Origin of the sequence: Indolivaga macrotermitis, from assembly GCF_900128985.1 — a bacterium.
GTDB classification, from domain to species: Bacteria; Bacteroidota; Bacteroidia; order Bacteroidales; family Dysgonomonadaceae; genus Dysgonomonas_A; species Dysgonomonas_A macrotermitis.
On the sequence record NZ_FQUC01000011.1, the window covers coordinates 1 to 57,671 of the forward strand.

46 protein-coding genes (1 of these 46 running past the window's edge) are annotated in these 57,671 nt (G+C 39.0%); 25 read left to right on the plus strand and 21 right to left on the minus strand.

All coding sequences use genetic code 11. The features are described 5' to 3' along the window. Positions 1 to 392: 392 nt before the first annotated feature. The 10 genes from carA to BUC12_RS13700 all read left to right on the plus strand — a co-directional run bounded on the left by carA (position 393) and on the right by BUC12_RS13700 (position 16,425). Positions 393 to 1,463, plus strand: a complete 1,071-nt coding sequence (gene carA, locus BUC12_RS13655; RefSeq protein ID WP_062179198.1) for a glutamine-hydrolyzing carbamoyl-phosphate synthase small subunit — start codon at positions 393 to 395, stop codon at positions 1,461 to 1,463. An 88-nt stretch (positions 1,464 to 1,551) separates the two neighbouring features. Further along, positions 1,552 to 4,770, plus strand: coding sequence for a carbamoyl-phosphate synthase (glutamine-hydrolyzing) large subunit (gene carB, locus BUC12_RS13660; RefSeq protein WP_062179195.1), 3,219 nt, complete (start codon positions 1,552 to 1,554; stop codon positions 4,768 to 4,770). A 114-nt stretch (positions 4,771 to 4,884) separates the two neighbouring features. After that, positions 4,885 to 5,442 carry a zinc ribbon domain-containing protein gene (locus BUC12_RS13665; RefSeq protein ID WP_062179192.1) on the plus strand — a complete coding sequence of 186 codons (558 nt, stop codon included), beginning with the start codon at positions 4,885 to 4,887 and terminating at the stop codon, positions 5,440 to 5,442. Positions 5,443 to 5,637: 195 nt separating this feature from the next. Further along, on the plus strand, positions 5,638 to 6,474 hold the full coding sequence (locus tag BUC12_RS13670; RefSeq protein ID WP_062179189.1) for a hypothetical protein: 837 nt from the start codon (positions 5,638 to 5,640) through the stop codon (positions 6,472 to 6,474). A 279-nt stretch (positions 6,475 to 6,753) separates the two neighbouring features. Next, a complete protein-coding gene (locus tag BUC12_RS13675; RefSeq protein ID WP_062179186.1) occupies positions 6,754 to 7,425 on the plus strand; it encodes an OB-fold-containig protein in 672 nt (223 codons plus the stop codon). A 40-nt stretch (positions 7,426 to 7,465) separates the two neighbouring features. Beyond that, the gene (locus tag BUC12_RS13680; RefSeq protein WP_062179183.1) at positions 7,466 to 9,652 is read left to right on the plus strand and encodes a hypothetical protein; all 2,187 of its coding nucleotides are present in this window, start codon (positions 7,466 to 7,468) and stop codon (positions 9,650 to 9,652) included. Positions 9,653 to 9,723: 71 nt separating this feature from the next. Continuing rightward, complete coding sequence (locus BUC12_RS13685) at positions 9,724 to 10,353, plus strand: hypothetical protein (protein WP_062179180.1); 630 nt, start codon at positions 9,724 to 9,726, stop codon at positions 10,351 to 10,353. A 45-nt stretch (positions 10,354 to 10,398) separates the two neighbouring features. Beyond that, on the plus strand, positions 10,399 to 10,953 hold the full coding sequence (locus BUC12_RS13690) for a hypothetical protein (protein WP_062179177.1): 555 nt from the start codon (positions 10,399 to 10,401) through the stop codon (positions 10,951 to 10,953). 98 nt (positions 10,954 to 11,051) lie between these two features. After that, the gene (locus BUC12_RS13695; RefSeq protein WP_062179174.1) at positions 11,052 to 15,920 is read left to right on the plus strand and encodes a DNA repair ATPase; all 4,869 of its coding nucleotides are present in this window, start codon (positions 11,052 to 11,054) and stop codon (positions 15,918 to 15,920) included. Continuing rightward, complete coding sequence (locus tag BUC12_RS13700; RefSeq protein WP_139262062.1) at positions 15,910 to 16,425, plus strand: hypothetical protein; 516 nt, start codon at positions 15,910 to 15,912, stop codon at positions 16,423 to 16,425. The genes BUC12_RS13695 and BUC12_RS13700 overlap by 11 nt, the downstream gene beginning before the upstream one ends. A gap of 79 nt (positions 16,426 to 16,504) precedes the next feature. Here the strand turns inward: BUC12_RS13700 and BUC12_RS13705 are convergent, their stop codons facing one another. The 8 genes from BUC12_RS13705 to BUC12_RS13740 all read right to left on the minus strand — a co-directional run bounded on the left by BUC12_RS13705 (position 16,505) and on the right by BUC12_RS13740 (position 24,350). Further along, positions 16,505 to 17,119 (minus strand): flavin reductase, encoded by a 615-nt coding sequence (locus BUC12_RS13705; RefSeq protein WP_082141897.1) that lies wholly within the window; start codon positions 17,117 to 17,119, stop codon positions 16,505 to 16,507. A 103-nt stretch (positions 17,120 to 17,222) separates the two neighbouring features. Next, positions 17,223 to 18,071 carry an AraC family transcriptional regulator gene (locus tag BUC12_RS13710; protein WP_062179169.1) on the minus strand — a complete coding sequence of 283 codons (849 nt, stop codon included), beginning with the start codon at positions 18,069 to 18,071 and terminating at the stop codon, positions 17,223 to 17,225. A gap of 45 nt (positions 18,072 to 18,116) precedes the next feature. Beyond that, complete coding sequence (locus tag BUC12_RS13715; RefSeq protein WP_062179167.1) at positions 18,117 to 18,746, minus strand: HD domain-containing protein; 630 nt, start codon at positions 18,744 to 18,746, stop codon at positions 18,117 to 18,119. Between the two features lie 73 nt (positions 18,747 to 18,819). After that, positions 18,820 to 19,941, minus strand: coding sequence for a hypothetical protein (locus BUC12_RS13720; RefSeq protein ID WP_062179164.1), 1,122 nt, complete (start codon positions 19,939 to 19,941; stop codon positions 18,820 to 18,822). Positions 19,942 to 19,970: 29 nt separating this feature from the next. Beyond that, the gene (locus tag BUC12_RS13725) at positions 19,971 to 20,618 is read right to left on the minus strand and encodes a hypothetical protein (RefSeq protein WP_062179161.1); all 648 of its coding nucleotides are present in this window, start codon (positions 20,616 to 20,618) and stop codon (positions 19,971 to 19,973) included. Between the two features lie 278 nt (positions 20,619 to 20,896). Continuing rightward, complete coding sequence (gene gltA / locus BUC12_RS13730; protein ID WP_062179158.1) at positions 20,897 to 22,375, minus strand: NADPH-dependent glutamate synthase; 1,479 nt, start codon at positions 22,373 to 22,375, stop codon at positions 20,897 to 20,899. An 88-nt stretch (positions 22,376 to 22,463) separates the two neighbouring features. Beyond that, complete coding sequence (locus tag BUC12_RS13735; RefSeq protein ID WP_062179155.1) at positions 22,464 to 23,246, minus strand: sulfide/dihydroorotate dehydrogenase-like FAD/NAD-binding protein; 783 nt, start codon at positions 23,244 to 23,246, stop codon at positions 22,464 to 22,466. A 153-nt stretch (positions 23,247 to 23,399) separates the two neighbouring features. Then, positions 23,400 to 24,350 (minus strand): DUF3667 domain-containing protein, encoded by a 951-nt coding sequence (locus BUC12_RS13740; protein WP_062179152.1) that lies wholly within the window; start codon positions 24,348 to 24,350, stop codon positions 23,400 to 23,402. A gap of 247 nt (positions 24,351 to 24,597) precedes the next feature. Between BUC12_RS13740 and BUC12_RS13750 the strand changes: the two genes are divergently transcribed. Continuing rightward, a complete protein-coding gene (locus BUC12_RS13750; protein WP_062179145.1) occupies positions 24,598 to 26,058 on the plus strand; it encodes an amino acid permease in 1,461 nt (486 codons plus the stop codon). Between the two features lie 118 nt (positions 26,059 to 26,176). Next, positions 26,177 to 27,277, plus strand: coding sequence for a hypothetical protein (locus tag BUC12_RS13755; protein WP_062179142.1), 1,101 nt, complete (start codon positions 26,177 to 26,179; stop codon positions 27,275 to 27,277). Positions 27,278 to 27,365: 88 nt separating this feature from the next. Here BUC12_RS13755 and hemN read toward each other — a convergent pair whose 3' ends face one another. After that, a complete protein-coding gene (gene hemN, locus BUC12_RS13760) occupies positions 27,366 to 28,733 on the minus strand; it encodes an oxygen-independent coproporphyrinogen III oxidase (protein WP_062179139.1) in 1,368 nt (455 codons plus the stop codon). Further along, the gene (locus BUC12_RS13765; protein WP_062179135.1) at positions 28,711 to 29,955 is read right to left on the minus strand and encodes an MFS transporter; all 1,245 of its coding nucleotides are present in this window, start codon (positions 29,953 to 29,955) and stop codon (positions 28,711 to 28,713) included. Before BUC12_RS13765 ends, hemN begins: the two co-directional genes overlap by 23 nt. Before the next feature lie 363 nt (positions 29,956 to 30,318). On the opposite strand from BUC12_RS13765, the gene BUC12_RS13770 reads away from it, so the two are divergent. After that, complete coding sequence (locus BUC12_RS13770) at positions 30,319 to 31,026, plus strand: SMI1/KNR4 family protein (protein WP_062179132.1); 708 nt, start codon at positions 30,319 to 30,321, stop codon at positions 31,024 to 31,026. 51 nt (positions 31,027 to 31,077) lie between these two features. Here BUC12_RS13770 and BUC12_RS13775 read toward each other — a convergent pair whose 3' ends face one another. Continuing rightward, positions 31,078 to 31,842, minus strand: coding sequence for a response regulator transcription factor (locus BUC12_RS13775; RefSeq protein WP_062179129.1), 765 nt, complete (start codon positions 31,840 to 31,842; stop codon positions 31,078 to 31,080). Between the two features lie 133 nt (positions 31,843 to 31,975). Between BUC12_RS13775 and BUC12_RS13780 the strand changes: the two genes are divergently transcribed. Genes BUC12_RS13780 through BUC12_RS13790 form a run of 3 tightly spaced genes read left to right on the plus strand, consistent with a single transcriptional unit; the run spans position 31,976 to position 33,658 of the window. Then, on the plus strand, positions 31,976 to 32,626 hold the full coding sequence (locus BUC12_RS13780) for a DUF1349 domain-containing protein (protein ID WP_062179125.1): 651 nt from the start codon (positions 31,976 to 31,978) through the stop codon (positions 32,624 to 32,626). Positions 32,627 to 32,658: 32 nt separating this feature from the next. Beyond that, a complete protein-coding gene (locus BUC12_RS13785) occupies positions 32,659 to 33,045 on the plus strand; it encodes a VOC family protein (RefSeq protein WP_062179121.1) in 387 nt (128 codons plus the stop codon). After that, complete coding sequence (locus BUC12_RS13790; protein ID WP_201780489.1) at positions 32,993 to 33,658, plus strand: HAD family hydrolase; 666 nt, start codon at positions 32,993 to 32,995, stop codon at positions 33,656 to 33,658. Before BUC12_RS13785 ends, BUC12_RS13790 begins: the two co-directional genes overlap by 53 nt. 38 nt (positions 33,659 to 33,696) lie before the next feature. On the opposite strand, the gene BUC12_RS13795 is transcribed toward BUC12_RS13790, so the two are convergent. Continuing rightward, positions 33,697 to 35,793: a TonB-dependent receptor gene (locus BUC12_RS13795; protein ID WP_062179115.1), complete on the minus strand. Its 2,097-nt coding sequence runs from the start codon at positions 35,791 to 35,793 to the stop codon at positions 33,697 to 33,699. Positions 35,794 to 36,047: 254 nt separating this feature from the next. Here BUC12_RS13795 and BUC12_RS13800 point away from each other — a divergent pair, with 254 nt between their 5' ends. Further along, the gene (locus BUC12_RS13800) at positions 36,048 to 36,494 is read left to right on the plus strand and encodes a hypothetical protein (RefSeq protein ID WP_062179113.1); all 447 of its coding nucleotides are present in this window, start codon (positions 36,048 to 36,050) and stop codon (positions 36,492 to 36,494) included. Between the two features lie 5 nt (positions 36,495 to 36,499). Here BUC12_RS13800 and BUC12_RS13805 read toward each other — a convergent pair whose 3' ends face one another. After that, positions 36,500 to 37,795, minus strand: coding sequence for a hemolysin family protein (locus tag BUC12_RS13805; protein ID WP_062179110.1), 1,296 nt, complete (start codon positions 37,793 to 37,795; stop codon positions 36,500 to 36,502). Between the two features lie 250 nt (positions 37,796 to 38,045). Next, positions 38,046 to 38,732: a porin family protein gene (locus tag BUC12_RS13810; RefSeq protein WP_062179107.1), complete on the minus strand. Its 687-nt coding sequence runs from the start codon at positions 38,730 to 38,732 to the stop codon at positions 38,046 to 38,048. A 378-nt stretch (positions 38,733 to 39,110) separates the two neighbouring features. On the opposite strand from BUC12_RS13810, the gene BUC12_RS13815 reads away from it, so the two are divergent. From BUC12_RS13815 to BUC12_RS13835, 5 genes are all read left to right on the plus strand, one after another. Beyond that, positions 39,111 to 41,429, plus strand: coding sequence for a TonB-dependent receptor (locus BUC12_RS13815; RefSeq protein ID WP_062179104.1), 2,319 nt, complete (start codon positions 39,111 to 39,113; stop codon positions 41,427 to 41,429). A 102-nt stretch (positions 41,430 to 41,531) separates the two neighbouring features. Beyond that, positions 41,532 to 42,692 carry a PBSX family phage terminase large subunit gene (locus tag BUC12_RS13820; RefSeq protein ID WP_062179101.1) on the plus strand — a complete coding sequence of 387 codons (1,161 nt, stop codon included), beginning with the start codon at positions 41,532 to 41,534 and terminating at the stop codon, positions 42,690 to 42,692. A gap of 253 nt (positions 42,693 to 42,945) precedes the next feature. After that, positions 42,946 to 43,545 carry a C40 family peptidase gene (locus BUC12_RS13825; RefSeq protein WP_062179099.1) on the plus strand — a complete coding sequence of 200 codons (600 nt, stop codon included), beginning with the start codon at positions 42,946 to 42,948 and terminating at the stop codon, positions 43,543 to 43,545. A gap of 271 nt (positions 43,546 to 43,816) precedes the next feature. Then, on the plus strand, positions 43,817 to 44,512 hold the full coding sequence (locus BUC12_RS13830; RefSeq protein WP_062179096.1) for a hypothetical protein: 696 nt from the start codon (positions 43,817 to 43,819) through the stop codon (positions 44,510 to 44,512). A 31-nt stretch (positions 44,513 to 44,543) separates the two neighbouring features. Beyond that, complete coding sequence (locus tag BUC12_RS13835; RefSeq protein ID WP_062179094.1) at positions 44,544 to 45,278, plus strand: hypothetical protein; 735 nt, start codon at positions 44,544 to 44,546, stop codon at positions 45,276 to 45,278. Between the two features lie 74 nt (positions 45,279 to 45,352). Here the strand turns inward: BUC12_RS13835 and BUC12_RS13840 are convergent, their stop codons facing one another. Further along, positions 45,353 to 46,096 carry a hypothetical protein gene (locus BUC12_RS13840; RefSeq protein WP_070808576.1) on the minus strand — a complete coding sequence of 248 codons (744 nt, stop codon included), beginning with the start codon at positions 46,094 to 46,096 and terminating at the stop codon, positions 45,353 to 45,355. A 313-nt stretch (positions 46,097 to 46,409) separates the two neighbouring features. On the opposite strand from BUC12_RS13840, the gene BUC12_RS13845 reads away from it, so the two are divergent. Next, the gene (locus tag BUC12_RS13845; protein WP_062179089.1) at positions 46,410 to 48,086 is read left to right on the plus strand and encodes a putative transporter; all 1,677 of its coding nucleotides are present in this window, start codon (positions 46,410 to 46,412) and stop codon (positions 48,084 to 48,086) included. A 76-nt stretch (positions 48,087 to 48,162) separates the two neighbouring features. On the opposite strand, the gene BUC12_RS13850 is transcribed toward BUC12_RS13845, so the two are convergent. Next, the gene (locus tag BUC12_RS13850; protein WP_062179086.1) at positions 48,163 to 48,582 is read right to left on the minus strand and encodes a PaaI family thioesterase; all 420 of its coding nucleotides are present in this window, start codon (positions 48,580 to 48,582) and stop codon (positions 48,163 to 48,165) included. Positions 48,583 to 49,233: 651 nt separating this feature from the next. Here BUC12_RS13850 and BUC12_RS13855 point away from each other — a divergent pair. Further along, entirely contained in the window at positions 49,234 to 49,905 is a 672-nt protein-coding gene (locus BUC12_RS13855) for a Crp/Fnr family transcriptional regulator (RefSeq protein WP_062179210.1), read from the plus strand. Here the strand turns inward: BUC12_RS13855 and BUC12_RS13860 are convergent. Next, the gene (locus tag BUC12_RS13860; RefSeq protein WP_062179084.1) at positions 49,887 to 50,279 is read right to left on the minus strand and encodes a hypothetical protein; all 393 of its coding nucleotides are present in this window, start codon (positions 50,277 to 50,279) and stop codon (positions 49,887 to 49,889) included. The genes BUC12_RS13855 and BUC12_RS13860 overlap by 19 nt on opposite strands. A 621-nt stretch (positions 50,280 to 50,900) precedes the next feature. Here BUC12_RS13860 and BUC12_RS13865 point away from each other — a divergent pair. Further along, complete coding sequence (locus BUC12_RS13865; protein WP_062179082.1) at positions 50,901 to 52,163, plus strand: carboxypeptidase-like regulatory domain-containing protein; 1,263 nt, start codon at positions 50,901 to 50,903, stop codon at positions 52,161 to 52,163. A gap of 70 nt (positions 52,164 to 52,233) precedes the next feature. Here BUC12_RS13865 and hcp read toward each other — a convergent pair whose 3' ends face one another. The 4 genes from hcp to BUC12_RS13885 all read right to left on the minus strand — a co-directional run. Further along, positions 52,234 to 53,874, minus strand: a complete 1,641-nt coding sequence (hcp, locus tag BUC12_RS13870; RefSeq protein WP_073357318.1) for a hydroxylamine reductase — start codon at positions 53,872 to 53,874, stop codon at positions 52,234 to 52,236. A gap of 201 nt (positions 53,875 to 54,075) precedes the next feature. Continuing rightward, positions 54,076 to 55,422: a sensor histidine kinase gene (locus tag BUC12_RS13875; protein ID WP_062179076.1), complete on the minus strand. Its 1,347-nt coding sequence runs from the start codon at positions 55,420 to 55,422 to the stop codon at positions 54,076 to 54,078. A 9-nt stretch (positions 55,423 to 55,431) separates the two neighbouring features. Beyond that, positions 55,432 to 56,115, minus strand: coding sequence for a response regulator transcription factor (locus tag BUC12_RS13880; RefSeq protein WP_062179073.1), 684 nt, complete (start codon positions 56,113 to 56,115; stop codon positions 55,432 to 55,434). 42 nt (positions 56,116 to 56,157) lie between these two features. Next, positions 56,158 to 57,671, minus strand: partial view of an efflux RND transporter permease subunit gene (locus BUC12_RS13885; RefSeq protein WP_062179069.1) — the final stretch only. It continues 1,582 nt past the right edge of the window; only the last 1,514 of its 3,096 coding nucleotides appear in the window; its start codon lies beyond the right edge, outside the window — the gene reads right to left on this strand; the stop codon is at positions 56,158 to 56,160.

Sequence of the window (57,671 nt, forward strand, 5' to 3'; positions counted from 1 at the left end):
CACAATGCGGTGTTTGCTGCTAATGCCATTGCCTGGTGTATTGAAACGGCGGAGGCGAATAGAAAGGCTCAGAAACAGTAAGGTTAAGAGGTAAAATTATATATGGTAGGCAGGAATGCTGAGTGTCCCATTTCAATATAGATAGAACTTATATGCAAATTGTATCGAAATGTATGATTTTTTACATCCGAAATAACTTTTTATTCTCAATATTAGTTTCTATCTTTGTAACTCAGATATTCATAGGGTATTTGAAACTATATTTTGATGATTGACAAAGTAAAAATATATTCTAAAGCAAAAAAGGAACAGATATTAGTATCGTGTTCCTTTTTTTTACCTACCCCTTGGACTAGTAATTTTTTATTTACCTTTTATAATTCATTTGTAAGATGCAGACAGACAAACCTGTTCGATTAATTCTTGACGATGGGACGATCTTTGAAGGACGGTCGTTCGGTGCCGAAAACGCGTCGGCCGGAGAAGTAGTCTTCAGTACGGCGATGGTCGGATATCCCGAAAGCTTGACCGACCCTTCGTATCTGGGGCAGATACTCGTAGTCACCTTTCCGCTTGTAGGAAATTACGGTGTACCTGAAAATACCTTTACCAATGGTATTTCTAACTTTTATGAGTCGGGACGAATTCAGGTTAACGGGTTGATTATCTCCGATTATTCACACGAATATTCTCACTGGAATGCCAAGAAAAGCTTAGGTGAATGGCTAAAAGAGAATAATGTACCCGGTATATATGGTATAGATACCCGGGAATTGACAAAGCTTCTTCGTGAGAAAGGCTCGATGAAAGGTAAAATCGTTTTCGGACGCGAAGATGAAATCGATTTTTTGGATCCGAACCTCGAGAATCAAGTGGCAAAAGCTTCTTGTAAAGAAGTAATTACGTATGGAACAGGTAAAAAAAGGGTGGTATTGGTAGACTGTGGTGTTAAACACAATATAATAAGGTGTCTGCTTAAACGGGATATAACACTGATACGTGTGCCTTGGGATTATGACTTTAACCAACTGGAATGGGATGGTTTGTTCATATCCAATGGCCCCGGTAACCCCGATTTTTGTGAAGCAACGGTACAAAATATCCGTAAAGCAATGGAAGGAGATAAACCTATCTGTGGGATATGTATGGGTAACCAATTGTTATCAAAAGCCGGAGGTGCTACCATATATAAATTGAAATACGGGCATCGTAGCCATAACCAACCGGTAAAAATGGTGAACTCGACACGCTGTTTCATTACATCTCAGAATCATGGGTTTGCAGTATCCAACTCGTCTCTGGGAGCCGATTGGGAACCTTTATTCATCAACCTGAATGATGGTACGAACGAAGGAATCAAGCATAAGACTAAACCGTTCTTTTCTGCACAGTTTCACCCCGAAGCTGCCAGCGGACCTACTGATACAGATTTCTTATTCGATATGTTTTTTGATAAATTATAATATCTCTACATATTCGAGTAATTGTAAGTATTTAAAGATATAAATAGGTCTGAGACCTAGGTTTAACTTATTTCATTAAAGATTTAAAATGGACAATAATATAAAAAAGGTATTAGTACTGGGTTCCGGAGCTTTAAAAATCGGGGAAGCAGGCGAGTTTGACTATTCGGGCTCTCAGGCTCTGAAAGCTTTGAAAGAAGAAGGTATAGAGACAGTACTTATCAACCCCAATATTGCAACAGTGCAAACATCGGAAGGAAGTGCCGATAAAATATACTTCCTGCCTATTACTCCGTATTTTGTGGAGAAGGTGATTCAGAAAGAAAAACCCGAAGGAATACTTCTGGCATTCGGAGGACAAACAGCACTGAACTGTGGAGTACAGCTGTTTGAACAGGGAATCCTGAAAAAATACAACCTACAGGTATTGGGAACGCCTGTTCAGGCTATCATGGATACCGAAGACCGCGAATTATTCGTGAAGAAACTCGATCAGATAGATGTGAAAACTATCAAAAGTGAAGCTGTAGGTACTATCGAAGATGCTGTAAAAGCTGCGGCCGAACTGGGTTATCCTATAATTGTGCGTGCAGCGTATGCGCTCGGAGGTTTAGGATCGGGGTTCTGTGATAACGAGCAGGAACTTCGCGCTTTAGCCGAAAAAGCATTGGCTTACTCGTCACAACTTTTGATTGAAAAATCGCTGAAAGGGTGGAAAGAGGTTGAGTATGAAGTAGTACGCGACCGTTTCGACAATTGTATGACTGTTTGTAATATGGAAAACTTCGATCCGCTCGGTATTCATACCGGAGAGAGTATCGTAGTTGCGCCATCACAAACGCTGACTAATACAGAATATCATAAACTGCGCGAAATAGCAATCCGTATCGTTCGCCATATCGGTATAGTAGGGGAGTGTAACGTGCAATACGCCTTCGACCCCGAATCGGAAGATTATCGTGTGATAGAAGTAAATGCCCGTTTGAGCCGTTCTTCGGCACTGGCATCTAAGGCAACAGGATATCCGCTCGCTTTTGTTGCTGCTAAACTTGGTTTAGGATACGGCCTTTTCGACCTGAAAAATTCGGTGACCAAATCGACAAGCGCATTTTTTGAGCCTGCACTCGACTATATAGTAGTAAAAATACCTCGTTGGGACTTAGGTAAATTCCATGGAGTATCTAAAGAGATCGGATCGAGTATGAAATCGGTTGGTGAGATTATGGCTATCGGCCGTAGTTTCGAAGAAGCCATTCAGAAAGGACTTCGTATGCTTAACATCGGTATGCATGGATTTACAGCAAATAAGTTTCCGGATGTGGAAGATTTGGACAATGCTTTAAGGAATCCTACCGATAAGCGTATTTTCTGTATTTATCAGGCATTTGCCAAAGGATATGACATCGAGCAGATTCACGAACTGACAAAGATAGACCGCTGGTTCTTACAGAAACTGCACTATATATTCCAGAAATCGGAAGAACTGAAAAAGTTCGATGATATACAATCATTACCACTCGAAACACTTCGCACAGCTAAGCAACAGGGATTCTCTGACTTTCAGATTGCGAAAACGGTTTGTAAAGAGCCTACATTGGTTGACAGTGTGGCACGCGAAGTACGTACTATCCGTAAACAAAACGGAATTGTTCCCGTTGTGAAACAGATAGATACACTGGCGGCCGAGTATCCGGCTCAGACCAATTACCTGTATCTTACTTACAACGGACATGCCAATGATGTGAAATATTTAGGAGACCATCGTTCGGTGATAGTGCTCGGATCGGGGGCTTACCGTATCGGATCGTCCGTAGAATTTGACTGGTGTTCGGTTAATGCCTTGCAAACCATTCGTAAAGAAGGATACCGCTCGGTGATGATCAATTACAACCCCGAAACTGTATCGACCGACTACGATATGTGCGACCGCCTGTACTTCGATGAGTTGACATACGAGCGTGTGATGGATATCATAGAACTGGAAAATCCTCACGGAGTTATCCTTTCGGTAGGAGGGCAGATACCTAATAACCTTGCTATCCGTCTGGATGATGCAAAGGTGAATATTCTGGGAACAACTGCTAAGAGTATAGATAATGCCGAAGACCGCCATAAGTTCTCGAGCCTGATGGATAAGATCGGAGTAGACCAGCCACGTTGGCAGGAACTGACTTCGCTCGAAGATATCAAAGGGTTTGTAGACGAAGTAGGATATCCGGTTCTGATACGCCCATCATATGTACTGTCTGGTGCAGCGATGAATGTCTGCTCTAACGACAAAGAGCTGGAAAACTTCTTAGGATTAGCTGCCGAAGTTTCCAAGAAACATCCTGTAGTGGTGTCTCAGTTTCTCGAAAATGCGAAGGAAATAGAAGTAGATGCTGTCGCTCAGAACGGAGAGATAGTAATGTATGCTATATCGGAACATGTGGAGTTTGCCGGAGTACACTCGGGTGACGCTACAATACAATTTCCTGCACAACGTCTGTATGTGGAAACAGTAAGACGGGTGAAAAGGGTTGCCCGTGAAATAGCTAAGGCGCTGAATATATCGGGGCCATTCAATATACAATTCCTTGCCCGTGACAACGAAATCAAAGTGATAGAATGTAACCTGCGTGCTTCGCGCTCGTTCCCTTTCGTATCTAAGGTCTTGAAGATAAACTTTATTGAACTGGCTACGCAAGTAATGCTCGGACAGAAGGTCGAAAAGCCGAATAAAGATGCCTTCGATTTAGACTATGTCGGTATCAAGGCTTCGCAGTTCTCTTTCTCCCGTCTACAAAAGGCAGACCCTGTTCTTGGGGTAGATATGGCTTCAACAGGAGAGGTAGGATGTATAGGAGACGATTTTTACGACGCTATGCTTAAATCGATGCTTTCGGTAGGATACCGTATACCGAAGAAAACAGTATTGTTCTCTACAGGACCGGCTAAATCGAAAGTAGAACTTCTGCAAGCTGCACGCTTATTGCATCAGAAAGGGTATGAACTGTATGCTACAGGCGGATCTCAACGCTTCTTAGTTGAGAATGGTGTACCTGCTACTCAGGTGTTCTGGCCTACAGAAGACCTGAAGCCCGGAGCATTGGAAATGATTCAGGAGAAGAAGATCGACTTGGTCGTAAATATCCCGAAAGACTTTACCAGCAGTGAGTTGGATAACGGATATAAAATACGCCGTGCAGCTATCGACTACAATATACCGTTACTGACAAATTCGCGCTTGGCTTCGGCATTTATTCAGGCATTCTGCACGCTTGATGTAGATGATTTGGATATCAAAGCATGGAATGAGTACGAGTAAGATATTAAAAGATCATACTGTTAATATAGATATTGGGTTAAAATATTGTTTTAATCCAATATTTGTATTAGGAATATTAAATACAGCTTTTTTATTATTTAAATACTAATATCTATGAAAGAGAATATGTGTCAAAAGTGTAATACAGAGAACCCAGTTAATGCAAAGTATTGTTCTGGATGTGGATATGAACTAGAAAAACCTGTAGAGGAAAATATTGTTACACCTACTATTTCCAGGCAAAGTTCTATTAAGGAAAAGACTAAACCTTTTATGTCAATACTAGGAGTAGTAATTGGTTTATTAATAATGTTTGCCGGACAACATTTTTTATTCCGGACTCCTTCTATTGATAAAATTATGATGGAAACTGCAAGTGAACTAAATAAATCATGTCCTGTGATGATAGATTCAGAAACGAGATTGGATAATACGTCCGCGCTTCCGAATAATACTTTTCAATATAATTATACTTTAATAAATTGGGAGAAGGATTCACTTGATGTGGCTGCGTTAGAAGATTACTTGGAGCCCAATCTTATTAATAATGCGAAAACTAATCCTCAAATGAAGTCTTTGAGGGATAATAATGTAATTTTGAATTATTCATATAGAGATAGGACTGGAATACATTTATTTATAATATCAGTAAAACCTGACCAATATAAGTAGATGTGTTTTATGGACTTTTAAGGTTAAGGTATTATATTGAATATAGATCAAAGCATGGAATGAGTACGAGTAAGATATTAAAAAATCAATAAATGAAGAAGGTTGTCGTGATGGCAACCTTTTTTATTATGTTTGTATGCAACGTTTAACAAAATTACACATCATCTATAAAGACTAACTTAACAATTTTATACCATGAAAAAGAATCTACTATTATTAGTACTATGCTTTTTTTCTTTCAGTTTTCTGATGTTATCCTGTTCTGATGACGATAATAGCAATGATAATTTTCCGGGTGGAACATCTGCTAAACTTTTACCGGTAAAGGTGAAAGGAGATAGAGGTATTAAAGAAGCCAGCTATGAATATGATGATAATAACCGTCTGATACAATACAAAATAACCTGGCCATCCTCGAAATCAAATGACTACTTGTTGTATAAGATTAACTACAATACGAATGGAAATGTGAGTGAAATGCAATACACTATGTTTACGGGAGGAAAGATAGATGCAGAATACACTATTTCTTATAACTATAATGGCGATTTGATAACGGTCATAAATGATGGATTGTATATGGTCGGTGATCAGAAAATAAAGATAGATGGATCAGGACGGATATTGGAGTTGAAGCAATTGGAAGAAAGGACTAATAACAGTGTGTATTACAGCGAAAATTTCGAATATGATACTAATGGGAATATAAAGAGCAAAAATACTTCTAATTCTCTCTATTCAACTTATACTTACGATGATAAAAACGGAATATTTAAATATGTAAATACTCCACAATGGTTTTTGCAGAGTCAGTTAGGAGGCTTATTTACATTTAATAATAATCCGGTGGAAGAAAATGCCGGATATAGATCAGATGAGGTTGCTTTGAGAGGAGTTGCGCCCGGTTTTAAGATAGAATATACCTATAATGAAAATGGATATCCGACGAAATATACTTCTCCTTATGTAAGCGATATTATAGGTGAATCTCTCGACTCTTATTTTAAAATTGAGTACAAATCGGCTAAATGATACATTGAGGATTTTAAATTATAAAACAAGAAGGATAGAGAAAGAAGTATCCTTCTTGTTTTTTTATTATATGTTGGGTTATAAAAAAGCTGGTTGTGTTGAAGTGTATTTTAGTATTAAACGCTATTGTAATGTTAATATTATTTGTTTATATTTGCTAAAAAGGTAAAGTAAACAACACTCCGTTAAGCATTTTCAAGATTGATGTCATATCTGGGCTTTAGAGGTTTTCCCGTGGTGTCTTCTTGATAAAGTACGTAACTTAAAAAATCGAAGCTTATGGATATATTGCATACACTATTCAATCCATTGATCAATGGTATTACGACAGTATTAATGATTGTAATTGTTATATACTGGCTGTTTGCACTCATTGGGGGATTGGGGATGGACGACCTTGATCTGGGGATAGATTTCTCTCACGATGTGGATATAGATGTAGATGCCGGTGTTGATATTGACCACGACGTGAATGTGGATGCTGGAGGTGACGGTGGAGGAGCATTTCTGCAAGCGTTGCACTTTCTCAATCTGGGTCGTGTACCGTTTATGATTGTGTTGACTGTATTTATATTTATCCTCTGGATGAGTACGCTCCTTATTACTCATTTTTTCGATATTTCGTCGTGGGGATCGTTGTCAGCTTTGCTCCTGTTACCGATCGCTATATTCGGTCTGATTTTAACCGGATGGGCTACTAAACCTTTAGCGAAGTTCTTTCATCATATAGGCTATAATGGAGAAAAAGCGATCAACTTTTTCGGATGTTCCGGTAAAATGTTATCAACGATAGATGGAGAGAAAATCGGGGCAGCCGAATTCCTTATCGGGAAGAATCCGATGAAACTGAATGTCAGAAGTATGCAGGGCGAAAAACTATCGTATGGTGATGATGTGATAATAACACGTATGCCTGAAGAAGGCAATATATATTATGTAATTAAAAACTGAAAAATATAATAATAAATATCATAAACACTTTAGAAAAAATATGGAATTAGCACTAATTATTACAGGAGCAGGGTTGTTTCTGTTACTTCTATTTTTGGGCATTTTAGCCTCATTCTACAAAAAAATCCCACAGGGGAAAGCCATTGTCCGTACCGGAGTGGGAGGTACAGGTGTAGCATTTAATAAAGGAATGTATGTTGTTCCGATTTTCCATAAGATGGAAATTATGGATATTTCGATTAAGAAACTTGAGATAGAGCGCATGCAGCACGATGGCCTTATTTGTAAAGACAATATTCGCGCTGATATCAAAGTAGCGTTTTTCGTGCGGGTAAACAAATCGGTAAATGATGTAATTAATGTGGCTCAAACATTGGGTTGTGAGCGCGCGAGTGATATTTCGACTCTGAAAAATATATTTGAGGCGAAATTTTCCGAAGCATTGAAAACCGTAGGTAAAAAGTTCGATTTCATAGAATTATACGAAGCTCGCCGTGAGTTTCGTGACGAGATTATCAATATTATCGGTACAGACCTTAATGGTTATAATCTGGATGACTGTGCTATCGACTATCTGGAACAGACCGAGATTCAATTTATGAGTCCCGATAATATTCTTGATTCCGAAGGTATCCGTAAGATAACACAACTTACCGCAGCACAAAACATCAATGCTAACCAGATACGCAGGGATGAAGAGAAAGTGATCAAAAAGCAAAATGTAGAAGCGCGTGAAGCTATTCTGGAACTCGAACGTCAATTGGCGGAAAAGGAGGAAAAGCAACGCCGTGAAATAGATAACGTGAAGTCTCGCGAAGGCGCTGAAATACAAAAAGTAAGAGAAGAAGAACGCCTGAAAGCAGAAACTGTCCGCATTAGTACAGACGAACAATTGGCCGTTCAGGAAGAAAACAAACTTCGTCAGATTATTATTGCTGAGAAGAACAAACAACGTACGGAAGCTATTGAAGCCGAACGTGTTGAAAAAGACCGGGCTCTGGAGCAAACCGAACGTGAACGTATTGTTACTTTGGCACAAATAGATAAGGAACGCGTACTCGAAATCGAAAAGAAAAATATTCAGGATGTTATTCGCGAGCGTGTCGAAGTTGAAAAAGGCGTAGTGGAAGAAACCCAGAATATCAAGGATATAGAAGCATTCCGCGAAGTAGAACGTAAGAAACACGTCGGTATTACTACTGCTGCGCAACTGGCGGAAGAAAAACTGATAGAAACTGTAAAAGCTGCGGAAGCAGAGAAGAAAGCTGCGGAAGAAAAGGCAAAACAATTGCTGATAGATGCTGATGCCAAGAAAGAAGCATCAACCAAGCAGGCCGAAGCCCGTAAGATATTGGCAGAGGCTCAGGCTAAAGAAGATGCAACCTACGGTCTTGCTGAAGCTGAAATAATGAAAGCCAAAGCTGCTGCTGCAGAACAACAAGGTACAGTAGAGGCTGCTAATATAGAAAAGAAAGCCAAAGCCGAGGCAGCAGGTATTGAGGCAAAAGCGGAAGCTAAGAAAAAAGAAGGGCTTGTTGATGCTGAAATTACCAGAGAGAAGGCTCTTGCTACTGCTACCGGAGAAGCCAGCATTATCGAGAAAAAATCTGTTGCCGAAGCTGCCGGAATTGAAGCTAAGGCTGATGCTAAGCGTAAAGAGGGCTTGATGGAAGCTGAAGTTGCCAAAGAAAAAGCTCTGGCCGAAGCATCGGGTATAGAAGAAAAAGCCGACGCAATGAAAAAGCTGGACGGAGTAGGTCGCGAACACGAAGAGTTCAAGCTACAGCTACAAAAGGAAAGAGATGTTGAATTGGCACAGATCAATATTCAGAAAGAAATTGCTGATGCTCAGGCGAAAGTGCTTGCCGAAGCATTGAAATCTGCGGATATAGATATTGTGGGTGGCGAAACTATGTTCTTCGATAATATAGTGAAACAAATATCTAATGCTAAAGGCTTTGACCGTTTGGTAAACGAAAGCGATAATATCAGCCAGATTAAGAAAGCATTATTAGGCGATGGTAAAAACGGAGGCGAACTAATGGATCGTATCAGGTATTTTGTCCGCCAATATGGAATCTCTACTGAAGATATTAAGAATCTGAGTATTGCCGCGCTGATATTTAAAATGCAGAGCCAATGTACCAATAGCGAGGATAAAGGAGTATTGGACAATCTTCTGAGCCTGGCTAAATCTATGGGTATATCCAATAATAAACTGTCATAAGGATCGAGGAATAAAAGAGAGCCCGTGATTTTAACGGGCTGCTCTTTCCTTATATAAAAGGTCTGGGAACGATGAAAGGTTTTACATTGTTTATAGTCTTTTTCTTCTTATTATTCTGGGGAGCATGTGGTAATGTATCTCAGGAAGGGAAGATTGCACATGTAGAACCCCGCCCGATAGTTATACAACCTATAGGCGGTTTTCCGGATAAGCAGGCTCAGGTACTACTTAAAATGTTGAAGGAAGTAAATCCGAATGTATCGGTTGCTCAACCTATACCAATGTATAATAAAGCATATTTCGAACCTTTGCACAGATACCGGGCAGACTCTTTACTGCATTATCTGTATCGTAAGAGTTACAGGCGAAAAGATGCTATAGTATTGGGCTTAACTTACAAAGATATAAGTACTACCACTCACGGATATTACGATTATGGAGTAATGGGATTGGCACGTAGCCCCGGAAATGTCTGTATAATATCTACTCATCGCCTGTCGAAACGGAAAAAATATTATTATAACCAGATGTTTAAGGTTGCGATTCATGAGCTGGCTCATACCGAAGGGTTAGGGCATTGCGACCTGAGCAATACCTGCTATATGAAGGACTGGAAATACAAAAGCCCGACACTCGAAGAAGATGAGTTTTGCATAACCTGTAAGACCTACTTACAGAAAAAAGGATGGAGACTCAAGTAATGTTGAATTTTTATTTAATAGGTTCTTATTTTTCGTGATTGGAGAATGAATAAGTTCAAAAAATACGGAGCTAAAATATTTGTAACAAGTTTAGTTGTTTTGTTACTAACCATGTTTGGTGTAATTACTGATATTTCATTCAAGTTGAGTTGGTTGAATATGGCTTGCTCTTTCAACATATATATAGTGGTAGTACTTGTGCTGGTATATTTGGGGAGGACACTGAAAAATAAAATATTGAAAGTTATATACATATTACTTGTATGTACTCCGTTCATGCTTATTTCAGTGCTGGTTTTTCTATTCAGTTTGTCGGGATATAGCGGCGGTGGAGGATATTATTATAATAAAACCATTGATGAAGGAAGATATAAAGTGAGGAGCTATGTTGAATCCTTCGATAATACAGAAGAAACAGTGGCGACAAAAATATATAAGGAAATAGGCTACTTGCCTTTTCTCGAACGTCTTATTTATAAAACCACCAACATAAACGAATATATAAAGAATACAGAATATAATACCGGAAGGATATTTATATATCGGAATAATGGAAATGGTTTGCAGTGGATGGAAACAGTTAATGTAGATAAATTATAAGCAATAATAAATATTTGATAATGTATTTTCGAATATGACTAAGTATTGTTGCTTTACTTACAAAATCAATAAAAAGGCTTTAGGCCTTAAAACGATATATGCAGGAAATAGAAAATAATAAAACTGCCGATTCTCTCGACTCGGGTACTTATGAGATAATACGTAAGCGTCTGCAGGTACAGAAAGACGATTTGCTCGACCGCCTGGCTTCGCTCAACGATGCACGTAAAGAAGTATTTACGTCAAGTGAGTTTTCTCTGTTGGCTAATCAGCGGATCGATACCGACAATAATTGTGTTGCCCGGGGAATCATGGCTTTGGGTAATCTTTGTATTTTTGCCTATAACGTTCATTTCGGCTTGCGTTCCGATATACAACTCAGCGATGTTTTCAGTATTTATCGTTTCGAGGATAGTCAGTTTATACCCCAGCCTCTTGACATAATTGATGATGAGGCTTTTCTGAACGATTATAAAAACCTGTATAAGTATTACAGGGATTCTATATTCTCACGCTTCCGTAAGACCGAAAATTACCTGTATATGATTTTTCAGACAGGTAAGACGGCAAATGATGCAAAAGCGTTTAAATGGCTGATCAAGGACAATAAGCTGATCTATCAGGACGACCGTAGTATACACGAAGTCGTAAAATCTCCGCAACACGAGTTTAAGTGGACGAAGACTTCGCTCGAAGACCGCCGGTTAGGAACGTTTCCGCATATGTCTATTCTCGATAAAGTATTTATTGAGGCTTTAGGTGGTGATATTACGTTCAAGATAGAGGACAATACCCAGACAGGTAAAGGAATCTATTCCGAGAAGGTAGAAAATAAAGACCAGCAGTTAGACGATGCCGAATATTACTATGCCGATCTGGGCAACATCATACTGATCCGTATTAAACCTTATCAGGAAGATTTCCGGGCATTTGTATTCAATACACGCACCAAAGAAGTCATAAATATACATGCCCTGAATGAATCCGGGGTGCTGCTGCCTGAAGGGCAAGGTATTATCTTCCCTAATGGCTACTATTTGCAGAGTGGCGATCATAAGGTATTTGAGAGTGAGCTTAGTAATCTTGAGTTTATCCGGAAGATAGCATCGCCCAATGGCGAAGATTACTTATATATTTTTTATCAGAACGAGAGTAATACTTATGTTCTGATGTCATATAATATTATCCGGCAACAAGTTGAGACACCTATTATCTGTAATGGTTTTACTTTCTTCGGTGACGGGTCTCTTATCTATTTCCGGTCCGAGAAAGAAGCTACCCGGCACCATCAGGTGCAGATATGGCAAACACCTTATATGACCGAATGGACAGAGAGTGCCGGTAAGAAAGATAATTTCCTTTACAAGATAGGAAATAAAAGTATTGTACGGGCTATGGCCGAATGTCAGGAAGTTGTATTACTGATAAATAAGGAGGATTCTTACGAAGGCTTGTACGAAGATATTGTTAAGAAATCAAACGATATAGTTGATGCCTATTTCTGGGTCTCGGGCAAAGAAACCTATTCGTTGTCCGAACCTCTAGTACAAATACGGGAAATAGCTAATACTGCTATTGATGAGTTTGATAAAGTACAGAATCAGAAAAAGCATGCAGAGGAAACTCTTCGGGATACATTCGAAAAGGTAGAAAAGCTACTGTTTGAAATAAAGAATGCCCGTTATTCCACACTCGACCAGTTGGTAAAACAATTAGCAGACACCCGCCGGCTTCATGGTGAAGTTATAGAGCTGGGTAATGTTAAGTATATCGATGTTGATAAAGTTGCCGAATATAAAGGGATCTTAAACGATGCAAGCCAGAAGCTGTCTACACAGACAATCGCTTTTCTGTTGAAGGATGAGGCTTTGATACCTTATGAGCAGAAAGTAGAGAAGGAGAGGGCAGAGGTTGATAATGTAACCAAGGTTATAGATGCCCATAAAATAGAAGAGAATTGCAAACTGATATCGTCTGAATTGGAACTGTTGATAGATATACTCAATAGTCTAAAGATTGAGGATACGACAGAGGCAACCCGTATTGTAGAAAAGATATCCCTGATATTTTCGTCCCTGAATGAAGTGAGAGCACAGCTGAAACGTAAAATCGATTCACTGAAAAGTCAGGAAGCGATAGCCGATTTTAAAGCTCAGCTGACCTTATTGGAGCAGAGTATAGTTAACTATCTGGAACTGGCTACTTCGCCCGAGCGGTGCGACGAATATTTTACGAAAGTAAGTGTACAGGTAGAGGAGTTAGAAAGTAAATATGCCGATTTTGATGACTTTATCTTACGCATAGCCGAAAAACGAAACGATGTAATCAAGGCATTTGATGGAAAGAAAGCTCAGCTGATAGAGCAGATCAACCGCCGTACATCGTCATTGGAGCAAATAGGGTTGCGGGTACTAAAGAATGTGGAGAATAAGGCGCAGACATTCAAATCGAAAGAAGAGATTCAGGCATTTTTCTCTACAGACCTGATGGTTGATAAAATACGGAAGCTTGTCGAAGAACTTAAGTCTTTGGGAGATGTATCGAAAGCAGAGAATCTTGAAAACAGCCTCAAAACCTCGCTCGAAGATGCTTTACGAGTATTGAAAGACCGTACCGAATTGTTTGTTGACGGCGATAATATCATAGCACTTGGTTCTCATAAGTTTGCGGTAAATAAGCAATCGCTGGATCTGACGATTGTACGTCGCGACAATAAACTGTTTTACCACCTGACCGGAACTAATTTCTATTACGAAATGAAGGACGGTGAGATTAATCACTACCGCGATATCTGGGAACAGGAGATTGTTTCAGAGAATAATATTGTATATAGGGCTGAATATCTGGCTTATCTGGCTTTTGTAGAGAGCCAGATAAATCCGGCGTTTAATTTAGATGCTTTTGTAACCCGGCGTGTCGAACAGAATTATTCGGAATCGTACATGAAAGGTGTACACGATTTTGATGCAAAACGTATTTTCGAAACATTACAAAAATTATATCGGGATATGGGATTGCTGGCATTTACCCCAAGGGTAAGGGTTGCCGCGCAATTATTCTGGTATATGCAGAAGCCGGAAGATAAAGAACGGCTATTCAAGCTGATAAGCTCCGCTAATGTGGTATTAAAGGCATTTCCTAATTCGGGAAATTATGAATATGTTTTGGTTCAGGTAAAAGATATGTTCGGGCAATGGAATACATACTTCTCCGTACCGGATGGATTTGTCGAAAAGGTAGCTGCTTACCTTTTCCGTGAGTTTGCCGATTCGCAGATATTTACCTGTAGCGAGCAAGCCGGTTATTTGAGAGGAGAGTTCAATAAATATTTGAGTACAAATGGGTTGTTGGAGAATTTTGAAGGTGACGCCGGTAATGAAACTTTTGATGCTGTTGACCGGTTTTATCTGGTTCAGAGCTGGTTGAACTCATTTGTGGATCTTTCAGCCGAACTTACCCCTTATAAAAAATATGTAGAAGAAACCGCTTGCCTGCTTTTACTGAAAGCACAGGAATATAATACTCATACAGCTCCTGATAAAAATACAATTGATGACCTGAGAGGTAGCCATACTGTTATCGGAGATGGAATTTACACTTTAGATTATCATACTTTTATCGATCGGTTAAGCTATTTTGTAGAGAAGAGCGTGCCTGCTTTCGATGCTTTTACTAAGCAGAAGGAGCAGCTTATTACGGCCTTCCGAAAATCGTTGAAGTTAGATGAGCTGAGACCCAAAGTATTAACATCGTTCGTCCGTAATAAGCTTATAAATGAGGTATACCTTCCCCTGATCGGGGCCAATCTGGCTAAACAGCTAGGTGTAGCCGGAGAGAATAAACGGACAGCCCGTATGGGAATGTTATTGCTGATTTCTCCTCCCGGATACGGTAAAACTACATTGATGGAGTATCTGGCTAAAACTATGGGACTGAATTTTGTGAAGATAAATGGCCCTACTATCGGGCACTCGATAACATCTATTGATCCGACCGAAGCGAAGACTTCCGGTGCTCGGGAGGAATTGAAAAAGATAAATCTTTCGTTCGAAATGGCGGATAATGTAATGCTTTATCTGGACGATATTCAGCATTGTAGCTCCGAATTTTTACAGAAGTTCATTTCTCTTGCCGACGGGCAGCGAAAAATGGATGGTATATATGAAGGGGAGAGCAAGACTTACGATCTCCGGGGAAAACGTTTCTGTGTGATTATGGCAGGTAATCCCTATACCGAGAGCGGAGATAAGTTCCAGATTCCTGATATGTTGGCAAACCGTGCCGATGTATATAACCTGGGCGATGTGATAGGAGGGACTGAGCATCTGTTCAGATTAAGTTTATTGGAAAATGCAATTGTGGAGAATCCTTATTTACAAAAGGTTGCAGGAAAGAGTTTCAATGATTTTTATGCCCTTGTTAGTTATGTCGAGAGTCGTACGGATGTTTTACCCGATCTGGAAAGTAACCATACTCAACAGGATGTTGACGATTTTATCGCAGTCGTCCGCAATTGTATAATTATCCGCAATGTTGTGCTCGAAGTGAATAAAAACTATATATCGAGTGCTGCTATGCAGGATGCTTATCGGATAGAACCGCCATTTAAGTTACAAGGTTCGTACCGTGATATGAATAAGATGGTAGGACAGGTGGTGCCGTTGATGAATACTAAGGAGATAAATGCTTTGGTGTTGTCCCATTACGAGAGTGAGTCGCAGACCCTGACCGCCGATGCTGAGGCCAATCTTCTGAAATTGAAAGAAATTGCAGGATTACAGTCGGGTAGTGATCGCGACCGTTGGGAACAGATTAAAGAAATATTTAATAAGAATAATAAGCTTGCCGGATTTGATAAATCGGATCAGGCAGGATTGGTATTGGCTCAACTTGTAGAATTTAATGAAAATCTGGAAGGGATAAAGTTTGCTCTTCGGAATAATAAAAATAATGATCTTGAAAAATAAGTATTTGTTTATAAGTTTTTTATCAGTTGTTCTTTTGTTGACAGCCTGTACCGGAAATAATCCGCTTAGTAAAGTAAATGTTGATAAACCCCGTATCTCCTATGGTGGGGTATCATTTAATTTTCCGGAACAGTGGAAGCTCGAAACTGAGAATATTGATAATGGAGATATCTCTTATATTGATATTGCAGATGATGAGGATCTGTATATGAAAATATGGATAATGAATTTTGTGGATATCCCGGAGAAGAAGCTGGAAAATTATCTTTTAGATTGGGGGCCCGAATATAAAGTAGAGTCAGAGGCAGTAGCTTCTGCCCGTTTTGGCGAGTATGATGCCAAGATGCGGAAGTATAGTGTAAGTCTTAATGATCTTGCCGTTTATGGAAATGCTTATTCGTTCTGCTACGGTGGAAAGACTTTTTTAATAACGAAACATTCGGAGAGCAGAGTGAAACTGCAGCATTCATTTTCTTTGATAGAAAGTACATTTCATATAGAATAGATATTATTTACGGAGATAATACTGAAAAAGGATATGCCACGAAACAGGCATATCCTTTATTTATTATATTCAAAACGTTTTACTTACGTATCCAAACATTGGTTATTTCCCCGAATACAATTTTGTGATAGTCATTGGTTTCAGCATGAGCTTCTACCACGAATTTCTTTCCGGCTTCGGTATAGAAATCGTCAGGCGAAACGGTTGTAACTTCGGTCAGTTTACATTCAATAACTAATTTGGCTTCGCGGTATGTCATATTTCCGGATGGAGTTTGTATTGAGACCAGATTGTTTTCTTTCATTTTATCGCTGTTGCGTCCCGATTTTTTGCCGAACTGGATAAAATCTTTTTTGTACTGGTCGTCGAAATAAGTCATAGTATAAGTTTCTTTTTTGCGCATAATCTCGAGGGTATAGCGGTTTGATCGGAGAAAACACCATGTAGTCGGTTTTTCGAGCAAAATACCCCAGCCACCCCAGCTGGCTACCATAGAATTATATAGAGAAGGGTCTCCCGCTGTGATAACTGTAAAATCGGTACCTACAAGCTTGAAAACATTTTCGGGAATCTCTTTCACATCTATTTGTTTGAAAATATCGGTGAACGAATCGCTCTGAGTAGCTTGGCTATAAATTTTACCACCTGATATTAAAAGGAGGATTGCTGTTAAAAATATACTTAACTTTTTCATTTATGTATTTATATTAAATGGTTTGAATTTCGGAGAGACAAAAATACAATTATGGTTTTGAACGGAAGTAGTAAATAACCGGCAGAAAGTGGTAAATCTCGGTCTATTCCGCAGGTTTCTTTGAATTGCGAAAACCCACGGGAGTGAATCCTGTATTTTTCCGAAAGTATTTATTGAAGTTGGTCGGTTCATCGAATCCAAGCTCAAAGCCGATTTCTTTTGCTGATAAGTTGCTGTATGATAGTAGTCTTTTGGCTTCAAGTGTGATACGGTAGTCTATGTACGCTTTGGGTGTTTTACCTGTTAGTGTTTTAACTTCTTTAGATAATGCTTTTTCGCTGATACCCAGTAGCTGTACATAATACTGAATATTACGATTCTCCTTGAAGCGGCGTTCAACCTCATTATAGAATTTACGCCCAAGACTGTTTTGTGTAGGAGGATATGTGGATACAAGCTGTCTTTCGGCTTCAAGAATAATAATACGCAGGAAGCTTTGGGCTATGTTAATCTGAAAACTATCGGTCTGCTGTTTTAGTTCATTTTCTAATTGGGCGAATAGATTGCTTATCAAACTCTTGTTAAGTATAACGGTTTTGTTTAGATTAACAGGGTTCAGAATCTCGGATGTGTAAAGTAGATTCGAATCTTGTTCGGTCATATTAAAGAAAGAGTCGGTGAACAGAATCATCTTTCCGGCATATTCACAATCGGTATCGAACTGGCAGACTTGTCCGGCTGCAATTATCAGTAGTTCGCCACTTGTAATGACGATTTCCCGAAAATCTACATGTAGACGGATATTCCCTTCTGTAAGCCATATGACTTGAAAAAAAGCAGCCTTATGAGGTTGTCCCAGAAGTTTCGGAACTTTCTTCGTAAACTGCATATCCTTAACTTCTATATCTATCGGTAAGGTTTTGAACCCGACAGTCCTGATATTTTCGTTCATCGTGGAGATTCTTAATTGATAACCTGATTGGTGAGCCAATATGATTTAAATGATTCCTGAAGACAAGAGATCTAGTTCTTCTTCCAGATTTATACGGGCTTGCTGTTCGTATTTTTCAATGAAATACTTGGTCTTGAATATTGAATTCATATTCAGGAAATGTGCGAGTGCCTTTTTTCTGCCATATATATAATCTGTATTTGTGTAGTTAAAGTATTCGCTGCGGATATTCTGTTTGTAGGCAGTATATGCTTTGGTATCAGACCCTAATATCGATAAATCGCTATCTGTGAAAAGATTAGTGTCATTGTCTTCATTCAAGCTATGCCCTTTGGTTGCCAGAATATGCATGATACATCTTTGTATACGATTTTTGGGATAGCCGATTTCATTCAATCGTTCTTCTGCAAGGGAAGCACTTTCAACTTCATTGTCAGAGCGTTGGGTATTGTAAATGATGTCGTGGTAATAAAGGGCAAATAATATGCTATGCCAATCTTCAATCTGATTTTTTACTTCAAGCAGTTCATTATACATTTGTTTCAGATGAGTCAGGTCGTGATAATATCTGCCGGCATCATGCAGGTTGATTACTATTTCGTTCCAAAATCGGGCAGCGGTATTTTTATCTGCCGAATAATTCCTTACGAGTTCTGTAAATACTTGTTTCAGCATAAGATATAAAATAAGTGTAATTCGATACTAATTTATGAATAATTATCGAATTACACTCTCTTCCGGTTTTCAATTACCGTATATCTTCCGCATTTTGCTTTTTGTGAACAATCTCTTTTATTGGTTTTACTTCCTTCCCATCCCAGCGATAGTAACGAATTATATGATGAGTTTTTTCCATAATAGGCGAACCGTTTTTATCTTCCAGAATATTGCCGTTTCCGTCGGATTTGCCTTCTTCGGTGGCTTCTATTTCTACAATTAATTCGTTAATGGGGATACCCGAACTTTCAGGATATTCGATTGTATTAGTCGTTTGGTCATACTCATTGTACATGTTTCTGACATCGGCATTAGCTACTAATAAAGTTTTTCCATTATCAAACCGCACCGGAAGATATATTTGTTTGTAATCGCTGAACCCGTATTCGCCACTCGCGTAAGAGTGGGGTAGTTCGACCAGTTTGGTATCGGTTTTTACTACAAAGACATTGCCTTCCGATTCGGGACAACTTTCTCCATGATGCCAGTATATGCGTGCAATTTTAGGATTACCTTTAAGTGATGCCCTCGAATCTTCTATAAAGTACTGGTTGTAATACTCTATGTCAAATAGCTTAATGTCAAGCGATAGGGTGTCGGATATTTTAACGTTGTAGGATGCGTATTCGCAGGGAGTGAATACGAGTTTAAATCGGTGATTGGAATCTCCGGTTGCACTTTTTCCCAGAATAAACTGATTGTAAGTATTGCCGATATCTATATTTTCGTCTTTGATGTATCCGAATGTATCCTGATAGAACCGGCGGTCATTGCTTCCTTTGTAACGGATATAATACCATTTGACTTTACTTTGGGGTTCGACACCTTCCCTTTCTATTGTTATTTGTGTAAATGGGTCCAGAATAGATATTATACCGTCTTTATCCGGTGCGGCATATACTTGGGTCGGTTTATCGAATGTAAACCGGTATTTGCTAAGCCCGAAGGCATAAGCATCAGTATTCCATGCGGTTTCTCCCGGTATAAATATTTCTATATACGGAAAGTTGGTTACCGTATCGCATTTATCGGTAGTGTGGGACGCTGCCGCTGTTACTGTTTCGGTATTTTGCTCAGAGTGTTTACTTTGCGTACAACTGAAGGTTATATTTATGAGTAGTATAAAAAAGAGTGTTGTTTTTAATCTGTTCATCAGAAGGTATTCTTATGAATTAACCTGTTCTATTCGTTAGGATTATTAGTCCAGTGTGTAAGTGATTCACAAAAACGACGGGTAAAAAAATCCTCTTTGTCGGACAGGTATTCGACAATATCCGCAAATGTAATAATTTCATTATTCCCTTTGACATTCTGCGGCTGGATGCAAACTACTTTTACCGTATAATGGTTTGAAGTATTTTTCAGCAGGGTATTGTCTACCCATCCCATTTCATTCAGTTTGGAAAGCAGATTATCGTACTTTTTCTTGATCATGCTCGCTTGGCGGATAGCTATTACTCCATCTACCAAGTTGGGAATATTATGTTTTTTTGCTTCGCCTATATAATTGTGTTGCAAGGGTAGCACTGTATTAACATCTGTTATTAATTCTATCAGATATACTTCTTTTTGACTTTCGTTTACAGCTAGATAGTCAATCTTCAGAGGATCAGTAGAATGGGTGAGGTCGGCGTCGAAAACAGTACCGGCACTGACAGGGAATTCGGGGATGATGTGATCGGGTTTTATCCCAAACTTCTTTTCAATAATACAGGGTAAATAAATTCCGAATAGGATGTCGGTTCTGCGTTGTAATAAAAATGCAGGAAAATTGCGCCATTCGTCTAGTCGGTCAAATACTTCATTGATAAGATAATGCTCATTTGTCATAACGATGCAAATTTTAAAAATTTAGAGCTTATTTATTTAATGGGAGGATTTTGTCTTTTTGTTGTTTTATATAGGATTTATTGCTGTTATAAAGAAAGAATATCTTTCTCAAATAATCAAATGCTTTTATATAAATTTCTTTATGATAGTTTAATCTCGAATGCAAAAGTATATAAAAAAACCTAAGTATGAAACTTAGGTTTTTGATAAATGTGTATTTAACACTTATATCTGTGTCTGAGGCCTTGAAATAGGTGTCTAGACAATTTTCACAAATGTTAATTAACTTTTGATAGTGATGAGTCCATCGCAGCAGCTGCCTGACGGCCATCACCCATAGCTAAAATGACGGTGGCTCCTCCACGTACGATGTCACCTCCGGCGTATACTCCGGGTAAGTCTGTCTCCATTGTATCCTGATTAATAACGATGGTTCCCCATTTGGTAACATCTAATCCTGAGAAGGTTGATGGTATCAATGGGTTAGGAGATACTCCCACGCTGACGATAACTTCGTCTACATCAATCCACTCCGTAGCTCCTTCGATAGGTACGGGCTTGCGACGCCCCGAAGCATCAGGTTCGCCCAATTCCATTTTCTGCAGCAGCATTCGTTGTAAACGGCCATTTGCGTCACCTTCGTACCGGATTGGATTATGCAGGGTAAGGAATTCGATACCTTCTTCTTTAGCATGTTTTACTTCCTCAGCACGGGCAGGCATCTCTTCGTCCGAGCGGCGATATACAACCATTGCCCGTTCGGCACCCAGACGGCGTGCGGTACGGACTGCGTCCATAGCTGTATTACCGGCACCGATGATAGCAACACTTTTTCCTTTTTGCACAGGGGTGTCGCTTTCGGGATTTGAGGCATCCATCAGGTTGACCCGGGTAAGGAATTCGTTTGCCGACATTACACCTATGAGATTCTCACCGGGGATGTTCATGAAGTTGGGCAGGCCTGCTCCACTGGCTACAAAGATTCCTTTAAAGCCTTCGTTCAAAAGATCTTCATGAGAAATCGTTTTTCCAACAATACAGTTCTTTATGAACTTAACTCCTATTTTATTCAGTACATCTAGTTCAAAATCTACAATATCATTAGGAAGACGGAATTCTGGAATACCATATTTCAATACTCCTCCGATTTCGTGTAATGCTTCGAAGACAGTGATGTCGTATCCTCTTTTCGCCATATCTCCGGCAAATGATAGTCCGGCAGGTCCGGAACCTACAACTGCTACTTTGATACCGTTCGATTTTGGAGTTTCCGGTTCAGGGATGATTCCGTTCAGACGCTCGTAATCGGCAGCAAATCTTTCCAGATATCCTATGGCTACGGGTTCCTTACCCATTTTCTGGATGTATATACATTGGGCTTCGCATTGTTTCTCCTGAGGACAAACGCGTCCGCAAACGGCAGGTAAGGCACTGGTTTCTTTCAGTGTGCGTGATGCTTCAAGGAAATCACCCCGTTCGATATTCTTGATAAATGTAGGAATGTTTATCTCTACAGGGCAGCCTGTTACGCAGGTTGGATTACCACAATCGAGGCAGCGTGAAGCTTCTGCAACAGCTTGCTCTTTGGTAAGTCCCTGATTAACTTCAGCTTTCAGTTCGTGACTGCGAAATTCGGGATCGAGTTCATTCATATGCACACGTGCACGTTCGCCCCGTTCTTTAGCTTTTATGCTTCTGCGCAGTTCGTCCCTCCAAGGCTCGCTCCGCCTTTGTTTCATATATTCTTCTCGTGTCATTTTTTTCTGATCGTTTTCTTGAAAAAAGAAGTTTCCGTATTTACGGTTATATATAATGTATAATTAAGCAATATTCAGGTCTGAGGCCTTAGCTATAGGCTTTAAGTCTCATCAGCATTTCGTCGAAATCAACTTTGTGGGCATCGAATTCGGGACCATCAACACATACGAATTTGGTTTTTCCATCGACTGTAACTCTACATGCTCCACACATTCCGGTACCGTCAACCATAATTGTATTGAGTGACGACATTGTTGGTATATCATACTTTTTAGTGAGAAGCGATACGAATTTCATCATAATTGCTGGTCCGATAGTTACACACAGATCTACTTTTTCGCGCTTGATTACCGATTCTACACCATCGGTTACCAACCCTTTTTGTCCTGACGATCCGTCGTCGGTCATAACAATGACTTCATCCGAATACTGCGCAACTTGCTCTTCAAGTATGACAAGGTCTTTATTACGGGCTGCCAAAACAGAAATCACTCTGTTTCCGGCTTTTTTCATAGCTTCGATAATCGGCAACATAGGAGCTATACCTACACCGCCTCCTGCACATACTACTGTGCCGTAGTTTTCGATATGGGTTGCTTTACCTAAAGGGCCTACCAGATCGGTAATGTAATCGCCTTCGTTCAGGTTACAAAGTTTTTCGGATGATACGCCTACACTTTGTACAACTATAGTGATGGTGCCTTTTTCGGGATCGCTCTGAGCGATAGTAAGTGGGATACGTTCTCCTTTCTCACCGACTTTTACTATAACAAAATGTCCTGCACGGCGGCTTCGGGCTATCAAAGGGGCTTCGACTACGAACTCAACCACTTTGGGCGAAAAGTATTGTTTTCGGATAATTCTATTCATGTCATTTTTAGTTTGATTACAAATATAAGAAAACAATAGATTTTATCTAACTTATATAGACGAAAGTTTAACTATTGATATGTATTCGAATATCTAAATATTAAAAAGTTAACCGGAGTTAGCATTTGCTCCTCAATGTGTAAATTATATTTTTCATATTGCAACAAGAGCATACATCGCGAAAAGCGCCATGATGACTGATATCAGAATTATAGCTATTGCGCTGATAATGGATGATTTGAGAAAGGATATACTTTTTTTCTCTTCAAAGAAGTATAGATGTGCTTTGAAAAAGTACCATATGATATATGCTAAATATAGGAGAGTAAGAAAGCTGTCGATCTTGTCCCAAAATGGAATAAGCCCGATTTTATTCATTATGAAGCTCAGAAGATTGAGGAATGTCATTATCAGCAAGATAAAGGAAAAATAGTATAGAGTGAAGATACCGCTGTCCGAATAGTATTTTCGTTGGCGAAAATGGAATATCCATACCCAAAAGGCGAAGATCGGCATATATATGAATAGTACCTTGGTAAGGTTGTGGGTTATGAATTCCCATATCTTTTCACTTTTATTTTTGTTAAGTATATTGGATAGGGCCTTTATTGCATATTTAGTAGAATAATATTGATCTGTTGGTATATTATAAATTTCAGAAATTGAATCTAATTGTGCGATTGTGCTTATTTCGATTTCGATTGCTTTGCCGGTATCTTTGTTGGTGCCGTTTACCGTGAATTCTGTCGTATGATCACTCGTAGCATTAATATCTACCTGAATACTGTTGGTTCCGAGTATTCCATAGAGAAAGAATGTAATGAAACTGACAAATATGTATAGCTTGATAGGGTCAACATAGCTTTTGCGCTTTCCCGAAATGTATTCTTTGGGAAGTTTTCCGGGCGATAAGATAAGGTGTTTAATTGTTATCCAAAATGTACTGTCGTAATGGAATAAGTCGGCTGCAAAATGATGTATTAGTTGAAGAAATGTATAATTAATATCGGTGTTTTCCTGTCCGCAATGCGGGCAAAATCGCTCTGCTACATATTTTCCGCAATTCTGACAGGTTTTTTCAGCCCTTATTTTCGCATGACTCATGTATATATACCCTTTAGAACATTCTTGATAATAATGAATGTTGCAAATATATATTAAAATTATTTAATTCGCTTCCTTTCTTTTCTCCTAAACTGGTTTGTACTAGCATTATTTCCGACTTTGGGGCTGATTTGTTTTCATTCTGTTGATTGTTGAACCTCAGTGTCTTATTCTTGCTGTTTTTTATTAAATTTGTCGAAATTTTGGCAATCACTGTAACCAAAATGTAAAAACACATAATAATATAATGCTAGAAAAAATTTTCAGGAAAAAAGATATTCATCAGATGCTCACTGAAGCGGAGGGTTCGAATGATGGATTGAGGCGAAATCTTACCGCAGCGAATCTAGTCACATTGGGTATTGGCGCAATAGTGGGGACAGGTATTTTTGTAATTACCGGAACGGCAGCAGCTAACTATGCGGGTCCGGGGTTAACTATATCTTTTCTTATATCGGTGGTCGGATGTATAATGGCTGGACTCTGTTATGCCGAATTTGCCGCAATGATTCCTGTTGCCGGTAGTGTATATTCGTATAGCTATTCTACAATGGGCGAGGGATTAGCCTGGTTTATCGGCTGGGTGCTTGTACTCGAATATTTGTTTGCCTGTTCTAGTGTTGCTGTTGGGTGGTCGGGTTATATAGTGAGCCTCTGCGAAGGCTGGGGGATACACCTGCCTCAACATTTGTCGTATGCCACATTTGATCATACCGAAGCCGGTTGGGTGATGACCGGTAGCCTCTTTAATTTTCCGGCTGTGTTTATTATTGTGCTTGTTTCCACTTTATTATTAGGGGGGATCAAGCAATCTGCTTTTATCAATAATATTATTGTGGTGATAAAAGTCGGGGTGATCTTGCTTTTTATCGGATTTGGGCTATCGTATATTGATACTAGTAACTGGGATCCTTATATTCCGGCAAATACAGGTAGTTTTGGAGAATTCGGATGGAGTGGGGTGCTTCGTGGAGCCGGAGTTGTATTTTATGCCTATCTCGGTTTTGATGCTTTATCGACCGCTGCTCAGGAAGCAAAAAATCCGCAAAGGGATATGCCGAAAGGTATTTTGATTTCATTATTGATATGTGCTGTCTTATACATATCGGTAACAGCTATTTTGACGGGGATTGTAAATTACAAAGATCTGGATGTGGCGGCTCCAATTGCACTGGCTATAGACCGCACGGGTTCAGGTTTGGCGTGGTTGAGTCCGTTTATTAAACTAGGTGCTATTGCCGGTCTTAGTTCCGTTATTTTAGTGATGATGCTGGCGCAGTCTCGGATCTACTATTCTATATCTAAAGATGGCTTATTGCCTAAATTTCTATCTAAAATACATAAAAAGAGTGGTATACCTCATCGTGCTACTTTTCTAGCCTGTGTTATTACTTCGGTGTTTGCCGGATTGTTTCCTTTGCATGTATTGACCGAACTGGTTTCAATTGGTACATTAATGGCGTTTTCTATTGTATGTATTTCTATATTGGTCTTGAGGAAGACCCAACCCGACTTAAAGCGACCGTTTAAAACTCCTTTTGTTCCTTTTGTACCGCTTTTGGGAGCGGGGGTTTGTATTATGCAGATGCTGGCTTTGCCTTGGGGTACTTGGGTAAGGCTTATAATCTGGACTTTAGCCGGGCTTATCTTATATTTAGCCTATGGTCAAAAGCATAGTGTATTGAACAAATCGTCTTTGAAAAAATGATGTCCTGATCCTGTTAACATATTTGTAAAGTTAAATATTAACTAATTTTCAATTTTTATTGTTTATTATTAATAAATGTCTATTTTTGTACCTAGAATGAACAAACTCAACTCTTTATATGAAAAAGCAATTTAAATTGTTAATGTTATCAGGCGTAATGGCTAGTGCAGTATTGGCTTCTTGTAAAAGTAGTGATAGTGTGGTAGTATACGATGATCAGGCCAAAGGAACGGTCTACCGTGCTAATAGGGATACTAAGCGTCAGGACATGGAAACGGGTAGTACCAGAGTATATGCAAAGAAGAGTGCTAATCGCGATGTTATTACCACATACACTGCACCCGATGATGCTAGTACTGTAGTTCAGACAAAACGTGTTGTGCGTAGCAGCAACGTTCCTGTTGAAAGTAGTAGTTATTATGCACCCGATGCACCGAATGTGGCGATAGCTATTTCTCCTGCACCACAATATACTCCCGAATATGTTGATATGACAGGACAGCCTCAGTATAATACTTATCAGGCTCCGCAACCCGTTAGACAAAACAGACAGACTTATCAGTCTCAGGACTATTATTATGATGATTATTCTCAACCCCAATATAATAGCGGACGTAACAAAGCTTTAGATAATAACTTGTCGAACAGACCAAATGCATATACTCTTTCTGACGATATGTATACCCCTGAGTATAGGGCTATGATGAATAGACGTCAGTCCAGAGTTAATAATCCGCAACAAGTGCAAAGATCTAATCCATATGATGGTTTGATGACTGTTCAGGATGGAAATGTTGTGCCATATGTACAATCTCAGCCTCAACAACAATATTATCAGGCCCAACCCCAACAGCAGTATTATCAGGCTCAGCCTCAGCAACAATATTACCAAGCTCAACCCCAACAGCAATATGCTGCACCTCAACAGCATTGTAATGCTTATGTCGCTTCACAGCAGCCTCAACAATATGTTGTGCCTGTTCAACCACAGCAACAATATGAGTCTACTGTAGTTGAAGTGTATAGTGCTCCTGTACAGAATACTTATGCATCTAATGCGGCGGTATCTAACTATCCTGCTACTTTGTATTTCAAAAATGGAGCAAAATTGACAGGGGTTTTAGTTGAAATAGATAATGAAGTATGTCAGTTCAGAATGTCTGAAGGACGTACTGTTAACTTTGCGACTAAAGATATCCTTAAAATAGAGAGACGATAAAATTCGACTAAATAAGTATCTTTTAAGAAAAATCCCGAAAGCATTGTGCTTCCGGGATTTTTTATTTTGTTTAAATAAATGATATGTGTTAGCCGACAGTCGAAAACCTTTTATCAGTATTCAGCATCAGTTTATCAAGAGAGGCCGCCACATTACGAACGAATGGTGTAGCTCCCGGAAGTATGCGGATATGGTTGTTGTCGTATTCGATTATTCCGTCCTGCGCGAATGCCTTTAAAGCACTATCGCTGTAGTTTAATGCAGCTTTGATATCTTCTACATTGCTATTTAGATGTGTGGCTAGATCTGTCCAGTGAATTTCGTAGTTACACATAAGAGAAGTAATTACTTCTCGTGTGATTTGCTCTTCCCGGTTCAGGGCATAACCTTTCAATACAGGAAGTTGCCCCGCATTTACTTGTTTGATATATCTATTCAGGTCTTTGGTGTTCTGGCTGTAAGCGGTAGAAAGCTGGCTGATACCTGTAACCCCGAAGGCGTACACTTGTCCTGTGGTACGACGGGTACAATATCCCTGAAAGTTACGGTGCAGATTCTTGTTTTGTTGTGCAATATACAGTTCGTCTTCCGGGCGGACAAAGTGGTCGAGCCCTACAGTGCAATATCCGGCATCGGTTAGTAGCCTGCGGGCTGTTTCGTACAATTCATTTTTTTGTACGGCGTTTGGCAGGCCTGTTTTCTCCAGAAGGGCCATCTTTGGGTTTACCCATGGAACATGTGCATATGAGAATGTTACGAGCCGGTCGGGCTTCATTCCGATGGCTTTATTTATTGTATTGGCAAATGTTTCGGGGGTTTGCAGAGGTAGTCCATATATGAAATCCATATTCAGAGCGATGCCTTTCGATTTTAATAATCCGGCTATTTCCTCTACAGGCATTTTCGACGGTTTTCGGTTTACCGCTTTGAGTACTTTTTCGTCGAAATCCTGAATACCTATACTGAGACGATTGAATCCCGCATCTATCAGGTCCATCCAGTACGATTCGTCTAAATATCCGGGATGGCATTCGATCGCTATTTCGGGATTATCTATGGTCTGAAATCTCGATAGCAGCATCCGGTTTATTTCTTTCAAAACAGATACCGGCTGTGATGTGGGGCTGCCTCCGCCGTAATGTATTTGGGCTATTTTTCTGCCCGGATCGAGTAGGGGAAGCACCATTTCTATCTCGCGCTTTACTGCATCGATATAGTCGGATACGACTCTTTTGTTTTCGAGCAATAAGGCATTGCAGCCACAGTAATGGCACATCTTGAAACAAAATGGTATATGTATATAGAACGAAATATCCTGCGGTTGCTCTTTATTTGATTCGACTATTGCATTATGGTAGCTGACCCTATCGAAAGATTCGGTAAAGAAATTAGCTGGAGGGTAGCTTGTGTAGCGGGGTACGGCTACGTTGTATTTATTGAGTAACTCTTGTTTCATTGTCAGATATGTTTTTCTTGAAAATCAAAAGAATATATATCAGGGAGAAAGCAGCTATAGCGCTTTCGAATAAAAAGAGGTTAGCATAACCAAGTTCACCTGCTACTTTTCCGGCAGCAGCAGCCATAAGCATTCCGCTGAGATGAGTAATAACTGTCTGTATCGTAAAATCGGTACCTTCGTAACCTTTCCGCACGCTGTCCATTGCTGTCGTATACACCACAATGGTAGACATACCGTAGCTAGCCCATAGAAGGGTAATGCCCAGGTGAAGCGTAGCAGTGTTGACCTGAAGGTAGGTTATTAGCATGTAAAAATAGATTGTGGTTATAAGGGTGAAGCCGGCAAAGATGATACGTGGCCAGAAACGCCCGAACCGACGAACTATGAATCCGCCCGACAGTGAGCCGACACAGCCTATAGATGTACCTATAATACCGGACATAACTCCTATCTCCTTCATATTATAACCATAGTCGACGAGCATAGGTTTCAGCATGGCAAGTGTGCCGATAAGTCCTGCATAATAGAAAAACAGAAAAATAATTTGTTTCCAGATACCTCTTTGTTTGAAGAACCCTAAAAGATCGTCGGGATGCGGTGCTTTCATTTCCTTCTTCTTTTCGGGCTGGTCTGCTTGTTCCGACTTAAAGAAAAAGAGAGGAATGAGAGCTAATACAACAAATAATGCCAGATAGGGGAGTAGTTGGTTCCATCCTATTTTGTGGTACAGTAATAAAAGTATACCTCCACCAATCATTGCTCCGGCAAAACTTCCTACCGATTGCATGCTGTTTACGAGGCTTTTGTCTTTTTTATCGAAAGAAAGAACTGCCAGCGCATCTGTCGCAATGTCCTGAGTGGCCGATGCCACAAATGAAAATATTATGAGAGCGACTATAGTATATATACTGGTTTCGAGATCGAGGAAAGAGATTGCTAATATGATAACGGCGTAAATAAGTTCGGACGAAAAGATCCACCTCTTGTAGTGGCTCAACTTATTACAACTGCGGTCGACAGCAGGAGACCAGAGAAACTTCAGTACCCATGGGAGTTTCATAAACTGAAGAAGCCCGATTGTTTCCAATGAAAAATGTTGCTGGCGCATCAGTACCGGCAAAATAGTTGAGAAAAAACTCATCGGTATTGTTTGAGCAATATAAAGACACAGGAATGTAAAGAGCCGACCTCCGTTTTCTATACCTCGGTTTAGATTCATTCAGTTATAGTTTGATTTATTAAAATCAGTTTCTAAGTTTTTTAGTTACTACAAATTTACGAAATACTATCGGGTGACCAAATCACTATTTGTAGTGAGTCGGTTTGTGCCTGTTTTTTTATATTATTAGAGATTGTATGTTGATAACTTTATAGCCTAGCATAGTGGTTGTTATGGAAATATTCTTAATTTTGGTAAACTTTATTCTCAAATACTGTGTTTAGGGTAATAAAATTAATTACTCTGTGGTGGAATTTACATAAATACAGCAGGGGTGCTGGTAGTTGATAATCCATACAGAGCGCGCAACAGGAATTCTGTTTGACGTACTGGACGTGTTTTTATTTAAAAGAAAGAAATGGAATGCCTGATTATACTATAATAGAACATTATGTAGACAAAGCGATAGCTTTGGCTCGCAAGCATCACGAATATCTGATGTATATCGACCGGTATTATATTCAGATGTATGGAGATGAAGTACAACCCGAAATGTATATCGGATCTAACCCCGAAGAGTATAAGCTAAAGCCTAAGCTGATGAAGTTGGTGCAACCTGATACCAGCGGATTAATAGTTACCAAAATAACAGATGAGTATAAAGAGTGGAAGCCTGTTCCCGCTAATGTTGTGCAGAAAGATATCAAAGAACTGGAATCATATTATTCAATAAAACTGCCCGACAGTTACAAATGGTATCTGGGATATATGCATTTTTATCAGATTTTCTGGAATATCGATATCAAGTTGTATCCGTCTCCAATAAATGTTTGGCAGTCTGTATTGAAGAAAAAGAATGACGAGAAACGACAATTTATCTTAGATAAGGGGCTGTTCAGCATTGGTGAATACAGTGACCATGCTGATATTTGCTTCGACCTTTTAGATGAAGACTGTGAGAATGGAGACTACCGTATTGTTTACGTAGATCACGAATCTGCTGATGAGCCGGAGCTATTGGCTTCTAATTTTCAAAGTCTTTTGTCAGATATTCTAACCAAACCCGAACCTGAACTGAAAGAACTTAATGCTTCGGAACAACGTTTATTCGGTGATATTCTTAAGGCTTGAGCTTATCTTGTTGATGTAGGTAGGGGCTTCATTCCTTTAAGGGAAGTTTGCTTACAATAACCCCATAAGCTTAGCGACCCGGCATGCCTCCAAAGAGTTTTTGACTCTCAGCTTTTCTAATATATTCTGGCGGTGCCTGTTTATAGTGTAGATACTGATTGATAGCGTCTCGGCAATATCTTTGCTCATTTTCCCTTTTTCTATTAATGATAATATTTCTTTCTCCCTTTTAGATAAAATATTATTACACTTTTTTACATCCGGTTGTAGAGTCTCACCCGTAGAAGAATTGATGATTAATCCTTCAGATACATCAAACTCTTGCTTTACTGGTAAGAAGTCGTAAAGACAAAGCGATAACCATAAATTACCTACGATACAGCCACTGACATAAAACATCCGGTGTTGTATTGCCATATATTCACCATCATTATTTTTCATCCGCATTTTGCTCCTGACATAATAATCCGGACGCTCTTCTAAAGGCATGGATTTTAATAGGTGAAAAAATTGAAGTTCCAGAGAATGCTTCATTAATAAATCGTCAGGATGGATTCTGTCAAAAATATCTTCTTCCCAGATTGAATTTATATTTTTCGCACTGCCTTTTTCGGCGATACCCAGCTTCTCCGCGACGCTACCATTATATATATAGCTTTTATTAGCTTTCAAATCGCTAAGAACCGCCATCGAATTTTCGATCAGCGAATAACCGTATGCAATCTGCTGATACTTTGAGAGGATATTGAATTCATCTTCTCCTTTGGAAAAAGGCTGCCTTAAGAGTTGCTCACTTAATGTAGAGACTATGTTCATTTTATCATCTAAAAATGGTTATTAATCAGTATTGACTATTATTATACAGGTATTTATCTTTGTAAATGTAGTTTTTTATATGGTTATTTAGCTAAATATTTTACAAAAAATAATTCTTTTTAATATGTTACACATGAATAAGTTTTTGATTTTTAGTATTCTGATCTTTATTTCAGGCAATACAATGGCACAGAGTTTAGAAAAGATGCAATGGTTTAACGAACCTGAGCAATGGGAAATAAAGGATAATACCCTCTCTATGTATGTTACTCCTCAAAGCGACTACTGGCGCATTTCTCATTATGGATTTACTGTAGATGATGCTCCTTTCTATTATACTACTTACGGAGGGGAATTTGAAGTAAAAGTAAAAATATCGGGCGACTATAAAGTACGTTTCGACCAGTCGGGTTTGATGTTGCGTATAGACCCCCAGAACTATATTAAAACGGGAATAGAGTTTGTCGACGGAAAGTATAACCTGAGCACAGTTGTTACTCATAAAACGAGCGACTGGAGTGTTATTACTTTAGATAAGCCTGTACCGTTTGTCTGGATAAAAGCTGTAAGGCGATTGGATGCTGTAGAAGTGTTTTATTCTTTTGATGACAACGAATATGTAATGATGCGGAATGTGTGGTTACAAGATAATTGCCCTGTGATGGTTGGGTTGATGGGAGCTTGTCCGGATGGAAATGGATTTACCGCCAGATTTGAGAATTTTTCGGTGAAGCATTTACCCGATCAGCGCAGGTTGAACTGGTTGAAAAACAATGCGGAATAATATCTTGAAATAATTGATTAAAAGTAACGAAAATGAAGATAGAACATATTGCAATCTATGTAGAAGATATTGAGTTGGTTCGTAAATTCTATATGGAATATTTAGGGATGGTTTGTGGTGAGAAGTATGTAAACCCGAAGAGAAACTTTACTTCTTATTTTCTGTCTTTCGGAGAAAATAGAACCCGTATAGAGCTGATGCATATTCCGGATATGGCAGCTCCTGTAAGCCGGGGTAACTTGAAAGGACTGGCACATTTTGCTATTTCCGTCGGAGAAAAGGGTAGGGTTGATGAACTTACCGAAAGGTTGCGCAAAGATGGATATACAATTGCAAGCGAACCCAGAACAACGGGTGATGGATATTATGAAAGTGCAGTACTCGACCCTGAAGGAAATTATGTGGAAATCACGGAATAAGATGGATGAAATAAAGAATATAATATTTGATTTTGGAGGTGTGCTGATTGATTGGAACCCCTTATATCTTTATCAGGATGTGTTTAAAGATGAGTCCGAATTAAATTTCTTTTTGAATGAGGTTTGTAATCATAAATGGAATGAGCAGCAGGATGCAGGGCGTCCTTTTATAGATGGTATTGTCGAATTGGTTTTGAAATATCCTGATTATAGTAAAGAAATAGAGCTTTTCTATACCCATTGGATAGATATGGTTGGTGGCGAGATAATTGAAAATACCTTATTGATAGATGACCTGAGAGCGGAATATCTTTTGTTCGGATTAACGAACTGGTCTGTTGAGACCTTTCCGCTGGTGTATCATAAATATCCTTTTTTCGAAAAATTAGATGATATTATAATCTCGGGAGAAGAAAAACTTATAAAGCCCGATCCCGAGATATATAAACGATTACTTCTAAGATGCGGAATTGAAGCCAAAAACTCACTTTTTATAGACGACAACGAAGCGAATACTAAAGCCGCCTTTAATCTGGGATTTCACACTATCCATTTACAGCAAGGAATGAACTTAAAGGATGAAATGAGAAAAAAGGGAGTCTGCATTTCGTAATACAATACTTCACTGAACGTTCGTATTATGGCTATATATCAGAATTTAACATTGATATTCGTCCCGAATGTAAATGGTCTGCCTGCCTGTGCGAAAGTTTTACCCATAGATGTAAAATAATAGGTAATATAGTCTTTGCATCCGATATTTTTGGCCCACAAGTCAATGGATATATTTTTAGCTACGAATGATATTTTTCCGTTGAATACTCCGTAATAAGGTTGTGATGCAAGATTGTCTTCGTTCCAATACAGTTTGCCTAAACCTACGTATTGTCCGTTCAGAACGATCTTATCCAGAAAAGTATTACGTAATCTGATGGAGTAGTTAGCTGTTGTGGAGAAAGTATTTGACGGAACCATGGGGAGATAATTATCTGCATAACTAAGCTCTTCATTTACAGTATATCGTTTGAATTTGGCATGGGTATATCCATAACTGAGTTGTATGCTCAGGTTTTCCAGCGGATTTATATGTACTGTAGCCTCAACTCCCTTGCTAACCGATTTGCCGGCGTTCCGTAGCAGAAATCCTTTGCCGCTGGGTTGTGATTGCGAGATCTGTTGATTTTTCCAATCGATGTAAAAAAGGCTTATTTCGGTGTAGATTAAATTATCCAGGCAGCTGGCTTTAGTGCCTATTTCGTAATTCCAGCTTTGTTCGGGTTTGAAAGCCCGGTCTTTTTCATCCTCAACGGTAGTGTTGAACCCTCCTGATTTATAACCTTTCGAAACAGAGAAATATACAATCTCGTCGTTCGTGAAACGGTATTGCAGGGAGGCTTTGGGGGTGAATTGCGAAAAGTGGTCTTTTTTTCTGATATTCATTGTTTCCGTAATACTATTGTCGGGCTTTAAGCTATTCACAACAGTATGCATTCTGGTTTGCTCCCAGTCGTAACGTGCGCCAAGTATCAGAGACAATCCTTCTGTAAACAGGTCGTTGATGGTCGATTGGTGGTATAGTGCCACACCTCTGGTAGGAGTACTTATATCCTGAAGTGTGTGTGTCTGTGTACTCCGGTAATCGATATCGTTATCGGTGCTAAAGTCCTGCACGAAACCGAAAGCTCCCCATTGCCATTGGTATTTGCTGCTTCCTGTCGATTTCAGGTTAAATTCCTGTGAAACCATACGCTGTCTTTGACCGAAGTCAACAAAATAGAGATCGTCGGGGCTGAAATCCTGGTCGATTCCCTGCCGTCCGTCAAAATACTGGAACGACGATTGCGAGCTCAACTGAATACGGTTGGTAGTATAAGCGACATTTAGTCCCGAGGTCGAAACATTGCGGCGATAAAACGAAGGTTCGTTATAATTGACCTTTTGCACAGTATTATCCTCCGGATTGTATATCCCGTATGGGTAACCACCCTGATCGGAGTATTCGTATGCCGATGTCAGATGAATATATAATTGAGGGTTTACATGCCAGCTGAGGCGGATGCGTCCGGCTGCCGCGTCCACGGGATCCGACCTTTTACCTGTAAATTGATTCCGGAAGTAACCTCCTGAGTGCGAAATGTTCCCGGAAGCAGAATATCCGAAAATATTGTTGATGTTTCCGTAATGTGAAGCCTCCGCTTTATAGTTGTCGTAACTAGCAGCAGAAAGAGACAGGTTCGTCTCTTTATATTTGAATGGAGATTTGGTATATACATTGATAATTCCACCCATGGTGTTTCTTCCGTATAAGGTTCCCTGAGGTCCCCTGAGAACTTCTATCCTGTCGATGTCGTTGAGATTGAAATCGAAGGTAGACCTGTCGAAATAAGGTATTCCGTCAATGTACAATCCGACGGATGGCGCATTGATACGTGAACCTATCCCCCTGATATATGCCGGAGAGGTCATTTTAGAACCGTAATCGGGTATAAACAGGTTGGGTACATATGCACTTACTTCTTTTATATTACTGATGTTCCGGTCTCTTATAGTTTGGTCGGTGATGAGGGTTGCCGAAACCGGTTGAACCGAAATATTATCGTTCTTTTTAAACGCTTGTATTACGATTTCATCTGCCGTATAAGACATCTTTATCGAATCCTGAGGAATATGGATGTTGTCTTCGGCCTTGATAATGTGTGTATTCAACAGTAAGGTGTAAAGAAAAATCAAAGTATAGCTTCTTTTCATTTCAATCCATTTTTTTTTCTTAAAAAAAGAAAAAATTAGTTTTTAGTTTTTGCAAAGTTACAAAACTCTAGAACATCGGCAATCACTAGATGTGGTGAGAGACGCAGGCGATTTTGAAGTTTCAATCCATTCATTCTAATATTCTATATATCTATCATTTTTTTGAAGGGCTGCACAACATTTTAAAAAAAATTACGTCTTATATATGACACAAAGATCTATTCTGTAGTAAATAACTAAAATCAATTACGTTTATGAAGGGAAGATATCTGTATTCGTTTATGTTCGGCGCGCTTTTATTAGGGTCTTTTTCTTGGCAAGCCGATTTAAAAAAAGCTTTTTCTTCGATGATGACTACCGACAATATTCAATTGTCAGAAAGAGAAGCAAGTTTGGATGCAGGGCGTGATTCAGCGGTATTTGTAACAAAAGGTACTTGTTGGTGGATTAACAAGATCTTGGTTGATGGACAACCTGTTGAATTTAAAGTAGCGGATTCGCAAAATGACAGATTTAAATTAGAAGGAGAATGGTTCACCATCGAACGTGATGGACGCCAGAAGCTTGTGGTGAAAGCAGATGACAACAGATTTGCTTCTCCCAGAAACATTAAGATTGTTTTGGAAGTAGGTAAATCTTTTGACAGTATCGATATTGAACAACAAGGCATGGATCGCCGTTTAGCTCAGCTTCAGGAATAATTTCATTAATTATTATCTTGTGTCGTAACCTGATTCTGATGCATAGACTTTACTAAAATTTTATCGATACGTGCACCATCCATATCCACGATCTCGAAAATAAAATTATTCCATTTAAGTTTTTCTCCGGTGATAGGGATGTGTTGCAACAAGTCTAGAATTAAGCCACTAACCGTATTGTATTCGTTTTCGAAATAAAGATTTCCCAGATCGAAGTACAGTAAGAAATTATAGAAGGGGCATTGTCCGTCGACAAGGCAGCTACCGTCTTCGCGAACTACTATCTCAGGGTCCTCGTAGTCGCCGGGTATTGTCCCTACTAATGCTTCCAGTATATCTTTCAGAGTAATTATACCTACTATACCCCCAAACTCGTCACAGACAAGGGCATAGTGTATAATATTATTTTTCATTTGATCCAGAGCAGTATACACGTCCATATGCTCGGGAAAGTATTGGCATGGACGGACGAAATTATCCAGTTTGAAATCGGGTTTGTCGATCTTTCCGAAAAGGTCTTTCAGAAATACAACTCCTATAATATTATCAAGATTATGATCGGCTACCGGGTATACATTGTATAAATTGTCCTGTACAGCCTTATTAATTTCCTGCGAGGTCATAGTTTGCTTAAGCCATACTATTTCGCTGCGGTGTGTCATGATCGATTCAAGATTACGGTCACCTAAAGAAAATACACGCTCTACAATATCCTGTTCCACTTTCTTTACTTCGCCGCCTTCGGTTCCTTCTTTCACCATCGATTTTATTTCTTCTTCGGTCACTCTGTTGTCCGCATCCTTGATGTTGAGTATGCTGAATATAAGGGCTGTACTTTTAGATAGTATCCATACGAACGGAGAGGCTATATGAGACAATATGTTCATGGGGCGGGCAACCAACTTTGCGACTTTGTCGGATAAGCTCATGCCTATTCGCTTCGGTACAAGTTCGCCGAAAATAATACTCAGGTAAGTGACTATTATAACGATAGTTATTTGTGCCAGATAATATGTTGCGGAAGGAGACAGCCCGAATATATTAAAGAGAGGTGCGAAGTCTTTTGCCAGTACATCGCCCGAATAGATACCGGTGACGATGCCGATAAGCGTAATTCCGATCTGAATGGTCGATAAGAATTTATTAGGTTCAGTGGCCAGTTTAAGGGCCGCCATAGCTCTGGCATCTCCTTTTTTAGCATCGCTCAGTAGCTTCGATTTCCGGGTTGATATTACAGCTATCTCTGACATCGAGAATACCCCGTTCAGTAAAATAAGAAATAATATAATGAGTATGTCCATTATTATAGATATTGTATTATTGCTATTAAATGTAAATGTGTATAGAATTTATTTTTCCGAAACATTTGTTTCAGCATAGCAATACCAGATAGTAAGATGAAAGAAAAATTCTCATATAGAATAGTAGGCTTGTATTTGCGAATATATGTATTATTTTTCTGTTTCCTGTGTGTTTTATCTGATTTTGTATATAAAAAAAATACCCCGGAGTACGTTTCCGGGGTATTTTTATGCTTTTTGTGCGAATATTTCAGAATACTCTGTAACCGACATTTACAAATAAGTTCCGGTTATAAACATCGTACTGGCGGTCTACATTAACCATTCCGAAATCGTATCCTGCATTGAATGAGAAACGCTTCCGTTCGACCCCAAGCAGCAGCGAAAATCCTGCATCGAACCGCTTCCATGCCTCATCACCGAATACATCGACTTTATTTTTTTCTTTTTCACCGTTCAGAGACGTCTCAATGGTGGCTTTACCTCCTATTCCGTACGCGAAATAAGGGCCTCCTGAGAAATAGACCGAAAGATTGTCGGCAACCTCAAATTTGTAACCTACATAGAGGGGTACTTGTAAGTATATGGAGTTGATAGATACCTTCTCATTTTGCCAGACTGAGACATCGGCATATGAACTGTTATAGCCATAGTCGAAATAATTATACTGCGGATTCTGCTCGTACTTAGCTCCCTTGGTTTCGAAGATAAGGCCGGACTGAAAAAAAAGATTATTGGGTAGTGTATAATCGACGTATGCTCCTGCCTGATAGCCAAGCTTCATATCGCTATCCAACTTATCGTTGGCACTGACATATACGTTAGATAATCCTGCTCCTGCTTTGATTCTGATAGCCCACGGAGAATCCTGAGCATTTAAACAAAGAGCAGAAAGGAAAAGTGTTGCACACAAAAACAATTTGTTTTTAGCTTTCATAATCTGTTTATGAATTGGATAATACTCTTATTATATAAGACGTTACGGATCCAAAAAAGTTGCGTTCGTTTTATTCTACCGACAAAAGTAAGTAATAATTAAGAAATCAGAGTTAATAAAACTTTTAGTTTTAGGTGAAATCACACATTAAATTATAAAATGTATAGTTTTTATTCACATAACTGTAAATTTTATTTACAATTGATAAAGTTAGTTTCTGATTTAACTTGTTGATGTTTAGTGTTTAACTGTTTTTGGCACAAGGTTGGTATATTTATTTGCAAGAAAAAAACATAAAAAATGTGTAACTATTTATTGTGACTGTGAGTCATATTATAAAACAGCAAAAAGAAACAAAAACGAAAATATAACAGTGTTATGAAAATTAAGGTAGGTGTATTAGCAGTATTAGTGTTGTTTACGGCAGGTGTTACTGCTCAAAATGTCAAAATATCGGGACGTGTGGTTGACAAAGTCGCAGCACAACCTATAGAATATGCAAATGTATCTTTAATGAAGCAAGACTCAACAGTGATTACCGGTATATATTCGGATGCAGATGGTCTGTTTACCTTTAATAATCCGTCGGGCGATTATCTGGTATCAGTTACATATATGGGATACCAAACATGTTATACTCCTGTAAAAAATAATTCGGGAAATCAGGATTTGGGAAATATATCTATCGAACCATCATCAGTAATGTTACAGGATGTAACCGTAACTGCCCAGTCGGTGATAAATAAGGCAGACCGTAAATTGATAACACCGTCGGCTGAACAAGTGAAAGCATCGACTAATGGTTTCGATCTGTTGAGAAAACTACAATTGGCAAGGATAGAAGTTAACCCTTTAACCAACGCTGTAACCTCTGTCGGAGATGGAGAGGTGCAATTGAGAGTCAATGGAGTGAAGGTAACTAATGCCGAGATACAGGCTTTACGTCCTGACGAAATTATCCGTATCGAATTTCATGACGATCCCGGAGTTCGCTATGGTAATGCGGCTGCAGTGATTGATTATATAACAAAACGAAGAGTATCCGGAGCTAATGTGAATGGAGACCTAATGAATAACGTTAGTAGCGGCTTAGGATTTGCTGAAGATTATCTGGCTGTAAAATACAATAATAAGAAATCGGAATTTTCGGCTAATGCATATTATAATTATCGGGATATAGACTGGGTACAAGCCAATAACGAAACTTTTGTATTTCCGGATAAATCGATAAACAGGGCAGAAATAGGAGAGCCCACTCGTTTTAGAAGAAAAGAACTAAATACAGCATTGAATTACAGTTTGATGGATAAGGATAATTACTATTTTAATGCTACGTTTCGCTATATCTATGGCGATACACCGAATGCATATAGTGACCGTAACAGTAAGATCGAAACATCATACAATAGTGTGCCTCTGTCGATAAGCGATCATTCGACTGAAAATTCAAAGTCTCCCGCTTTAGACCTTTATTTTCAGAAAGATTTGAAAAACGGACAGTTACTTATCTTTAATGTTGTAGGAACCTATATTGATTCAAAGAATACCCGGCTTTATCAGGAGCATCGTGCCGGAGCTACCGTAACGGATATATATTCGGACATCTCGGGGAGTAAATACTCGTTGATTGCTGAAGGTATTTATGAGAGAAAGATGGGGAATGGTAAACTTACCGGAGGAATGAAGCATTCGCAGGTATATACTGAAAATGAATATAAAGGTAACACTATAGCGAATATTTCGATGAAACAAGCTGATACAAAAGCCTATGCCGAATATCAGATCAAGGTAGGGAAGTTCAGTTATATGGCAAATATTGCAGCTACCAGATTTTTTTACAGTCAGGCAGGTGAGAGCCAGAAGAGTATAACGTTTCAACCATCGGCAAGGGTTAATTATAACCCGAATGATAACCTGTATTTCCGTTATCGTTTGAATGTATGGAATAATATTCCTTCGCTGTCTAATCTGAATAATGTAGAGCAGGCTATCGACTCTTTGCAGATACGGAGAGGTAATCCTAACCTGAAATCGTTCTTGACTTATCAGCAATCAATTGCAGCAGGATATAATAAAGGAATAATAGGTATCGATCTGTATACTCAATACCAATATCAGAATAAACCGGTAATGGAATCTATATTTTACGAAGACGGAGCATTTATCCGTACTTACGAAAACCAAAAGTCGCATCAGCATTTAATGGCTCAGTTGACCATCAGAATTAAGCCATTCAAAGATAATCTGTCTGTTAGCTTCACACCGGGTATCAATCATTACATAAGCAAAGGAAACGATTACAGCCATAAATATACTAACCGCTATTTCAGGGTGAATGTAGACGGTTCATATAAAAATGTTATGGGTACATTCATGTACAATACACCGTGGGATTATTTTTATGGAGAAGGTTCGAACGGAGGAGAGCGTCTGCATATGCTGGGCTTAGGTTATAAGAGACAAAAATGGTCTGTAATGTTAGCGGCCTTCAATCCATTTGGAGGAGTCTATGAGCAAAAAAGCGAGAATCGTGCAAAATTAAATCCCGTAAACACTAGAGTTTCTACAGAGAATCTGACTCGGATGTATGTAGCGAAATTCACATTTAACTTAGATTTCGGCCGTAAGTTTAGCGGAGGCGATAAGCGCATCAACAACAGCGATACCGATTCGGGAATCATGTCGGGAGCAAAGTAAAGACACCTTTTTTTCATGGATATTTATATATTCAAAAGATGGCAGTAAGTATGATAGAAGCTTACTGCCATTCTTCATTTTATCTATACAGAAACTACTGAAATGAAAGTTACTTCTGTATTTAACCGTAACCTGGAGGCTTATAACCAGGAAAAACGGATTATCGTAAACAAAGGATCGACCCGTTCGTCTAAAACATGGAGTATACTCCAGCTGCTTTACCTGATAGCGGAGTCGTCATCTGTACCCCGTCTTATATCCATCGTCTCGGAATCGATGCCGCATCTGAAGAAAGGGTGTATACGTGATTTTGAAAATATGCTACGGACTGAGAATAAATGGGATAGGAGGGCGTGGAATGCTACGGACAAGATGTATACAGTAAACCATTCGCGCATCGAGTTCTTCTCGGCAGACCAACCGGCTAAAGTGCACGGCCCTGCCCGCGACATTTTATATATGAACGAATGTATTAATGTTCCTTTCGAGACTTATCGTCAATTGGCTATCCGTACTCGCGAAACGATATTTCTGGATTATAATCCGTCGCATGAATTTTGGGTAGACGAGAAGGTCTTGACACGTGCCGAATCGGTCTTGATACACTCTACATATCTGGATAATGATTTTCTTACCGATGTACAGGTGCAGGAAATAGAATCAAATAAAAAAGACGCCGAATGGTGGCAGGTCTACGGATTGGGGCAAACCGGTTCTAAAATAGGATTGATTATGCAAAACTGGGAAATCGTACCCTCACTGCCTTCTACCTACAAGCAACGCTGGGTAGGTATAGACTTTGGGTTTACCAATGACCCGACAGCTATAGTGGAGGTAAGGCTTGCGGAGGGAGCTTTGTGGATGCGTGAGCTGCTCTATGCCAGAGGGTATGATAATATAATGATAGGCAATTACATGGATGAACTGAATATTCCGCATAGCATATCTATTGTAGCCGACAGTGCAGAACCGAAATCAATCAGCGAGATACGCCATCAAGGATGGGCTATAGAGCCAGCCAATAAGGGACGGGATAGTATTCTGGCAGGATTGTCGATACTGAACCGTTATCATAAATACCTGACCGGAGATAGCACTAACCTGATAAAAGAATTTCGGAATTATCGCTGGATGACTGATGTTTCGGGCAATCCTACCAATACACCTATCGACCGTTATAATCATGCTATAGATGCTTTACGGTATGTTGCATTGAATAAAATGTCCCGAAAAGGAAATTTCGACTACTATATAAAACGGTAAAATTATCTGAAATGGATAACCGGCAGATGAAAAAATACGATGCATTTATCTGATTTGTAATGTTTAGATCATATTTGTGTTTTTTAAGAAAAAAAAAGAGTATATATAAATTGTTTATTATCAATCGATTTAGTCAATAAGATTGGGCGCTTTAAGAGAAAATAACTTTTTGCTTTTTGTTTGGTAAATTTACTATACATATATTTGCCTATTCCATTTTTACATATTCATTCAGATTCAGAAAATTTACCGGATGCAGATAAAAAAGATATCTATTAAAATAGCTCTTGCCACATTGTGTTGTGTAATAGCATTTTCGACAGTAGAAGCCAAGAATAGAAAAAAGTCCGCAGCGACTACCGAAAGTTCAGCAAAAACAAATGTCTTAGAGTCTAAAATAGGTATCGAAATACCCAAAGACAGTACTAACCGCAAATTGGTGTCATTATACAATGAGGCCGTTGACTGGTTAAAAACACCTTATCGCAGAGGCGGTATGAGCAGCAAGGGAATGGACTGCTCGGGACTAACCGGTACGATTTATAAGAATGTGTTTGGCATTACTCTTCAACGAAGCAGTAACGCGATATCAAAAATGGATGTAAAAGATATCACAAAAAGTGAACTGCGCCCCGGAGACCTTGTATTCTTTTCTACTTCGCGTGGAGGAAAGCGTGTGAATCATGTAGGAGTATTTCTCGGAAACAGGCATTTTATCCATGCATCCTGCTCCAATGGAGTAATTATCAGTAGTCTCGATGAGGCATATTACCAACGTACATGGGTTAAAGGAGGAAGAGTAGATGGTGCGACAGAAAAAATATTATTGGCGGAAAGCGTTCCAACTACGTAATGGAATGTAACCATATTCCGATAAAACATAAAAGAACGGTTCGTTAATCGAATCGTTTTTTTTCATTTATTCCTAACTTTCGCTTATATTCGCATCTTACAAAGATATCAGGTCTTTAGATGAGATATCGGAGTTTGGAAAATCAAAGGAAAGATTATTGATACGGGAGTTTTAACATAAGCTCCAAGCCTGTTATAATAAATAACCATAAGGGATTAGAGATTGCAGCTGTAAACGGTTGTTTATATGCTGTCTTAATGCGAAAATAATAATGCAAAAAGAATTAGAAAAAAGAGCGCAGGACGTTAATGAGAAATGTCCGATTATCATAGATCAGACAATCAGGCTCGATAGCTGCGAGGTTCTACCTGATAATACATTTCAATATAATTATACTTTTCTGTTTATTGATGCAACCAAGATAGACCGGGAAGAATTTAAAGAAGAAATGAAAGATGTGCTTCTATTCAATTTGCAGAACAATGAAGAGTTGAAGAGACTGACCGAAAAGGATGTCAATTTCGTATATTGTTGTAAAGATGAAAATGGTAAGCCTTTAGGTCGATTGACCATAACTCCCGAAGATTATAAGAATCCGATAAATGACCCTAAACTGCGCGAAAGGCATTTAGGAAATGGTAATGTTGAAAAGGTGCTGAAAGAGATGGTAAAAAAGACAAAACAGCAATTGCCTCTCTTTACCGAAGGCAGCGGCATAAGCCTTATCGATTGCAAAACTTACCAAAAGACTCTCGAATATACTACCAAGCTACTGAATGAAGATGTGGCGCGTTTTGACAGTATCTATTTTAAATCGACTAATACCCCGATTGTAGTTGATACACTGAAACATAATCCTGAAATGAAATATCTGGCAGATCATGGTGTAACCATTAGTTACGAATATCTGGATAAGAATAATAAGTATCTCTGCACTATCACTATTTTGCCGGAAGAATATGCCTGATAGTTTTAATTTAATCTAACCCGTAAGAACTATGAAACAGACACTTTTCGCATTACTTACAATTGCTTTATTCTTTACCGGATGTAAAGATAATAAGCAAATCAGTCCTGTATTGAAGACCGTTGTAGAGGAGACTAACAAGCAATGCCCTTTGCAAATAGATCCGGTAACGACGTTGGTCAGCAATGAAGCCTTACCCGGCAATGTGTTGAGACAAAATTTTAAGGTGGATTTTAAAACAGAATTAACTGATACGGTAGTAGCTAAGAGAGCTACAAAGCGGCGGGCATTATACAATGTAGTTACTGCTCCGCAGATTAAATCTTTGAGAGATATTAATGCAAGTATATTATATGTATATACCGATACTAATGGCAAATATCTGTATCAGGTATTGATAACTCCGGATGACTATAATGCTTTTCAGAAAGATAACAGGTCGGACAAGGAAGTGTTAGCTGAATTATTGCCTGATATGGTATGGAACAATAAGTTGTTAATACCTATGAGGTTAGACGAAGTAACTACTCTGGTCGATTATACTGCGGCTGAGCCTGATACATTGGTCGCTATCTATGATCTGGATTCTAAAGTTAAATTTGAAGACTTTGATATTTCGTTAATGAAAAAGATATTGGTGCAGAATACGAAAAATGATATTTCGGCCCAAGAGGTGAAAGACAGAAACGGTATCTTTAAACATGTTTACCGCGATGTAAACGGAAAGGCTATTGAGATCGTTATTACACCTGCAATGTATAAATAAAAACTGAATAAAAAGGGGCTGCTTCGATCAGAAGCAGCCCCTTTTGTTTTTACCGGAAAAATAGATTTACCGTTTCAATTGCATTCTGAATTGTTCCTGTTCGTCTTCGGCTTGAGCCTTGTCGAGCCGGTAAAGAAGAAATCCGAAAACTTCGACAACCGTTTTTTTAAGAACCTCATCAAAAAGAAGAATTTTATCTTCTGCCAGATCGGCAATGACCTTGTACCAGCCCCATTTTCGGCAAAATCCTGTATAAGACGGAGATATTGGGCGCCCTGTAACTTTACTTCTGAATAGAGGCTCGAAACGGCTTGATATCTCTCTTTTTGCTGCAAAAAAAAAGCCAGAAGCGGAAGCGCTTTATCCATATTGAGGTTACGGAACATGTTCCGGCGGCTGTCGGTAACCTTACTGTTATAACCTTCTCCGGCAGGACGGCAAAGGATTGATAATATATCGGATAACCGGGATTCGGAATCAGATTCGAAAACCGATTCTATATCAACCCATTCCGAGAGGGTAAGGTCTTCGGTTTGTGCAATAACGAATGTTTTGTTTTCAATTTCAATAGAGTGCGCAGGTTCTCCTTTGTATTCTTCAAATGCGAAACGGATAATATCATATATCGTATCGAATAACTGAGTCGGATTGTCAAGCAATATTTCTGAGTCTATGCCGCAAACATCCGCAACTAATTGTACCTGTTCTATCCGGTTTCGGGGTTCTGTCATAAACCAACGTTCATAATTGCCCAGTTTGATATCGGACCATGATTGTGGAATCTGAATCTGCTGATTGTCAAAAGTAAGTGTTACCATAAAAGAAAGCATTTTAATTTTAAGTATATACTGATTTTCTATGGTATAGATAAAATTATTTGAAGTATCAGTAGAGCTATAGCCAACTGTCAACATGAACATGAATAGCCTCCGTCTGTTATAATTTATATGAATATTCTCTAAAAAAGAATCTGATAGAGAAAGATTCACTGACAAAATGCTATAAATAGAATTAATAGTAATAAATTTGCGGCGGATTTTTTGAAATTCAGTGTTTTAGCAGTTATTGAGTATATGATAGCTTATAACTGTATATATCGGAGAACATAAAATATATTTTGTTGCTTTTGTTATGGATTGGTTGTTAGATGCCATTTTCAAACCGTCAATGATTCAGACGGTTGTTCTTATTTGCGTGATCTCAGCTATTGGGTTGCAATTAGGGAAAATCAAGATATTTAATATCTCGTTAGGTATTACTTTTGTTTTTTTTACAGGAATTGTAATCGGGCATTTCAGGCTGGATCTTAACCGGGATATGCTTTATTTCGCCCAGAATTTCGGGCTTATAGTTTTTGTTTACGCTTTGGGTATCCAGGTTGGCCCGGGTTTCTTCTCATCACTCAAAAAAGGTGGTTTCAGGCTCAATATGCTGTCGTTGGCAGTAGTTGCCATTGGTTTAGCCACTGCTATAATTCTGGCTGTTACAACGCATATATCTATGCCCGACATGATGGGTATACTATCGGGTGCTGTAACTAATACACCGGCTCTGGGTGCGGCTCAGCAAACTTTGCGCCAGATAGATCCTACTAATGTGAAAGGTATTGCAGATATGGCTTTGGCCTGTGCTGTAACATATCCGTTAGGTGTGGTAGGTGTGATACTCGCTGTTGCGTTTATGCGGGCATGTTTCGTTCCTAAAAGTTCTGATTCTGCGAAAAGGGAAAAGAAAGACCATAGTACCTATGTCGGCGAATTTATGGTTACTAATCCGGCTATAGTATCGCGTACTATCAAGGAAATAATGAAGCTGTCGCCCAAAAAGTTTGTTATCTCAAGGATATGGCGTGATGGAAAAGTTACCATCCCCACATCGGAGTCGACTCTCGAACTCAATGATCATATATTGATTATTTCTGTAAAATCGGATGTAGAGAATATCAAAGTGTTGTTTGGTGAGCAGGAAGAGGTTGACTGGAATAAAGAGGATATAGACTGGAACCATATTGATAACAGCCATTTGGTATCGAGACGTATTATCGTAACCCGTAGCAAGGTAAACGGGATGAAACTGGGAGCTCTGAAGCTGCGTAATCTGTACGGAATTAATATTACCCGTGTAGACCGTGCAGGTATAGACTTATTGGCTTCTCCTGATCTGGCATTGCAAATAGGGGATAAGATAACTATTGTCGGCGAAAAAGTTTCGGTAGATACTGTTGCCAAGATATTGGGTAATGAGCTGGCTCGGTTAAAGAACCCGAACCTTATTGCCATATTCATAGGTATTGCATTAGGTTTGCTTTTGGGGGCGATTCCGATTCCGATTCCGGGTATCAGCGTTCCTGTGCAGTTAGGTATTGCCGGGGGGCCTATTATTGTAGGTATCCTGATGGGAGCATTCGGGCCTCGTTTTCGTATTACTACTTATACGACCCAGAGTGCAAATCTGATGTTGCGCCAATTGGGTATTGTAGTTTATCTGGCTTGTCTGGGTCTGGATTCGGGTGAACATTTTTTCGAAACTGTTTTTCAAAGCGAAGGATTGTTGTGGATAGCAATCGGCTTTGCTCTGACTGTAATACCGGTTCTGATCGTAGGTACTATAGGTATGAAAGTTATGGGATTGGGATATCCTAAAACCGTAGGTATGCTTTGTGGAAGTATGGCTAATCCGATGGCACTTAATTATGCAAATACAACAGTGGAGGGAGATGAGCCTGCGGTTGCATACGCTACTGTTTATCCGATGACTATGTTTGTGAGAATTATTACAGCACAGCTGATTCTGTTGTTTTTTGCTTAGTTGATATATTATATAGGTAAAATATAAAAGGGCTTTCCGATCTCGGGAAGCCCTTTTGTGTTTTTTATCTGTTTAGTTATTTTCTTCTGTAAGGTACTACAAAGTTGGTTACACTTATTTTTGAGATCAGGCGTTTGTCTGTATCCGATATAACTTCAACATCCCAAACATGAGTCGAGCGTCCGATATGTACCGGAGTGCCTATTGCCCTGACTGTTTCTCCTATTTTAGCCGAAGATATATGATTGGCACTGATCTGAATACCGAAGCATCCTTCGTCTTCTTTACACAAAAGATTTGAACCTACTCCGGCAGCGGTTTCTGCCAAAGAAATTGTGGCGCCACCATGTAGAACATCCATCGTCTGGCAATTGTGCCGTCCGACAGGCATTATTACTTCTATTGTGGGTTCGTCATTTTCAACAAAACTCATTTTCAAAGTTTCCATCATAGTGTCTTTGACACGCTCCCGAATATTATTTTTGTTTAATCGCATATATTAAGTAGCTGAAATATTTAATGATATATTTTTGAGTTAGTAACATTATGTAACCAAAACAACGGTCAGGTGATAAATAATAGGATAAATACCTATACCGTGTAAACCAATTAAACGGTTTTCTATCGGTTTTGTTCCACGAAAATAAGAGATATTTTCCGAAAGGGTAGTGTTGTCCATTATTTTTTAATGAAATATGCGAATTAGTACATGAAAAAGGTTCCCTACTTTTCTACTATTTTACTAACGCGCCTAAAGGCTTGTTTTTCATTTTGCCTTGATGCAAAACGAAACAAAAGATCAAGACTACGCCTGCAAGCCCGACCCGTTATGTGTTCGAAAGCGAAGACAAATAAAATACGTTTAATACAACTTCTATTTGTCTTTTAACGCTTTCTTCGCACAACGGGTGCCCCGTGCTTTACGACGATGTCAGAGCCTGACGGGCGTACAGCCAAATCAGTCGTAAACTTAGAGAAGGGTAAGCAATCTGTGGTTGCGCGCAGCAAAAAAGAGGTAATTATTTAAAAGAACTTTTTCAACTAGAGATTGATAGGAGATATGTACATCGAATTTTACTTATTCACCCGATTTTTATCCGGAGAAAGATAGCTATATTTGTAATACTTCTCATTAAATCCAATGGATATGAATTTCGAAAAAATAAAAGAAAGTCCCGTATTTATAGGTGTCCAGCCAGATGAATTAGCCAGCTTATTTGAGGTCATACCTCATCATGTTCAGCTTTTTGAGAAAGGAGAAGTATTGGCCCGTCAGGATGAACCTTGTAATCGGCTTATTATTTTGACAGAAGGGTTTGTCAAGGCCGAGATGTCCGATCCTTCGGGTAAAGTTGTTAAGGTAGAAGATATATATGCACCTAATCCATTGGCAATATTATTTCTGTTTGGACCTAATAACCGTTTTCCGGTAGAAGTTACCGCTCACGATAAGGTAGAGGCTTTGATTATACCTCAGAAGTCGGTGTTGAAAATGTTGCAGATGAATGAGCGTCTACTGCTTAACTTTCTAAACATATCGGCTATGTATGCCTCCATGCTTTCAAAAAAGCTACATCTGATGTCTTTCCGCACTATACGCCAGAAATTGTCGATGTACTTACTCGATTTGTCGAAACCTGATAAAACGGAAGTTGAGTTGGATCGTACCCAGAATGCTTTGGCGGAGTACTTTGGGGTATCGCGCCCTTCATTAGCGCGGGAGCTGGCACATATGCAGGAAGAAGGTTTAGTCGAAGTTAACCGAAAGAATATTAAGATATTGCAACGGAATAAGTTACTTCAGTTAGTTACATTCTGATCGGAAAGTATAGTTTTCGACCGGATATATTTTGTTGTTTGATCTCCTTTGCTATTTGTAATCCATAAAGTATCGGTCACGAGTTTGTATGTCTGTATATATTTTTCCAGGTATATCTTGGTCTCATCCAGATAATATTTACTCTTGTTCTGTTCGTCTTGTTCTTTTCCTTCAGCATATGAAAAATATGAATAACGGTCGCTGGTAAACACACGGGTCATAACCAAACTATCGGTTTCCCCGTAGTAGTTGTTCCATATTCCGGCTATGATATTGGTATCATTGTATTCGCTCTCCACCTCATCTACATCGCCGCAGGCCGAAAAGGAGAGGAGCAAAAGCAGTAATGATACGAATCGATATTTTTTTTGCATATTCAGATGGTTTTTAAGGCTTAATATCTTTTTGTTGGTCTGGTAACCAAAACAACAATCCGGTTATATTTTATATACCTTAAATACTTTATGGTTACTTATATAATAATAAACGAAAATTGTGTATTTTAGTATAATCAAAACGCGAGCTTTTTTATCATTTTTGTAAGTGAAAGAAAAATAGTTTGTTATGTTTGTAAAAGGTATTGTTAATGCTTGTTATTGCTTTCATATTAGAAAATATTTAATGATTTATTATTAATTAATGCGAATTAGTAATTAAGATATTTATCTATAAAATAAAAAATCAGGAATGGAATACCGGTTACATATTCATAAAATATCAGGTGCCGGTAGAGATTCGAATGAAAAATAAAAAGTAAAAAACAGTGTCACTTTTGTCACCTTTGTCACCTTTTTTGAGGTTAAATATTTAATTTAAAATAGTTTATAAAAGTGACATATCCTTTACACAGGTAACACAGATGTATACTTACTGTTACTTAACAAATAAGCCTGTATTCTTAAAACAATCGGAACTTATTTTTTGTTACAATGTCGAAGCATATTCTATTAATCTAATTCACTGAAATATACACTTCTAATCTAAATATACTCATTATGAAAGCCAAAAGTAGTTCGCTTATTCCTATTTTGTTACTTGTTTCTATTTTTATGCTGCCTTTCCATATGTTTGGGCAATCGGATCCGCAGGTCATAACTGTAAACGGAATTGTAAAAGATCAGAAATCGAAGAAAAAGCTTGAGTATGTAAATGTATCTGTACAAGGTACGGATATTGGCACTGTGACTAACAGCGACGGGGAGTTTTCGCTGAAAATACCTGTGGAAAATAAATCCCAGAATCTGGTTTTTTCGCATATTGGCTACAAAAACCATTTATATCCGCTGAATAATTCAGGTATTTCAAATGAAACATTCTTATTGTCGTCCGATAGTCAACTTCTGGATGAAATAGTTATACGATCCGGCGATCCGGCAGTAATTGTAGGGGAAGCAGTGAAAAAGATAGATCAGAATTACAGTAATACTGCAACTATATTGTCGGGTTTTTACCGGGAGACAGTACAAAAGGGAAAGCGGTATATCGATATATCGGAAGCTGTAATGAATATCTATAAAACGTCTTATGCCCAGGAGGTGGACAGAGATGGGGTACAGATTTATAAAGGGCGGCGGTTATTAAGCCCTAAACCGAGTGATACCCTTAGTGTAAAGTTACAGGGTGGCCCTAATCTGGCAGTATACGGAGATATAGTTAAAAACCCATATCCATTACTGGAAAAGGAAGCTCTTGGTTTCTACCGATATAAGATGGAAGATCCTGTAATGATCAATGATCGTCCTCATTATACAATAGGGTTTGTGCCTCAGGTAACTATTCCCGAGATGCCTTTGTTTTCGGGTGAAATTTATATCGATCAGCAAACTTTGACTATATCACGTGTTGAATATAGTATGGATATGAATAACAAGGAAAAAGTAAGTCGTGTTATATTGAAGAAGAAGCCCTCTAAACTGCGCTTTAAACCTAATGAGGTATCCTTTATAGTGACTTATAATTCGCAGGACGGACGTAGCCGTATCAATTATATCCGTAATCAGATAAAGTTTAACTGTGATTGGAAACGGCGTTTGTTTGCGACATCTTATACTGTAATATCCGAAATGGTGGTGACAGATAGTAAACCTGCCGGCTCAGAAAAAATACCTAGTAAAGAATTCTTCAAACAGGATCAGACGTTGTCCGATAAGATCAGTAATTTCTCGGATAATAACTTCTGGCAAGCCTATAATATTATTGAACCGACAGAATCGTTGGAGTCGGCTGTTGTTAAGCTGAAAAAGCAATATAAAGATTGAACTATATAAAATTTGAATGCCCCGAAAATATCCGGGGCATTCTATTTTAGTGGTAGCTGATCCTCCCAAATCAACTGGCCAAAAACATTTTCATATCGTCGTCTACATTAGTAATACTGCCGATACCGAAATTCTCAACTAGTACTTTAGCAACATTTGGTGAAAGGAATCCCGGAAGGGTAGGGCCCAGATGAATATTCTTTACGCCTAAATGCAATAGAGCAAGTAATACGATCACGGCTTTTTGCTCATACCATGCGATATTATAAACGATAGGCAGTTTATTGATGTCGTCCAGTCCGAATACTTCTTTTAGCTTCAGAGCAATAACGGCTAGCGAATAACAGTCATTACATTGTCCGGCATCCAACATACGTGGTATTCCGTTTATATCACCCAGAGGTAATTTATTGTAACGGTATTTTGCACATCCTGCGGTAAGGATAACTGTGTCCTGCGGCAAAGCTTGTGCGAAATCGGTATAATACTGGCGGCTCTTCATACGTCCATCACATCCTCCCATCACAAAGAATTTCTTGATAGCTCCGGATTGTACGGCGTCTACAACTTTGTCGGCAAGTGCCAATACCTGAGCATGAGCAAAACCACCGAGTATAGTGCCTTCTTCTATTTGTTTAGGCGCCTGACATGTTTTTGCCAAAGCAATGATTTCAGAGAAATCTTTGGATTGTCCGTCTTTGCGGTCGGCAATATGTCTTGCACCTGTAAGGCCGGCTGCACCTGTAGTAAATATTTTGCCGATGTATGATGCTGATTTCGAAGGAGGAACTATGCAGTTGGTAGTGAATAGTATGGGGCCGTTGAAAGTTTCGAAATCGTCTTTTTGCTGCCACCATGCACCGCCGTAGTTACCTACCAGATGCTTATATTTCTTTAGTTGTGGATAGTAGTGTGCAGGTAGCATTTCGCTATGGGTATAAACGTCTACACCTGTACCTTCTGTTTGTATCAATAGGTCTTCGATATCCCGCAGGTCATGCCCGCTGATAAGTATTCCCGGGTTTTTACCTACACCGATATTTACTTGTGTCATTTCGGGATTACCGTATCTGCCCGTGTTTGCAGCATCGAGCAATGCCATACCTTGTACTCCGTATTTACCTGTTTCGAGGGTTAATGCAATAAGTTCGTCTGCCGAAATATCTTCGCGTGTAATTTCGGCTAAAGCGTGTTGCATAAAGCGGTATAGTTCGTCATCTTTTTTATCCAGATTGTAGGCATGTTCACCGTAAGCAGCCATCCCTTTCAAGCCATAATGTATCAGTTCTTTCAACGAACGGATATCCTCGTTTTGTTCGTGAAGTACACCCACTGTTTTAGCTTTGGTCATGAATTCGTCTTCGTTTCCTTGCCAAGTGCAGGCATCCGGCAGATTGGAGGTATTGGTGTTTAATTGTGATTTTAGCTCGTCGCGAAGAGCCAGACCTTCTTTAACTTTGTCTTTAAGCGCATCGAAATCGAAATTAGCATTGGTGATGCTCATAAACATGGCATCTATAACATACTTATCGGCTACAGGCGATGCTTTTCCTTCTTTGCGTAAAGCATCATTGATCACTGCTACTCCTTTATTTACGAAGAGCAATAAGTCTTGTATGTCCGATACTTCAGGTGTTTTTCCGCAGACACCCATCAATTCACATCCTATTCCTTTAGATGTCTCCTGGCATTGATAACAAAACATACTCATAATTATACAATTTATAAGTTTATATATTAGTTGGTTGATCCGGATACAAATCTATGGAATTGGTATTCGCTAAAATGTATCATTTGTTACAAACTGTTTTTTTGCTTGTAGATACAACAAATAAGACTTCTCGTGAGAGAGGAGCCTTTATATGAAGGTTTAGTCTTCTATTTTATGGAGAGAATACAGTGTTGGATAATACTATATAAAGAATATGGTTATTTTAGTGCCTACATCAATAACCGATTCAATCTGATACCGGATATTATTTTTATCTAGTATACGCAGAGCCAATGATAGTCCTATGCCGCTACCTTGTATTTCGTCTGTATTATCGGCCCTGAAAAATGGTTTCCCTATATGGGGCAGTTGTTCTGCCGATATACCGATGCCTCTGTCTTCAATAGAAAGACATAAATCATCGTTGTTTTTATACAGGTAAACTTTGACATTCTCTTTTGGCGAATATTTAACCGCATTCTCTATCAAATTGTAGAGTGAGATCAATAACTGTGTATGATCTATATTTACAAGCATCAATGCCTCATCTTCGGGACTGATTTCGATATTGACCAGAACTTTCGCTGAAGGATGAATATCTTTGATTTTGTGGATGATTTCCCAAATTAATTCATCGATACGAGTTTGGGCGGCTTCTCTTTCGTCTTTTTTCAGATCGGATATGATAATGAGTGTATCCAGTATTTCTTCCATTTGGAATATCTGTTGCATTAGTTTCTCCGATAACTGTTTGTATTCATCAGAGGAACGGTCTTTGATAGAGAACAAATCAATATTTCCGAGCATGGATGCAAGCGGAGTCTTAAACTCATGGAAAACATAGCGTACAAAATTCTTCTGGACGACTACCGTTTCCGATATTTTTGTTAATAAACTGTTGAAGGTATCTATTAAGTCCTGTAGTTCATCTTTAGTTTGAGGGGATTTTATTTGAACATCCAGATTGTTCGTCGATATATTATTGACTTCTGCTATAGCTTCACTAAACGGACGGTATGCAATATTGGCAACCCATCTGCTCAGGAGGACAATAGCCAGAACCCCGGTTAAGAACAAAGGAACCAATATCCACAATAGCAGGTTAAGTTGTGTGTCTAAAACAGACCTGTTTTCTTTTGCAATTACGACAAAGTCCCCTTGATTGTCTTTATAAAAAATACCATAACAGATATATTCACCCGTTTTGAAAGACAGGGAATTGTTTTGTCTTATTTTATCCAGCATGGAAATAGGAATGGAAACTGATTCAGTGCCATAAGCAACCTTGTTATCCATGCCATATACCTGATAGGAAGAATCTGAAACTACTTCTTCAAACTGTGCCCTTATCTTATCGAATTCTTTGGCACTTAATTCGTCTTCTTCCAGATAAAACAATGCCGAAATATAGGCCGTTTTTTTCAGGTTATTGTATATCGTATTTTCTGTGTTTTTATAGTAAAGCCCGTATATCAGAAAAGAGAGAATGGCGAATACAATGCTGAAAATCAACGAGCAAAATAGGCTGAGTCGGGTCTTTACTTTCATGTTAACTCTTTATTCGTTTGATTGTATCATGTAACCACGCCCTTTTATTGTTTTTATAAGTTTGGGTAAATCATCCCTGTCTATCTTATTTCTCAGATAGGAGATATAAACATCCACAATATTCGTATTCGTATCGTAATTCAAACCCCATACGGTATCGAGTAATTGTGTGCGTGAAAGAACCTTATCTTTATTTTCCAACAGTAGTTTGAGTAGCTTGAACTCTTGCAGGGTCAGATTAATATCTTCACCTGCACGTTCTATCTTGTGCCTGTCCACATCCATTTTCAGGTTGCCACATTCGAGCACGTCCGAAGACGAGTTATAACTCAACTTCGTTCTGCGGGTCAATGCATTTATATGTGCCACTAATTCCCTGAAGAGAAATGGTTTTGTGATATAGTCGTCTGCACCGTAATCCAGAGCCTTTATTTTATCTTCGGGGTCGCTGAGTGCGCTTATGACAATAATAGGAGTATTAATCTTTTTATAGCGTGTATATTGCAGAAGCTCGATACCGTCTATCCCGGGAAGCATAATATCGAGCAGAATCATATCCCATTCCCTTTGGCTGATAAGAGTACGGGCTTCAATTCCATTATTTGCCAGAACAACAGAAAAGCCGCTTTCCTCCAAGCCTTTCATCACAAAATCGCTGATCCGGCTATTATCTTCTACTAAAAGTAATTCCATAACTAGAATATTGGAATTATAAAGATAATGATTTCTACGTATTTATTCTTTTAATCTCTTATCTCTCCTGTATGCAAAATAAAATACCTGAGGCAGCACCGTAAATGATAGGATCATACAAATCAGTATTCCACCGACAATCATGATTGCAAGAGGTTTTTGTATTTCGGAACCCATACCATGTGATAGGGCAGCGGGAAGTAATCCCATAGAACCCATGAGGGCGATCATAAGTACCGGACGGATACGGTTACTTACGGCATCGTCAATCGCCAAACGCAGATTTTTGGTTCGTTGCATGCGTTCTTTCATCAAAACAATAAGTAATATACTGTTTATCGCAGTAATCCCGAATAAGATAATGAATCCGATCCCTGCCGATATGCCGAACACTGTGCCTGTGATCCATAGCGAGATAAAGCCTCCGATAAAAGCATAAGGTATGGCACTGGCTGCAATAAGGGTATCTTTAACCGTGCCGAAATTCAGGTAAAGTAAAAAGAGTATAAGTAAAAGTACAGCCGGAATAATTACCATCAGACGGCTAGTTGCCCGTTGCTGGCTTTCGAATTCGCCTGCCCATACCATTTTATTTTCAGTATTGAGATTTACTTTCTCGTTTACTATCTTTTGTGCTTCGGCTATTGTAGACCCCAAGTCTCTGTCGCGAATGCTGAATCCGACTCCTACATACCTGCTACTGCCTTCCCTGTAAATAAAAGTAGGTCCGGTAATAAACTTAATCTCTGCAATTTCTTTCAGAGGGACATTTTTTCCATCCATAGTTGGGATAAGAATGTTCCCGATTTTATCTTCATTGTCGCGATATTCTTTCTGGAAACGGATTTGTACATCAAAAGTACGTTCTTCTTCATAAAATTTGGTCGCAGCTTTTCCTCCAATTGCCATTTCTACAACAGCCTGAGCATCTGCCATCGAAACCGCATAACGAGCCATCTGTGATTCTTCCAGTTTGATCTGAAGTTCGGGTAATCCGATACTGCGGAATACATTAACGTCTTCAACACCTTGTACGTCCTTTATGGCTGCGGCCGTCTGGTCGGCGAGATCTTCTAGCTGATGCAGGTCATTTCCGAAGATTTTTATAACCAGTGCACTTTTCACTCCTGCCACGTATTCTTCCACATTATCCTGTATTGGCTGGCTGAAAGCCAGAATAACACCGGGATAGATATTTATAGAATCGTTTATCTCTGCGATCAGTTCGTCTTTATTTATTTTGCGTTTCCATTCCTTCTCAGGTTTCAGTTGGGCATGAAACTCAATATTGAAAAATCCGGTAGGGTCGGTTCCATCGTTGGGACGTCCTGTCTGCGAAAGTATAAATTGAATCTCATCGAATTGACGGAGTTTTTGTTTCATTTCTTTCGTTACTTTTACCGATTCGTCCAGATTGACGCTGTTAGGTAAGGTTGCTCTGATATAAATCGCTCCCTCATTCATGCTCGGTATAAACTCTGTACCCCAGAATCCAAAACGGACAATGCATATTAATAATAAAAAGCAAAAAGCGATAATTGTTCCTTTCCTGTATT

Excerpts from the sequence above, each read along its gene's own strand:
- carB (WP_062179195.1), top strand. The coding sequence starts at position 1,552 with ATGGACAATAATATAAAAAAGGTATTAGTACTGGGTTCCGGAGCTTTA.
- BUC12_RS13710 (WP_062179169.1), bottom strand. The coding sequence starts at position 18,071 with ATGAACGAAAATATCAGGACTGTCGGGTTCAAAACCTTACCGATAGAT.
- BUC12_RS13685 (WP_062179180.1), top strand. The coding sequence starts at position 9,724 with ATGAAAGGTTTTACATTGTTTATAGTCTTTTTCTTCTTATTATTCTGG.
- BUC12_RS13740 (WP_062179152.1), bottom strand. The coding sequence starts at position 24,350 with ATGAGTCATGCGAAAATAAGGGCTGAAAAAACCTGTCAGAATTGCGGA.
- BUC12_RS13670 (WP_062179189.1), top strand. The coding sequence starts at position 5,638 with ATGAAAAAGAATCTACTATTATTAGTACTATGCTTTTTTTCTTTCAGT.
- BUC12_RS13785 (WP_062179121.1), top strand. The coding sequence starts at position 32,659 with ATGAAGATAGAACATATTGCAATCTATGTAGAAGATATTGAGTTGGTT.
- BUC12_RS13865 (WP_062179082.1), top strand. The coding sequence starts at position 50,901 with ATGAAAGCCAAAAGTAGTTCGCTTATTCCTATTTTGTTACTTGTTTCT.
- BUC12_RS13720 (WP_062179164.1), bottom strand. The coding sequence starts at position 19,941 with ATGAACAGATTAAAAACAACACTCTTTTTTATACTACTCATAAATATA.
- BUC12_RS13770 (WP_062179132.1), top strand. The coding sequence starts at position 30,319 with ATGCCTGATTATACTATAATAGAACATTATGTAGACAAAGCGATAGCT.
- BUC12_RS13750 (WP_062179145.1), top strand. The coding sequence starts at position 24,598 with ATGCTAGAAAAAATTTTCAGGAAAAAAGATATTCATCAGATGCTCACT.
- BUC12_RS13815 (WP_062179104.1), top strand. The coding sequence starts at position 39,111 with ATGAAAATTAAGGTAGGTGTATTAGCAGTATTAGTGTTGTTTACGGCA.
- BUC12_RS13810 (WP_062179107.1), bottom strand. The coding sequence starts at position 38,732 with ATGAAAGCTAAAAACAAATTGTTTTTGTGTGCAACACTTTTCCTTTCT.
- BUC12_RS13725 (WP_062179161.1), bottom strand. The coding sequence starts at position 20,618 with ATGACAAATGAGCATTATCTTATCAATGAAGTATTTGACCGACTAGAC.
- BUC12_RS13780 (WP_062179125.1), top strand. The coding sequence starts at position 31,976 with ATGAATAAGTTTTTGATTTTTAGTATTCTGATCTTTATTTCAGGCAAT.
- BUC12_RS13835 (WP_062179094.1), top strand. The coding sequence starts at position 44,544 with ATGAAACAGACACTTTTCGCATTACTTACAATTGCTTTATTCTTTACC.
- BUC12_RS13765 (WP_062179135.1), bottom strand. The coding sequence starts at position 29,955 with ATGAATCTAAACCGAGGTATAGAAAACGGAGGTCGGCTCTTTACATTC.
- BUC12_RS13850 (WP_062179086.1), bottom strand. The coding sequence starts at position 48,582 with ATGCGATTAAACAAAAATAATATTCGGGAGCGTGTCAAAGACACTATG.
- BUC12_RS13825 (WP_062179099.1), top strand. The coding sequence starts at position 42,946 with ATGCAGATAAAAAAGATATCTATTAAAATAGCTCTTGCCACATTGTGT.
- gltA (WP_062179158.1), bottom strand. The coding sequence starts at position 22,375 with ATGACACGAGAAGAATATATGAAACAAAGGCGGAGCGAGCCTTGGAGG.
- BUC12_RS13830 (WP_062179096.1), top strand. The coding sequence starts at position 43,817 with ATGCAAAAAGAATTAGAAAAAAGAGCGCAGGACGTTAATGAGAAATGT.
- BUC12_RS13665 (WP_062179192.1), top strand. The coding sequence starts at position 4,885 with ATGAAAGAGAATATGTGTCAAAAGTGTAATACAGAGAACCCAGTTAAT.
- BUC12_RS13775 (WP_062179129.1), bottom strand. The coding sequence starts at position 31,842 with ATGAACATAGTCTCTACATTAAGTGAGCAACTCTTAAGGCAGCCTTTT.
- hemN (WP_062179139.1), bottom strand. The coding sequence starts at position 28,733 with ATGAAACAAGAGTTACTCAATAAATACAACGTAGCCGTACCCCGCTAC.
- carA (WP_062179198.1), top strand. The coding sequence starts at position 393 with ATGCAGACAGACAAACCTGTTCGATTAATTCTTGACGATGGGACGATC.
- BUC12_RS13795 (WP_062179115.1), bottom strand. The coding sequence starts at position 35,793 with ATGAAAAGAAGCTATACTTTGATTTTTCTTTACACCTTACTGTTGAAT.
- BUC12_RS13875 (WP_062179076.1), bottom strand. The coding sequence starts at position 55,422 with ATGAAAGTAAAGACCCGACTCAGCCTATTTTGCTCGTTGATTTTCAGC.
- BUC12_RS13690 (WP_062179177.1), top strand. The coding sequence starts at position 10,399 with ATGAATAAGTTCAAAAAATACGGAGCTAAAATATTTGTAACAAGTTTA.
- BUC12_RS13705 (WP_082141897.1), bottom strand. The coding sequence starts at position 17,119 with ATGAAAAAGTTAAGTATATTTTTAACAGCAATCCTCCTTTTAATATCA.
- BUC12_RS13675 (WP_062179186.1), top strand. The coding sequence starts at position 6,754 with ATGGATATATTGCATACACTATTCAATCCATTGATCAATGGTATTACG.
- BUC12_RS13860 (WP_062179084.1), bottom strand. The coding sequence starts at position 50,279 with ATGCAAAAAAAATATCGATTCGTATCATTACTGCTTTTGCTCCTCTCC.
- BUC12_RS13715 (WP_062179167.1), bottom strand. The coding sequence starts at position 18,746 with ATGCTGAAACAAGTATTTACAGAACTCGTAAGGAATTATTCGGCAGAT.
- BUC12_RS13800 (WP_062179113.1), top strand. The coding sequence starts at position 36,048 with ATGAAGGGAAGATATCTGTATTCGTTTATGTTCGGCGCGCTTTTATTA.
- BUC12_RS13790 (WP_201780489.1), top strand. The coding sequence starts at position 32,993 with ATGAAAGTGCAGTACTCGACCCTGAAGGAAATTATGTGGAAATCACGG.
- BUC12_RS13855 (WP_062179210.1), top strand. The coding sequence starts at position 49,234 with ATGAATTTCGAAAAAATAAAAGAAAGTCCCGTATTTATAGGTGTCCAG.
- BUC12_RS13880 (WP_062179073.1), bottom strand. The coding sequence starts at position 56,115 with ATGGAATTACTTTTAGTAGAAGATAATAGCCGGATCAGCGATTTTGTG.
- BUC12_RS13695 (WP_062179174.1), top strand. The coding sequence starts at position 11,052 with ATGCAGGAAATAGAAAATAATAAAACTGCCGATTCTCTCGACTCGGGT.
- BUC12_RS13755 (WP_062179142.1), top strand. The coding sequence starts at position 26,177 with ATGAAAAAGCAATTTAAATTGTTAATGTTATCAGGCGTAATGGCTAGT.
- BUC12_RS13805 (WP_062179110.1), bottom strand. The coding sequence starts at position 37,795 with ATGGACATACTCATTATATTATTTCTTATTTTACTGAACGGGGTATTC.
- BUC12_RS13680 (WP_062179183.1), top strand. The coding sequence starts at position 7,466 with ATGGAATTAGCACTAATTATTACAGGAGCAGGGTTGTTTCTGTTACTT.
- hcp (WP_073357318.1), bottom strand. The coding sequence starts at position 53,874 with ATGAGTATGTTTTGTTATCAATGCCAGGAGACATCTAAAGGAATAGGA.
- BUC12_RS13840 (WP_070808576.1), bottom strand. The coding sequence starts at position 46,096 with ATGGTAACACTTACTTTTGACAATCAGCAGATTCAGATTCCACAATCA.
- BUC12_RS13845 (WP_062179089.1), top strand. The coding sequence starts at position 46,410 with ATGGATTGGTTGTTAGATGCCATTTTCAAACCGTCAATGATTCAGACG.
- BUC12_RS13735 (WP_062179155.1), bottom strand. The coding sequence starts at position 23,246 with ATGAATAGAATTATCCGAAAACAATACTTTTCGCCCAAAGTGGTTGAG.
- BUC12_RS13820 (WP_062179101.1), top strand. The coding sequence starts at position 41,532 with ATGAAAGTTACTTCTGTATTTAACCGTAACCTGGAGGCTTATAACCAG.